The organism is Mycobacterium colombiense, from assembly GCF_001953985.1.
Classification (GTDB): domain Bacteria; phylum Actinomycetota; class Actinomycetes; order Mycobacteriales; family Mycobacteriaceae; genus Mycobacterium; species Mycobacterium colombiense_B.
Map to the genome: position 1 here is coordinate 1 of NZ_MBEI01000078.1, position 56,908 is coordinate 56,908.

The 56,908-nt window shown below is 68.4% G+C and carries 55 protein-coding genes and 2 pseudogenes (1 of these 57 cut by a window edge); 19 read left to right on the top strand and 38 right to left on the bottom strand.

The genetic code is table 11. The annotated features are described in order from the left end of the window. From A5732_RS23450 to A5732_RS23460, 3 genes are all read right to left on the bottom strand, one after another. A partial coding sequence (locus A5732_RS23450) for a hypothetical protein (protein ID WP_142256668.1) occupies positions 1-555 on the bottom strand: 555 nt, incomplete at its 3' end. Between the two features lie 194 nt (positions 556-749). Further along, positions 750-2,342, bottom strand: a complete 1,593-nt coding sequence (guaA, locus tag A5732_RS23455) for a glutamine-hydrolyzing GMP synthase (RefSeq protein WP_142256669.1) — start codon at positions 2,340-2,342, stop codon at positions 750-752. 44 nt (positions 2,343-2,386) lie between these two features. Next, positions 2,387-3,028, bottom strand: a complete 642-nt coding sequence (locus A5732_RS23460; RefSeq protein ID WP_076103495.1) for a winged helix-turn-helix transcriptional regulator — start codon at positions 3,026-3,028, stop codon at positions 2,387-2,389. An 80-nt stretch (positions 3,029-3,108) separates the two neighbouring features. On the opposite strand from A5732_RS23460, the gene A5732_RS23465 reads away from it, so the two are divergent. Genes A5732_RS23465 through A5732_RS23480 form a run of 4 tightly spaced genes read left to right on the top strand, consistent with a single transcriptional unit; the run spans position 3,109 to position 7,383 of the window. Further along, positions 3,109-4,641, top strand: coding sequence for an MFS transporter (locus A5732_RS23465; RefSeq protein ID WP_076103436.1), 1,533 nt, complete (start codon positions 3,109-3,111; stop codon positions 4,639-4,641). Beyond that, entirely contained in the window at positions 4,638-5,753 is a 1,116-nt protein-coding gene (locus tag A5732_RS23470; RefSeq protein WP_076103437.1) for an NmrA family NAD(P)-binding protein, read from the top strand. The genes A5732_RS23465 and A5732_RS23470 overlap by 4 nt, the downstream gene beginning before the upstream one ends. Further along, positions 5,750-6,580 (top strand): methyltransferase domain-containing protein, encoded by an 831-nt coding sequence (locus tag A5732_RS23475; protein ID WP_076103438.1) that lies wholly within the window; start codon positions 5,750-5,752, stop codon positions 6,578-6,580. The genes A5732_RS23470 and A5732_RS23475 overlap by 4 nt, the downstream gene beginning before the upstream one ends. Further along, positions 6,577-7,383, top strand: coding sequence for a class I SAM-dependent methyltransferase (locus tag A5732_RS23480; protein ID WP_076103439.1), 807 nt, complete (start codon positions 6,577-6,579; stop codon positions 7,381-7,383). The genes A5732_RS23475 and A5732_RS23480 overlap by 4 nt, the downstream gene beginning before the upstream one ends. 265 nt (positions 7,384-7,648) lie before the next feature. Here the strand turns inward: A5732_RS23480 and A5732_RS27415 are convergent, their stop codons facing one another. Then, positions 7,649-7,804: a hypothetical protein gene (locus tag A5732_RS27415; RefSeq protein WP_171975085.1), complete on the bottom strand. Its 156-nt coding sequence runs from the start codon at positions 7,802-7,804 to the stop codon at positions 7,649-7,651. A 376-nt stretch (positions 7,805-8,180) separates the two neighbouring features. On the opposite strand from A5732_RS27415, the gene A5732_RS23485 reads away from it, so the two are divergent. From A5732_RS23485 to A5732_RS23495, 3 genes are all read left to right on the top strand, one after another. Next, positions 8,181-9,773: a PPE family protein gene (locus A5732_RS23485; protein WP_076103440.1), complete on the top strand. Its 1,593-nt coding sequence runs from the start codon at positions 8,181-8,183 to the stop codon at positions 9,771-9,773. Between the two features lie 277 nt (positions 9,774-10,050). Continuing rightward, positions 10,051-10,800, top strand: a complete 750-nt coding sequence (locus A5732_RS23490) for a beta-phosphoglucomutase family hydrolase (protein WP_076052077.1) — start codon at positions 10,051-10,053, stop codon at positions 10,798-10,800. Continuing rightward, positions 10,797-13,175, top strand: a complete 2,379-nt coding sequence (locus A5732_RS23495) for a glycoside hydrolase family 65 protein (RefSeq protein ID WP_076052076.1) — start codon at positions 10,797-10,799, stop codon at positions 13,173-13,175. Before A5732_RS23490 ends, A5732_RS23495 begins: the two co-directional genes overlap by 4 nt. Here A5732_RS23495 and A5732_RS23500 read toward each other — a convergent pair. Beyond that, positions 13,169-13,744, bottom strand: a complete 576-nt coding sequence (locus tag A5732_RS23500) for a TetR/AcrR family transcriptional regulator (RefSeq protein WP_075232664.1) — start codon at positions 13,742-13,744, stop codon at positions 13,169-13,171. The genes A5732_RS23495 and A5732_RS23500 overlap by 7 nt on opposite strands. 61 nt (positions 13,745-13,805) lie before the next feature. Here A5732_RS23500 and A5732_RS23505 point away from each other — a divergent pair, with 61 nt between their 5' ends. After that, complete coding sequence (locus A5732_RS23505) at positions 13,806-14,708, top strand: TauD/TfdA dioxygenase family protein (protein ID WP_076103441.1); 903 nt, start codon at positions 13,806-13,808, stop codon at positions 14,706-14,708. On the opposite strand, the gene A5732_RS23510 is transcribed toward A5732_RS23505, so the two are convergent. From A5732_RS23510 to guaB, 3 genes are read right to left on the bottom strand one after another with little or no spacing between them, the layout of a single operon-like run. Beyond that, positions 14,705-16,450, bottom strand: coding sequence for a GMC family oxidoreductase N-terminal domain-containing protein (locus tag A5732_RS23510; RefSeq protein WP_076052074.1), 1,746 nt, complete (start codon positions 16,448-16,450; stop codon positions 14,705-14,707). The genes A5732_RS23505 and A5732_RS23510 overlap by 4 nt on opposite strands. A 48-nt stretch (positions 16,451-16,498) precedes the next feature. Beyond that, complete coding sequence (locus A5732_RS23515; protein ID WP_076052073.1) at positions 16,499-17,626, bottom strand: GuaB3 family IMP dehydrogenase-related protein; 1,128 nt, start codon at positions 17,624-17,626, stop codon at positions 16,499-16,501. Between the two features lie 7 nt (positions 17,627-17,633). Then, positions 17,634-19,229 (bottom strand): IMP dehydrogenase, encoded by a 1,596-nt coding sequence (gene guaB / locus A5732_RS23520; RefSeq protein WP_076052072.1) that lies wholly within the window; start codon positions 19,227-19,229, stop codon positions 17,634-17,636. Between the two features lie 162 nt (positions 19,230-19,391). Between guaB and A5732_RS23525 the strand changes: the two genes are divergently transcribed. After that, positions 19,392-19,805 (top strand): DUF5319 domain-containing protein, encoded by a 414-nt coding sequence (locus A5732_RS23525; protein WP_076052071.1) that lies wholly within the window; start codon positions 19,392-19,394, stop codon positions 19,803-19,805. 1 nt (position 19,806) lies between these two features. Here the strand turns inward: A5732_RS23525 and A5732_RS23530 are convergent, their stop codons facing one another. The 3 genes from A5732_RS23530 to A5732_RS23540 form a co-directional block, all read right to left on the bottom strand. Beyond that, the gene (locus A5732_RS23530) at positions 19,807-20,580 is read right to left on the bottom strand and encodes an anti-sigma-D factor RsdA (RefSeq protein WP_171975086.1); all 774 of its coding nucleotides are present in this window, start codon (positions 20,578-20,580) and stop codon (positions 19,807-19,809) included. Further along, entirely contained in the window at positions 20,567-21,145 is a 579-nt protein-coding gene (locus tag A5732_RS23535; RefSeq protein WP_040630965.1) for a sigma-70 family RNA polymerase sigma factor, read from the bottom strand. The genes A5732_RS23530 and A5732_RS23535 overlap by 14 nt, the downstream gene beginning before the upstream one ends. Before the next feature lie 90 nt (positions 21,146-21,235). Then, on the bottom strand, positions 21,236-22,060 hold the full coding sequence (locus A5732_RS23540; RefSeq protein WP_076052069.1) for a hypothetical protein: 825 nt from the start codon (positions 22,058-22,060) through the stop codon (positions 21,236-21,238). A 359-nt stretch (positions 22,061-22,419) separates the two neighbouring features. On the opposite strand from A5732_RS23540, the gene A5732_RS23545 reads away from it, so the two are divergent. The 5 genes from A5732_RS23545 (at position 22,420) to A5732_RS23565 (ending at position 25,368) form a co-directional block, all read left to right on the top strand. Then, positions 22,420-22,728, top strand: coding sequence for a WhiB family transcriptional regulator (locus tag A5732_RS23545; RefSeq protein ID WP_007773426.1), 309 nt, complete (start codon positions 22,420-22,422; stop codon positions 22,726-22,728). A 221-nt stretch (positions 22,729-22,949) separates the two neighbouring features. After that, positions 22,950-23,801 carry a Rieske 2Fe-2S domain-containing protein gene (locus tag A5732_RS23550; RefSeq protein WP_076052092.1) on the top strand — a complete coding sequence of 284 codons (852 nt, stop codon included), beginning with the start codon at positions 22,950-22,952 and terminating at the stop codon, positions 23,799-23,801. Next, positions 23,798-24,283: a hemerythrin domain-containing protein gene (locus A5732_RS23555; RefSeq protein WP_076103443.1), complete on the top strand. Its 486-nt coding sequence runs from the start codon at positions 23,798-23,800 to the stop codon at positions 24,281-24,283. Before A5732_RS23550 ends, A5732_RS23555 begins: the two co-directional genes overlap by 4 nt. 99 nt (positions 24,284-24,382) lie before the next feature. Beyond that, positions 24,383-24,568: a hypothetical protein gene (locus tag A5732_RS23560; RefSeq protein WP_076052067.1), complete on the top strand. Its 186-nt coding sequence runs from the start codon at positions 24,383-24,385 to the stop codon at positions 24,566-24,568. Positions 24,569-24,609: 41 nt separating this feature from the next. After that, positions 24,610-25,368, top strand: a complete 759-nt coding sequence (locus tag A5732_RS23565) for a superoxide dismutase family protein (protein ID WP_076103444.1) — start codon at positions 24,610-24,612, stop codon at positions 25,366-25,368. Positions 25,369-25,441: 73 nt separating this feature from the next. Here the strand turns inward: A5732_RS23565 and A5732_RS23570 are convergent, their stop codons facing one another. Further along, entirely contained in the window at positions 25,442-25,864 is a 423-nt protein-coding gene (locus tag A5732_RS23570) for a Rid family hydrolase (protein WP_076103445.1), read from the bottom strand. A 91-nt stretch (positions 25,865-25,955) separates the two neighbouring features. Here A5732_RS23570 and A5732_RS23575 point away from each other — a divergent pair, with 91 nt between their 5' ends. Continuing rightward, a complete protein-coding gene (locus tag A5732_RS23575; protein ID WP_076052064.1) occupies positions 25,956-26,357 on the top strand; it encodes a hydrogenase in 402 nt (133 codons plus the stop codon). Between the two features lie 7 nt (positions 26,358-26,364). Here A5732_RS23575 and A5732_RS23580 read toward each other — a convergent pair whose 3' ends face one another. The 18 genes and pseudogenes from A5732_RS23580 to glmS all read right to left on the bottom strand — a co-directional run bounded on the left by A5732_RS23580 (position 26,365) and on the right by glmS (position 47,553). Then, positions 26,365-27,573, bottom strand: a complete 1,209-nt coding sequence (locus A5732_RS23580) for an FAD-dependent oxidoreductase (RefSeq protein ID WP_076103446.1) — start codon at positions 27,571-27,573, stop codon at positions 26,365-26,367. Positions 27,574-27,680: 107 nt separating this feature from the next. Beyond that, positions 27,681-29,204, bottom strand: a complete 1,524-nt coding sequence (locus tag A5732_RS23585) for an adenylate/guanylate cyclase domain-containing protein (RefSeq protein ID WP_076052062.1) — start codon at positions 29,202-29,204, stop codon at positions 27,681-27,683. A gap of 88 nt (positions 29,205-29,292) precedes the next feature. Continuing rightward, a complete protein-coding gene (locus tag A5732_RS23590) occupies positions 29,293-30,792 on the bottom strand; it encodes an adenylate/guanylate cyclase domain-containing protein (RefSeq protein ID WP_076103447.1) in 1,500 nt (499 codons plus the stop codon). A gap of 62 nt (positions 30,793-30,854) precedes the next feature. Continuing rightward, positions 30,855-31,646, bottom strand: coding sequence for an SDR family NAD(P)-dependent oxidoreductase (locus A5732_RS23595; protein WP_076103448.1), 792 nt, complete (start codon positions 31,644-31,646; stop codon positions 30,855-30,857). A gap of 239 nt (positions 31,647-31,885) precedes the next feature. Further along, positions 31,886-33,379: pseudogene (locus A5732_RS23600) on the bottom strand (adenylate/guanylate cyclase domain-containing protein); the annotation flags it as partial. 97 nt (positions 33,380-33,476) lie between these two features. Beyond that, entirely contained in the window at positions 33,477-35,099 is a 1,623-nt protein-coding gene (gene groL / locus A5732_RS23605) for a chaperonin GroEL (protein ID WP_076052059.1), read from the bottom strand. Positions 35,100-35,179: 80 nt separating this feature from the next. Then, a complete protein-coding gene (gene groES / locus A5732_RS23610; RefSeq protein WP_064950356.1) occupies positions 35,180-35,482 on the bottom strand; it encodes a co-chaperone GroES in 303 nt (100 codons plus the stop codon). Positions 35,483-35,730: 248 nt separating this feature from the next. Then, positions 35,731-36,756 carry a tRNA (adenosine(37)-N6)-threonylcarbamoyltransferase complex transferase subunit TsaD gene (gene tsaD / locus A5732_RS23615; protein ID WP_076103449.1) on the bottom strand — a complete coding sequence of 342 codons (1,026 nt, stop codon included), beginning with the start codon at positions 36,754-36,756 and terminating at the stop codon, positions 35,731-35,733. Beyond that, entirely contained in the window at positions 36,753-37,220 is a 468-nt protein-coding gene (gene rimI / locus A5732_RS23620) for a ribosomal protein S18-alanine N-acetyltransferase (protein WP_076103450.1), read from the bottom strand. Before rimI ends, tsaD begins: the two co-directional genes overlap by 4 nt. Continuing rightward, complete coding sequence (gene tsaB, locus A5732_RS23625) at positions 37,217-37,840, bottom strand: tRNA (adenosine(37)-N6)-threonylcarbamoyltransferase complex dimerization subunit type 1 TsaB (protein ID WP_076052056.1); 624 nt, start codon at positions 37,838-37,840, stop codon at positions 37,217-37,219. The genes rimI and tsaB overlap by 4 nt, the downstream gene beginning before the upstream one ends. Beyond that, positions 37,837-38,334, bottom strand: coding sequence for a tRNA (adenosine(37)-N6)-threonylcarbamoyltransferase complex ATPase subunit type 1 TsaE (gene tsaE / locus A5732_RS23630; protein WP_142254588.1), 498 nt, complete (start codon positions 38,332-38,334; stop codon positions 37,837-37,839). The genes tsaB and tsaE overlap by 4 nt, the downstream gene beginning before the upstream one ends. Then, positions 38,327-39,376 carry an alpha/beta fold hydrolase gene (locus A5732_RS23635; protein ID WP_170879986.1) on the bottom strand — a complete coding sequence of 350 codons (1,050 nt, stop codon included), beginning with the start codon at positions 39,374-39,376 and terminating at the stop codon, positions 38,327-38,329. Before A5732_RS23635 ends, tsaE begins: the two co-directional genes overlap by 8 nt. Before the next feature lie 52 nt (positions 39,377-39,428). Then, positions 39,429-40,595 (bottom strand): alanine racemase, encoded by a 1,167-nt coding sequence (gene alr / locus A5732_RS23640; RefSeq protein WP_076103451.1) that lies wholly within the window; start codon positions 40,593-40,595, stop codon positions 39,429-39,431. 327 nt (positions 40,596-40,922) lie between these two features. Beyond that, on the bottom strand, positions 40,923-42,287 hold the full coding sequence (locus A5732_RS23645) for a glutamate decarboxylase (RefSeq protein ID WP_139334592.1): 1,365 nt from the start codon (positions 42,285-42,287) through the stop codon (positions 40,923-40,925). A gap of 31 nt (positions 42,288-42,318) precedes the next feature. Further along, positions 42,319-43,740 carry a bifunctional ADP-dependent NAD(P)H-hydrate dehydratase/NAD(P)H-hydrate epimerase gene (locus A5732_RS23650; RefSeq protein WP_076103452.1) on the bottom strand — a complete coding sequence of 474 codons (1,422 nt, stop codon included), beginning with the start codon at positions 43,738-43,740 and terminating at the stop codon, positions 42,319-42,321. Positions 43,741-43,866: 126 nt separating this feature from the next. Beyond that, positions 43,867-44,547, bottom strand: a complete 681-nt coding sequence (locus A5732_RS23655; RefSeq protein ID WP_076052090.1) for a rhomboid-like protein — start codon at positions 44,545-44,547, stop codon at positions 43,867-43,869. A gap of 105 nt (positions 44,548-44,652) precedes the next feature. Then, a complete protein-coding gene (locus tag A5732_RS23660) occupies positions 44,653-45,558 on the bottom strand; it encodes a DUF4436 domain-containing protein (RefSeq protein ID WP_076052051.1) in 906 nt (301 codons plus the stop codon). 120 nt (positions 45,559-45,678) lie between these two features. Continuing rightward, complete coding sequence (glmS, locus tag A5732_RS23665) at positions 45,679-47,553, bottom strand: glutamine--fructose-6-phosphate transaminase (isomerizing) (RefSeq protein ID WP_076103453.1); 1,875 nt, start codon at positions 47,551-47,553, stop codon at positions 45,679-45,681. 553 nt (positions 47,554-48,106) lie between these two features. On the opposite strand from glmS, the gene A5732_RS23670 reads away from it, so the two are divergent. The 4 genes from A5732_RS23670 to A5732_RS23685 all read left to right on the top strand — a co-directional run bounded on the left by A5732_RS23670 (position 48,107) and on the right by A5732_RS23685 (position 50,672). Next, positions 48,107-48,301, top strand: coding sequence for an Rv1535 family protein (locus A5732_RS23670; RefSeq protein ID WP_076052049.1), 195 nt, complete (start codon positions 48,107-48,109; stop codon positions 48,299-48,301). 82 nt (positions 48,302-48,383) lie between these two features. Beyond that, positions 48,384-49,223 carry a dienelactone hydrolase family protein gene (locus A5732_RS23675; RefSeq protein WP_076052048.1) on the top strand — a complete coding sequence of 280 codons (840 nt, stop codon included), beginning with the start codon at positions 48,384-48,386 and terminating at the stop codon, positions 49,221-49,223. 16 nt (positions 49,224-49,239) lie between these two features. Further along, entirely contained in the window at positions 49,240-49,590 is a 351-nt protein-coding gene (locus tag A5732_RS23680; RefSeq protein ID WP_065054779.1) for an ester cyclase, read from the top strand. Positions 49,591-49,628: 38 nt separating this feature from the next. Further along, complete coding sequence (locus tag A5732_RS23685) at positions 49,629-50,672, top strand: LLM class F420-dependent oxidoreductase (RefSeq protein WP_076103454.1); 1,044 nt, start codon at positions 49,629-49,631, stop codon at positions 50,670-50,672. Positions 50,673-50,676: 4 nt separating this feature from the next. On the opposite strand, the gene A5732_RS23690 is transcribed toward A5732_RS23685, so the two are convergent. The 8 genes and pseudogenes from A5732_RS23690 to A5732_RS23725 all read right to left on the bottom strand — a co-directional run. Further along, positions 50,677-52,083, bottom strand: coding sequence for a hypothetical protein (locus A5732_RS23690; RefSeq protein ID WP_076103455.1), 1,407 nt, complete (start codon positions 52,081-52,083; stop codon positions 50,677-50,679). A gap of 3 nt (positions 52,084-52,086) precedes the next feature. Continuing rightward, complete coding sequence (locus A5732_RS23695) at positions 52,087-52,416, bottom strand: type VII secretion target (RefSeq protein ID WP_076052045.1); 330 nt, start codon at positions 52,414-52,416, stop codon at positions 52,087-52,089. Positions 52,417-52,459: 43 nt separating this feature from the next. Next, positions 52,460-53,806 carry a phosphoglucosamine mutase gene (gene glmM, locus A5732_RS23700; RefSeq protein ID WP_076052044.1) on the bottom strand — a complete coding sequence of 449 codons (1,347 nt, stop codon included), beginning with the start codon at positions 53,804-53,806 and terminating at the stop codon, positions 52,460-52,462. A gap of 149 nt (positions 53,807-53,955) precedes the next feature. Continuing rightward, complete coding sequence (gene rpsI / locus A5732_RS23705; protein WP_142254591.1) at positions 53,956-54,402, bottom strand: 30S ribosomal protein S9; 447 nt, start codon at positions 54,400-54,402, stop codon at positions 53,956-53,958. Between the two features lie 89 nt (positions 54,403-54,491). Beyond that, complete coding sequence (gene rplM / locus A5732_RS23710) at positions 54,492-54,935, bottom strand: 50S ribosomal protein L13 (RefSeq protein WP_076103456.1); 444 nt, start codon at positions 54,933-54,935, stop codon at positions 54,492-54,494. A 249-nt stretch (positions 54,936-55,184) separates the two neighbouring features. Further along, positions 55,185-55,487, bottom strand: a complete 303-nt coding sequence (locus A5732_RS23715) for a WXG100 family type VII secretion target (protein WP_139334586.1) — start codon at positions 55,485-55,487, stop codon at positions 55,185-55,187. 9 nt (positions 55,488-55,496) lie between these two features. Further along, positions 55,497-55,815: pseudogene (locus tag A5732_RS23720) on the bottom strand (WXG100 family type VII secretion target). A gap of 43 nt (positions 55,816-55,858) precedes the next feature. Beyond that, positions 55,859-56,908, bottom strand: partial view of a type VII secretion-associated protein gene (locus A5732_RS23725; RefSeq protein WP_076103457.1) — the 3' portion only. The gene runs 192 nt beyond the window's last position; the window shows 1,050 of its 1,242 coding nt (coding positions 193-1,242); its start codon lies off the right edge, out of view; the stop codon is at positions 55,859-55,861.

A 56,908-nucleotide genomic window follows, 5' to 3' on the forward strand; every position in this document is an offset into this window, starting at 1 on the left:
CCCCGGGGGCGGGGGGGGGGCCGCCCCCCCCACCCCCCTCCCCCCCTGGGTGCAGCCCTTGTTCCGGGCGGGGCCCCCCCCCGCCCGCGCCCGGGTGGGCGGCACGCCGCGCCCACCCAGCCCCAGGACCACCAGGTCCATGCCGTCGACGAGCACGGCGGCCACCTCCACCGGATCGGTGCCGGGATCCGGTATCACCGCGAGCCGGCTCAGGTCCGCCCCCATCTCCGCGGCGGCCAGCAGCCCGATGTCCGGCTGGCCGACGATTGCGGCGTTGCCACCGGCCGCCGTGACGGCGGCCACCATGCTCAGCAGCAGCGACCTGGCACCCGAGAGCACCGCGACCGTTCCCCGCGGCACCGGGGCGGGCAGCAGGTCGGCCAGCCAGGGCGGGAGGGCCAGCTGGGCCTCCGAGTCCGGCAACAGGTCCCCGGCGGGCGCAGCGGCGTGCGACCCGGCCTTCTTCCCGGAGATGCTCGCCATCCGACGGCGAAGCGATTCCAGCTGCTCAGCACGGGTTTCCTGGCGTGGGCTGGAGGCAAAAGCCGCGGTCATGACAGCCTCCTATCACCACGCTTTCCGGGACCTTCCGGGGAGTGTATTCGAATGTATGTTCGATACATTTCGAAGTAAACACCCGCCCTCTGACAACCGTCAAGCGACGTGAGGGACAGCGTTATGCGATCGGTACTGGTGTGGCTGATGGGTGCCATGTGGCCGCATTTTTCGCGGAAACCAGGCCGGACCGGCTACTCCCATTCGATGGTGCCGGGTGGTTTGCTGGTGATGTCCAGCACCACGCGGTTGACCTCGGCCACCTCGTTGGTGATGCGGGTCGAGATGCGCTCCAGCACCTCGTAGGGCACCCGGGTCCAGTCGGCGGTCATGGCGTCCTCACTGGAAACGGGCCGCAGCACGATCGGGTGCCCGTAGGTGCGGCCATCGCCCTGCACGCCGACCGAGCGGACGTCGCCCAGCAGCACCACCGGGCACTGCCAGATCAGGGTGTCCAGGCCCGCCGACGTCAGCTCCTCGCGCGCGATCGAGTCCGCCCGACGCAGCGTGTCCAGCCGGGGCGCGGTGACCTCGCCGACGATCCGGATTCCCAGCCCGGGGCCCGGAAAGGGCTGGCGCGCAACGATTTCCTCCGGCAGACCGAGCTCGCGCCCGACCGCGCGGACTTCGTCCTTGAACAGCAGCCGCAGCGGCTCGACGAGTTTGAACTTCAGGTCGTCGGGCAGGCCGCCGACGTTGTGGTGGCTCTTGATGTTCGCGGTGCCGCTGCCGCCGCCGGACTCCACCACGTCCGGATACAGCGTGCCCTGCACCAGGAAATCGACGTGAGAATCCCCGTCTCCCACAATGTCTCGCACCGCGCCCTCGAAGGCCCGGATGAATTGGCGGCCGATGATTTTGCGCTTGCCCTCGGGATTGCTCACGCCCGCCAGCGCGTCCAGGAAGGTGTCGGCCGCATCGATGGTGACCAGGTTGGCGCCGGTGGCGGCCACGAAGTCGCGTTGCACCTGTACGCGCTCCCCGGCGCGAAGCAGCCCGTGGTCGACGAAGACACAGGTCAACCGGTCCCCGATGGCCCGCTGCACCAGCGCGGCGGCCACCGCGGAATCCACACCGCCGGACAGTCCGCAGATCGCCCGGCCGTCACCGATCTGGGCGCGCACCTGCTCGACCAGCACGCCGGCGATGTTGGCCGCGGTCCAGTCCGCGCCCAGCCCGGCGAAGTCGTGCAGGAATCGGGTGAGCACCTGCTGCCCGTGCGGGGTGTGCATGACCTCCGGGTGATACTGCACACCGGCCAGGCGGCGCTGCCGGTTCTCGAAGCCCGCCACCGCAGCGCCCGAGCTGCTGGCCACCACCTCGAACCCGTCCGGTGCGGCCGTGACCGCGTCGCCGTGGCTCATCCATACCGGTTGCGAACTCGGCAGCCCCGAATGCAGTTCGCCGCCAAGAACTTTCAGTTCGGTGCGGCCGTACTCACTGGTGCCGGTGTGGGCGACGGTCCCGCCCAGCGCCTGCGCCATGGCCTGAAACCCGTAACAGATGCCGAACACCGGCACCCCGAGATCGAACAGGGCCGGATCGATCTGGGGCGCGCCGTCGGCGTACACACTGGACGGCCCGCCGGACAGCACCAGCGCCAGCGGGTCGAGGGCCTTGATCTCCTCGACCGTGGCGGTGTGCGGGATCACCTCGGAGAACACCCGCGCCTCGCGGACGCGACGGGCGATCAGCTGCGCATATTGCGCGCCGAAGTCCACGACGAGCACCGGTCGGGCCGGCGATCCGGAGCCATCGGTTTCAAGGGTTTCGGTGGGGTCGGCCACGCACGCAGTCTAGTGGCTGTCCGCGTCGTCTCCGCCCCGCAGGGCTACAGCGCAAACGCAGTACGCAGCGCCCCGACCGCCGCCGCATCGCCGTGAAACTCGATCCGCCGCACGGCGGCGTCGCGCTCACCTTCGTCGGCCCCGAGCCGGGCGGTGACGAGATCCGCCGCCGTGGCCGTGATCGTCACCGCGGGCTCGCCGCGCCCCGCGCCGAGCCGGCCTTGCGTGACGGCGAATTCGAAACGGCGACCGTCGATCTCGACACGGCATGTCGTCTCCACCCCGGCGGCCCTACCCGACTGGAAGCCCAGCAGGATTCCGGCCAGAAACCCGTTGAGCGGGGACACCGGCCCATCGTCGATCGGGTCCAAGTGGTCCACCCCGAACCACGCGACGCTTTGCAGGATCGGCAGCACGCGCTGCCAACCGAGATCGCTGAGGGTGTAGACGGTGCGACCGATCGGGGCCGGCAAGTCGCTGCGGTCAACGAGCCCGGCGTGTGTGAGCTCCTTGAGCCTTTCGGCGAGCAGATTGGTCGCGATACCGGGCAGTTCGGCCCGCAGGTCACCGTAGCGACGCACGCCGCCGACCAGCTCCCGCAGGATCAGCAGGGTCCACCGCTCGCCCAGGACATCGAGCCCGCGGGCGATCGGACAGTTCTGGTTGTAGTTCCTGCGCGACGCCATCATGCCAGTCTACCTGGCGCTAGACATTTTTTTCAACTCACTACTTGATTTGTTTGTCCTTGAGGTTTACCGTCTTGTCCATGCGCACCGAACCAGCGTTCCGGGATCACCCCATTGCCGCGCTCGCCGTCATCTGCCTCGGCGTCTTCGTGATCAGCGTCGATGCCACCATCGTCAACGTTGCGCTGCCCACGCTGTCGCGTGAACTCGGCGCCGACACCGCGCAATTGCAATGGATCGTCGATGCCTACACCCTGGTGATGTCCGGCCTGCTGCTCTCGGCGGGCAGCCTGTCCGACCGCTACGGCAGGCGAGGCTGGCTGAATTCCGGGCTCGCGCTGTTCGCCGTCACTTCTGCGGTTGCGGCACAGACGAATTCGGCGGATGCACTGATCGCGGCCCGCGCCGCCATGGGGGTGGGCGCGGCGGTGATATTCCCGACCACCCTGGGACTGATCACCAACATCTTCACCGACCCTGTGCCGCGCGCGAAGGCAATAGGGCTGTGGGCGGCCATGGTTGGCGTCGGGGTGGCCGTGGGGCCGATCAGCGGCGGATGGCTCCTCGAACACTTCTGGTGGGGCTCGATCTTCATGGTCAACATTCCGGTCGCGACGCTGGCGATCATCGGCTCCACGTTGTTCGTTCCGAGCTCGCGCGACCCCGCGGCACCCCGCGTCGACGTCCCCGGCTTGATCCTGTCCGCGACCGGGATCACCATGCTCGTCTACACGGTCATCGAGGCGCCTACCTGGGGATGGACCGACGGCCGGACCATGGCCGGATTCTGCCTCGCCGCAATCGTTCTCGCCGCGTTTGCGCGCTGGGAACGGCGCAGCACCCATCCGATGCTGGACGTCTCGGTCTTTGCGAACCGCCGGTTCTCCGGCGGCAGCCTGGCGGTGACGGCGGGGTTCCTGACCCTGTTCGGCTTCATCTTCGTCATCACCCAGTACTTCCAATTCATCAAGGACTACACCGCCTTTGAGAGCGGCGTACGATTGCTGCCGGTCGCCGCGTCGATCGCGCTGGCCAGCGTTGCCGGCCCCCGGCTGGTGGAGCGGATCGGCACCACCGCCGTCGTCGCCACAGGCCTGGCCGTGTTCGCGGCCGGTCTGGCGTGGGCGTCCACGGCCGACGCCGCCACGCCCTACATTCAGATCGCCACGCAGATGCTGCTGCTCGGCGGCGGCCTCGGAATGACTTTTTCGCCGGCCACCGAGGCGATCATGGGATCGCTGTCCGCCGACAAAGCGGGGGTCGGCTCGGCCGTCAACGACACCACGCGCGAACTCGGAGGCACGCTCGGAGTGGCCATCGCCGGCAGCATCTTCGCCTCGGTGTACTCGGGCCACCTCGGTGCAGCCGCGCTGACGGGATTGCCCGCCGATGCCATGCGTCATTCGATGGCTTTGGCGCACAATGTGATTCAGCATCTACCCGCGCAGCAAGCCGGGCATGTGCGCGCCGCCGTCGATCGCGCGTTCCTGGACGGACTGCAGGTCAGCTCGCTGGTGTGCGCCGGCATCGCGCTGGGCGCGGCGATCGTCGTCGGCTGGCTTCTCCCAGCTAGGGAACCGGCGCGTCTACAGGAGGAAAGGACACTCCGATGAGTAGTCGAATAATGGTCACCGGCGCCACGGGCAAGATCGGCGGCGCGGTCGCCGCCCAACTGCTGGAAAGAGGCGTCACGACCAGGGCCATGGTGCACCGTGAGGACGCGCGCAGCGCCCGGTTGCGGGAAATGGGCGCCGAGGTCGTGATCGCCGATATGTTTGACATCCAACAGGTTACGGGTGCGATGGCCGACGTCGACCGGTTGTACTTCAACCCGCCGTACCACCCGCACGCGCTCGACAGCGCGGTTGCCTTCGCCGTGGCCGCGCGGCGCGCCGGCGCGGAAGCGGTGGTGGCGCTTGGCCAATGGCTAGCCAGCCCGGAGCATCCGTCGCTGATGACGCGGCAGGCCTGGCTGACCGACAAGTTGTTCGAGCTGCTGCCCGACACGGCGCATGTGGCCGTCGATCCGGGCTACTTCGCCGACAACTACCTGCAGCTCGTCCCCCTGGCCGCCCAGCTGGGAGTGTTGCCGACGCCCACCGGGGCGGGCCGAAACGCACCGCCCTCCAACGAAGACATCGCGCGGGTTGCCGTCGGCGCACTGCTCGACCCGCACCGCCACGACGGGCGTGCCTACCGCCCGACCGGACCGACACTGCTCTCGGGAGCCGAAATCGCCGACGCGGTCGGCGAAGCGTTGGGCCGGCGCGTGCGTCACATCGACGTTCCGCCGTCGATGTTCATGCGCGCCATACGTGTCAACGCGAAGCGGCTCGGCGCCGATATGTTCTTCCAGTCCAGCCTGCGTTATTACCTGCCCGAGCACGCCCGGGGAACCTGGGCGGTGGGCGGCCCGACCACGCACGTCCGCGATGTCGCCGGCGTCGAGCCCGAGGACTTCCTCACCATCGCGCGCCGCTACGTCACCGGCCCGGAATCGCGGCGTACCGCACGCAATTTCATGCGCCAGCTCGGCAACTTCATGTTGACCGCACTGACACCGATGCACCGGCTGGACAAATTCGACCGGGCCCAACAGCATCCCCAGCCCGCGCGACCCCGCCTCTCCGGCCAGTCCCCGATATGGCGACGTGAGCACGGCGTCGCAAAACAACAGGATTTCGTCGGCCTGATCACCGCCGGAGAAAGGATTGGAACACGATGAGCACCACATCCAGCGACAGCACATACGTTCTCGGCCACGCCGACGTGGAGGTGCAGCGACTCCTCCTGCAGGGACGGCTTTACGACGACTACACCGAGCACGCGCTGCGGCTCGCCGGGCTGCGGCCGGGCATGCGGGTGCTCGATATCGGATCCGGGCCAGGTGACGTGTCGTTCATCGCCGCCCGGTTGGTCGGCCCGACCGGGACCGTACTCGGGGTCGGCGCCGCACCCGCGATGGTCGAGCTCGCCCGCGCCCGCGCCGCCGAAAAGGGCTTGTCCACGGTGCATTTCATGCAGTCCGCCGTTGACTCGATCGCCCTGGACGAACCGGTGGACGCGGTCGTCGGCCGGCTGATCCTGATGCACCTGCCCGACCCGGCCGCCACGCTGCGCCACCTCAGCTCCTTCGTGCGCCCGGGCGGGGTTGTGGCGTTCTCCGAGAACGACATCACCGCTGCGCACGGCGTTCCGGACACGCCGCTGTTCCGGCGGGTGACGGGCGGGATCGTGCGCGCCTTCGAGGCCATGGGGCTCAGCCCGCGATTCGGCACCACGCTGCACACCGTCTTCGCAGACGCCGGCCTGGGCGCGCCGCGGCTGACCCTCGGCACGCCGCTCGGCACGGCCGCCGACACCGACATCCTCGCCTACCTCGCGGAAGTCTGGCGGCTGGTGTCCCCCATCGCCGAACAAGGGGGCTTCGCCATCGACGAGCTTGCCGACATCGACGGATTCGTGCCGCGATTCCGCGAGCAGGCGCTGGCGGTCAACGCGCTTATCGCGATGCCCCCGATCATCACCGCGTGGGCGGAGGTGCGGAAGTGAGCGGCACCGTCGAAAAGCAGTACTCGACCGGGCTTTCGCGGCCCAGCATCGAGCGGGCCCTGCTCGACGCCGGGAAGGATCTCGACGACCTGGCGCCGGCGGACCTGGGGCCCCTGGAGGACTTCCACACCATGGGCCGCTTCGCCACCGCCCAGTTGCTGGAGCTGGCCGGAATCACCGGCGAAAGCCGGGTTCTCGACGCGGGCAGCGGGATCGGCGGCACCGCGCGCTACCTCGCCGACCGCTACGGGTGCGCGGTCACCGCCGTCGACCTCACCGCCGAGTACTGCGACACCCACCGCTGGCTCAATCGACTTGTCGGGCTGGATGATTCGATTACCGTCCGGCAGGGCGACGTCACCGCATTGCCGCTCCCCGACGGCTCGGTCGACGTGGTGGTCAGTCAGCACGTGCAGATGAACGTGGCCGATAAGGCGCGCCTGTACGGCGAGGCGCGCCGCGTGCTCACGCCGGGAGGTCGGCTTGCGCTGTGGGATTTGACCATCGGCGACGGTCACCCGCTCGACTTCCCGCTGCCCTGGGCCGACACACCCGCCCACAGCCACCTGGTGACCCCCGACGAGCTGCGCACCCTGGTCACCTCGGCGGGGTTCGCGGTGCAGCACTGGAACGACCTCACCGCGGCCGCGAGTTCGCTCATGGCGGCGTTGCTGGCGCAGCCGCCCCAACCGCTGGGCCTGCACGCGTTCGTCGCCGACTTCGGCCGCAAGGCCGAAAACCTCACCCGGGCGCTGGCCGACAACAGGCTGCGCGCGATCCAGGGCGTCGTAACCCGAGGCTAATACCATGGTACGCAAGGAATTTCCAGGCCAGCACTAACGATTAGATGGAGCCGCGGCCAGGGTGATGTTGAACTTTTCCGCCGGTTCGACGGCCGCGGCTGCGCTCCTTCACGGCGGGCACCGGACCATCGCTCGTCCTGCTCCACACCGTGCGCACCCAGCTTGGCTATTTCCAGCGGGTCGTGCCCGCGCTCTCGGACTAGTTCACCGTCTACGCCCTCGATCTGCCCGGGATGGGATGGCCCGACATCGTCGGAGGTGCGCGCTACAGCGAACCCGACCTGCGCGGGCCGTAGTCGAATTCATCAACGCGCTCGGCCTGCGCGACGCCATCTTGGTGGGCGGGTCGATGGGGGCCGCGATTGCGCTGCATCGCTTCCATCGAACTTGCCGGCAACCTGCGCAGGGTGATCGCCTTCAATCCCTGCGACTAGCCGAGCGGGCTGGAACGCGGCAACTGGTTCGCCCGACTGATCGGAACGGGTATCCGGCTGCCCGGCTCCGGGCCGATCTTCGCCCGGCTGGAGAACCGCCTCATCCTCAAGGGCGCGCTGGCCGGCGGCGTCGCCGACCGCGGCACGCTGCCGAAGGACTTTTTCGTCGAGCTGCGCCGCCCGGCGCCCCGAGGTCAAGTTATGCGTTTCGTATGAGGGTCAAGACCTCCCATTGATAACGACAATCATTTTCAATTACTGTCTCGGTGATTCTGTACGCTCGCCCAGCCCAGGAGTTGCCGTGATGGCGTTGCCTCCCGCAATCCCCCCGCTGATCGCCGACCGCAGCCGGGGTGTTCGACGATGACCGCACCGATTTGGATGGCCGCCCCGCCGGAAGTGCACTCAGCGATGCTGAGCAGCGGTCCGGGACCCGCGTCTCTGTTCGCCGCCGCGGCGGCGTGGAGCTCGATGGGTGCCGAATACGCCTCGGCGGCAGCAGAACTCAGCGCGCTTCTGGCCACGGCGCACGCAGGAGCCTGGCAGGGGCCGAGCGCCGAATCCTACGTAGCCGCGCACACGCCGTACCTGGCCTGGTTGACGCAGGCCAGCGCGCACAGCGCCGCGGCGGCCACCCAGCATGAGACGGCCGGTACCGCCTACACCGCCGCGTTGGCGGCGATGCCGACCATGCCCGAGCTGACCACCAACCATGTCGTACACGGCGCCCTGGTCGCGACGAATTTCTTTGGAATCAATACCATTCCGATCGCGGTCAACGAGGCCGACTATGCGCGGATGTGGGTTCAGGCCGCCAGCACGATGGCAACCTATCAAGCCGTCTCCATGGCGGCGGTGGTGGCCGTACCGCAGACGGACCCGGCGCCGCCAATCCTGAAATCCGAGGCCGCCGCGCAACACGACCACGAGGAAGACGACGACCACCACGACCATGAGCACGGGTTCGACAGTCCGCTCAACCAGTTCGTCGCCCAGATCCTGCGGCTGTTCGGAATTGACTGGGACCCGGTCGAGGGGACTCTCAACGGATTGCCCTACGAGGCCTATACCAACCCCGGAGACGTACTCTGGTGGGTGGTTCGAGCCCTCGAACTCTTTTCGGATTTTCAGCAGTTCGGGGCCCTGTTGCAGGAAAACCCGGCGGCGGCTTTCCAGTTCATCACCAACCTCGTGCTGTTCGACTGGCCGACTCACCTGGCCCAGCTCGCGAGCTGGCTCCCGACGCAGCCCCAATTGCTGTTGATGCCCATGCTCATCGCCGCGGCCCCCTTCGGCGCGTTGGCCGGTTTTGCGGGTTTGGCCGGGCCTGTGCCCCCACCCGCGCCCGTGGCGGCGCCGGTCGCAACACCCGCTGCGGCACCGCCAAGCCTGCCGGCGGCGCTAAGCACGACCCCGATCACCGCGCCCGCCGCCGCCCCTGCGTCGGCACCCACGCCCGCGCCGGCGCCCGCGACCGGCACGGTGGCCAGCCCGGCACCGCCCGCGCCGCCGACCCCGGGCGCGGTCCCGTTTGTGCCTCCCTATGCCCTCGCGCCTCCCGGCATCGGATTTGGTTCGGGAATGAGTGCGAGCGCTGCCGCCGGTGCGAAAAGGCAGGCGCCCGAGCCCGATTCGGCCGCGGTTGTCGCCGCCGTGGCCGCGCGGGAGGCGGCGCGGGCCCGGCGGCGCCGGTGGACGCGGCAGCGCAATCACGGCGACGAGTTCATGGACATGAACGTCGACGTCGATCCGGACTGGGACGAGCCGACGACGACGGCGTCAGGACGCGGCGCCGAAAACCTGGGCTTCGCCGGCACGGCGCGCAAGGAACCCGTCACCGCGGCGGGCCTGACCACCCTGGCCCGTGATGAATTCGGCGGCGGGCCCCGCATACCGATGATCCCGGGCACCTGGTCCCCGGAGGACGACACAGGGCCGCGCGGCAACGACGGTTGAGGCCGTTGGTGCAATCTGTTGCAGCACTGCGTTTTAACGAATCGTCGATGTTCACGGTAACCCGCCGCATTCCTCCTTGCCGGGGCGAGTGACACCGGCGCGAATGTCAGGCGTGACCGCGCATTTCTTGGCGGACCGTGCTGCCGCCCCGCCAGTTGCTGAGCGCCGCACGAACCGCGGGCTCAAAGCGCAATACCCGGCGATCGCTGGCGACATGCATGGCGGGCATGGTGAAGTGGGTATCGCTTAACCAGCCCCGACCTAGAGAGGACCGCCGGTGAGTTCAGCGCTGGGTCTGCCAGAGAAAGTGCGTGCCTGCCTGTTCGACCTCGACGGCGTGCTCACCGACACCGCCAGTGTGCACACCAAAGCCTGGAAGGCCATGTTCGACGCCTACCTGTCGGACCGGGCCAAACGCACCGGCGATACGTTCGTTCCCTTCGACGAGGCCGCCGACTACCGCAAATACGTCGACGGCAAGAAGCGCGAGGACGGCGTCCGCTCGTTCCTGGAGAGCCGCGACATCCACCTGCCCGACGGCGGCCCCGACGATCCCGACGACGCCGAGACGATCTACGGCCTGGGCAACCGCAAGAACGACATGTTCCAGAAGGTCCTGAAGGAGGACGGCGTCAAGGTGTTCGACGGATCGCGGCGCTACCTCGAGGCGGTGTCGGCCGCGGGGCTGGGCGTCGCCGTGGTGTCGTCGAGCGCCAACACCCGCGACGTCCTCGAGATCACCGGCCTGGACCGGTTCGTGCAGAAGCGGGTGGACGGCATCACCCTGCGTGAGGAACACATCGCCGGCAAGCCCGCCCCGGACTCCTACCTGCGCGGGGCCCAGCTGCTGGACGTCCCCGCCGAGGGCGCGGCCGTGTTCGAGGACGCCTTGTCGGGGGTGGCCGCCGGCCGGGCCGGTAACTTCGGATTCGTGGTAGGTGTCGACCGGGTGGGCCAAGCCGAGGACTTACGCCGCAACGGCGCCGACGTGGTGGTCACCGACCTCGCCGAGCTGCTGCAGTCATGATCACCGACGAATCGTTTCCCGTTGATCCCTGGCACGTGCGCGAGACCCAGCTCGACCTCAACCTGCTGGCCCAGTCCGAATCCTTGTTCACCCTGTCCAACGGGCACATCGGGTTGCGCGGCAACCTCGACGAGGGCGAGCCGTACGGCCTGCCGGGCACCTATCTGAACTCCTTCTACGAGATCCGTCCGCTGCCCTACGCCGAGGCCGGTTACGGCTACCCCGAAGCCGGCCAGACCCTCGTCGACGTCACCAACGGCAAGATCATCCGGCTGCTGGTCGAGGACGAGCCGTTCGACGTCCGCTACGGCGAATTGCTCTCCCACGAGCGGGATCTGGACCTGCGCGCCGGGACGCTGACCCGCACGGCGCACTGGCGCTCACCCGCGGGCAAGGAGGTCAGGGTGATATCCACCCGGCTGGTGTCGCTGGCGCAGCGCGGCGTCGCCGCCATCGAGTACTGCGTCGAGGCCCTCGGCGAGTTCGCCCGGGTGACGGTGCAGTCCGAGCTGGTCACCAACGAGGATCAGCCGGAGACCTCCGGTGACCCCCGGGTGGCGGCCATCCTGGAGAACCCGCTCGAAGAGGTCGACCACGAAAACACCGACACCGGAGCGGTTCTCATGCACCGCACGCGCAGCAGCGCGCTGATGATGGCCGCCGGCATGGATCATGAGGTCGATGTCGAGGGGCGCGTCGAGGTCGGCACGGATTCCCGCGCCGATCTGGCGCGCACCACCGTGATCTGCGGGCTGCGCGCGGGGCAGCGGCTGCGCATCGTCAAGTACTTGGCGTACGGCTGGTCGAGCATGCGCTCGCGCCCGGCGCTACGCGACCAGGTCGCCGCCGCGTTGCACAGCGCGCGCTACAGCGGATGGCAGGGGCTGCTCGACGCGCAACGCAAGTATCTGGACAACTTCTGGGATTGCGCCGACGTCGAGGTCGAAGGCGACCCCGAATCCCAGCAGGCCGTGCGGTTCGGGCTCTTCCACCTGCTGCAGGCCAGCGCTCGCGCCGAGCGCCGCGCGATTGCCGCCAAGGGGCTCACCGGAACCGGCTATGACGGCCACGCCTTCTGGGACACCGAGGGATACGTACTGCCGGTGCTCACCTATACCGCCCCCTACACCGTGGCCGACGCGCTGCGCTGGCGCGCCTCCACCCTGGACCTGGCCAAGGAGCGGGCGGCCGAGCTGGGCCTGGAAGGCGCCGCCTTCCCGTGGCGGACCATTCGCGGGCAGGAGTGTTCGGCCTACTGGCCGGCCGGTACCGCGGCCTGGCACATCAACGCCGACATCGCGATGGCCTTCGAGCGCTACCGCGTCGTCACCGGCGACAACGACCTCGAGGCGGATTGCGGCCTGCACGTGCTGGTCGAGACGGCCCGGCTCTGGCTCTCGCTCGGCCATCACGATCGGCACGGCGTCTGGCACCTCGACGGCGTCACCGGCCCCGACGAGTACACGGCGATCGTGCGCGACAACGTCTTCACCAACCTGATGGCCGCGCACAATTTGCACGTCGCCGCCGACGCCTGCAACCGCCACCCCGACGCGGCCAAGGCGCTGGGGGTCACCACCGAGGAGACGGCAGCCTGGCGCGATGCGGCCGACGCCGCCAACATCCCGTACGACGACGGGCTGGGGGTCCATCAACAGTGCGAGGGCTTCACCACCTTGACGGAGTGGGACTTCCGGGAGAATCACTCCTACCCGTTGCTGTTGCACGACCCGTACGTGCGCCTGTACCCCGCGCAGGTGATCAAGCAGGCCGACCTGGTGCTGGCCATGCATTGGCAGAGCCACGCGTTCACGCACGAGCAGAAGGCCCGCAATGTCGACTACTACGAGCCGCGCATGGTGCGCGACTCGTCGCTGTCGGCCTGCACGCAGGCGGTGATGTGCGCCGAGGTCGGGCATTTGGAGTTGGCCCACGACTACGCCTATGAGGCCGCCCTGATCGATCTGCGCGACCTGCACCACAACACCCGCGACGGCCTGCACATGGCCTCGCTGGCCGGTGCCTGGACTGCGCTGGTGTCCGGGTTCGGCGGCCTGCGCGACGACGAGGGCATCCTGTCGCTGGATCCCCAACTGCCCGATGGCATTTCGCGGCTACGGTTCCGGCTGCGGTGGCGGGACTTCCGGCTCACCGTCGACGTCAACCACGATGACGTCACCTATACGCTGCGCGACGGGCCGGGCGGCGAGCTGAAGATTCGCCACTCCGGCGAAGAGCTCGAGCTGAGCACCGAATCGACGACGACGGTCGCGGTGAGTCCCCGCAAGCCGCTGCTGCCGCCGCCGCACCAGCCGCCGGGTCGCGAACCGCTGCATCGGCGGGCCCTAATCGCGGATTCCGTGCGGACTCACTGAGGGTCGGCGGGCCCCAGAATCCGCTGCACCTCGGCGCCGGCCGCCTCGCGTATCTCGTCATCCGTCAGGCCTTCAATCCCGGTGGCAGAGCGCAGGATTGGCGCGAACAGCCGCCAACCGAACTGCAGGGCAAGGGCATTGGCGACCGCGAGCCGGGCCTTGACGTCGTCGTCGTACAGCGGACGCACCCCGTCGAGCAGCGTCGCGATGTTGGGAAAACGCTTCTGTAGCTGGCCGGCCGGATAGCCGTCGAGGACGGTGCGGGCCATCACCCGCATCTGCCGGTCCAGGGAACTCTGCAGCACGGCCGCCGGCGCGTCGGTGCCCAGCAGGGCGCTCAGGTTGGCGCCCAGATGGTCGAGCACCGCGCCGACCAGTTGCTCCTTGGTGCCGAAGTGGCGGAACACCAGCCCGTGGTTGACGTTGGATCGCGCGGCGATGTCGCGGATGGACGTCGCGGCCGGACCGCGCTCGGCGAACAGGTCGGTGGCGGCCTCCAGGATCGCCGCGGCCACTTCCGCGCGCCCGGTGGGCACTTTCCCGCGCCCTGTTGCGGAAGTTGTAGTCACCTGACTACACTATCAAATGTAGTCAGTTGACTACACCCGTTTTGAGCCAAGGAAGACGAAAATGACAGGTCAGGTAACCGTCACCAAGCTGGGCAGCCGGATCGGCGCCCGGGTGGACGGGGTTCGCCTCGGCGGCGACCTCGACGAGGACGCGGTCGAGAAGATCCGCGGGGCGCTGTTGGCCCACAAGGTGGTCTTCTTCCGTCACCAGCACCACCTCGACGACGAGCAGCAGCTCGCGTTCGCCGAGCTGCTGGGCACGCCGATCGGCCACCCGGCCGCGGGCGCCCTGGCCGCCAGGCAGGTCCCGGTAATCACCCCGATCGACTCCGAATACGGCAAGGCGAACCGCTGGCACACCGACGTCACGTTCGCCGCCAACTACCCGGCGGCGTCGATCCTGCGCGCGGTCAAGCTGCCGACCTACGGCGGCTCGACGCTCTGGGCGTCGACCGTGGCGGCATACCAACACCTGCCCGAGCCGCTCAAATGTCTGGTGGAAAATCTCTGGGCGCTACACACCAACCGCTACGACTACGTGACCACCGAAGCGGCCCTCTCGATGAGCGACACGCAGCGGTCGTTTCGGCAGGCGTTCGAAAAGCCGGACTTTCGCACCGAGCACCCCGTGGTGCGGGTGCACCCGGAGACCGGTGAGCGCACCCTGCTGGCCGGTGACTTCGTGCGCGGCTTCGTCGGCCTGGACAGTCACGAGTCCAGCGCCCTGCTGGAACTGCTGCAGCGACGAATCACCTTGCCGGAGAACACCATTTGCTGGAACTGGGCGCACGGTGACGTCGCGATGTGGGACAACCGCGCGACCCAGCACCGGGCGATCGACGACTACGACGACCAGCCCCGGCTGATGCACCGCATCACCCTGATGGGCGACGTCCCGGTCAATGTGCGCGGCGAGCGCAGCCGGGTGGTCAGCGGCGCACCGCTGCAGGCGATCGCGTGCTAGCTGGCGTCGGCGGTGGAGCTTATGTGATTGCTCGGCAACCAGCGCAGCGCGCCGGGCGCCTCGGCCGGCACCACGGGCGCCTTAGGCGGGATCGGCTCCAGCCGGCGATAGGGCTCGCCCTGCACCGGGCGCTGGTCGTTCTCGCCAACATTCGGCCACAATGACGCGGCCCGCTCGGCCTGGGCTGTAATTGACAACGAGGGGTTGACGCCCAGGTTCGCCGAGATCGCCGCGCCGTCCACCACGAACAGCGTCGGGTAGCCGTAGACCCGGTGATACGGGTCGATCACCCCATGCTCGGCGTCGTCGCCGATCACGGCGCCGCCGAGGAAGTGCGCCGTCAGCGGGATGTTGAACAGCTCTCCCCAGGTGCCACCGGCGACGCCGTCGATCTTGTCGGCGATGCGGCGGGTGACGTCGTTGCCAACCGGAATCCACGTCGGGTTGGGCTCGCCGTGTCCCTGCTTGCTCGTGTACCAGCGGATGCCCAGCTTCCCGCGCTTGGTGAAGGTGGTGATCGAGTTGTCCAGGTGCTGCATCACCAGCGCGATCATGGTGCGCTCGCTCCACTGACGGGGATTGAGCAGACGCAGCGTGCCGCGCGGATCCTCGCGCGCGGCCTCGATCAGCTGCTTCCAGCGGGGCACGTCGGTGCCTTCCGGGCCGTGGCCGTCGGTCATCAGCGTCTGCAGCAGCCCCATCGCGTTGGAGCCCTTGCCGTAGCGGACGGGTTCGATGTGAGTGTCCGATGTCGGGTGGATCGACGACGTGATCGCCACCCCGTGCGTCAGGTCGAGATTCGGGTCGACCTCGAGTTTCCCGGCGCCGACGATGGACTCGGAGTTGGTTCGGGTGAGCATGCCCAGGCGCTTGGACAGCCGCGGCAGTCGGCCCTGATCGCGCATGTTGAACAGCAGATGCTGGGTGCCCCAGGTTCCCGCGGCCAGGACCAAATGCTTCGCCGTGTACGTGCGCCGGTCGCGGCGCAGCCAGCTTCCGGTGCGCACGGTGCGAACCTCCCACAGGCCGTCGGCACGCTGCTCGAAGCGCTTCACCGTGGTCATCGGAATCACCTGTGCGCCAGCAGATTCCGCGAGAGCGAGGTAGTTCTTCAGCAGGGTGTTCTTGGCGCCGTAGCGGCAGCCCGTCATGCAGGCTCCACATTCCAGGCACCCGGTGCGCTCCGGCCCAGCGCCCCCGAAGTACGGGTCCGGCACGGTCTTGCCCGGGGCCTTGGTGCCGTCCGGGCCGAAGAACACGCCGACCGGCGTCGGCACGAACGTGTCGCCGCAGCCCATCTCGTCGGCGACCTCTTTGACAACCCGGTCGGCGTCGGTGAAGGTCGGGTTCTCCACCACGCCCAACATCCGCTTGGCCTGCTCGTAGTGCGGCATCAGCTCGTCACGCCAGTCGGTGATGTGCTTCCACTGCTGGTCGTTGAAGAACGGTTCGGGCGGCACATACAGGGTGTTGGCGTAGTTCAGCGAGCCGCCACCCACCCCGGCACCGGCCAGGATCAACACGTTCTTCAGCGGATGGATGCGCTGAATCCCGTAGCAGCCCAGCTTCGGCGCCCACAAAAACTTACGCAGATCCCAGGACGTCTCGGCGAAATCCTCGTCGGCGTACCGCCGCCCGGCCTCCAATACGCCGACGCGGTAGCCCTTTTCGGTCAGCCGCAGCGCGCTGACGCTTCCCCCGAAACCCGAACCGATGATCAGTACGTCGTAATCCGGCTTCATCGCACCAGTATGGCCTTACCGGCGGGTAACGAGCCAGCGGCCTCCGGGTTAGCTACCGACGGTCAGGCCGACCTTCTGGAACTCCTTGAGGTCGCAATAGCCGGCCTTGGCCATCGACCGCCGCAGCCCGCCGACCAGGTTGAGGCTGCCGAACGGGTCATCGGACGGGCCGTTGAGCACCTGGTGCAGGGGCGGGCGCTCCCCGACGGCGATTTGCAGCAGCGCGCCGCGCGGCAGCGACGGGTGCGCCGCGGCGGCCGGCCAGAACCATCCCTCGCCCAGCGCCTCGGCGGACTCGGCGAGCGGCGTGCCCAGCACCACCGCGTCGGCGCCGCAGGCGATCGCCTTCGCCAGCTCGCCCGAGGTGTGGATGTCGCCGTCGGCCAGCACGTGCACGTAGCGGCCGCCGGTCTCGTCGAGATACTCGCGCCGCGCGGCGGCCGCGTCGGCGATCGCGGTGGCCATCGGCACGCTGATGCCCAGCACCTCGTCGCTGGTGGTCACTCCCCGGGTCGCGCCGTAGCCGACGATGACACCGGCGGCGCCGGTGCGCATCAGGTGCAGCGCGGTGCGGTGGTCTTGGACGCCGCCGGCGACCACCGGCACATCGAGCTCGGAGATGAAGGTCTTGAGGTTCAGCGGTTCCCCGTCGTTGGCCACCCGCTCGGCCGAGACGATGGTGCCCTGGATGACCAGCAGGTCGATGCCGGCCTGCACCAGCACCGGCGTCAGCGCCTGGGCGTTCTGCGGGCTGACCCGCACCGCGGTGGTGACCCCGGCCTCCCGGATCCGGGCGACCGCGGAGCCCAGCAGGTCCGGGTTGAGCGGGGCCGCGTGGAACTCCTGCAGCAGCCGGATCGCCGCCGACGGCTCGGGCTCCTTGCTGGCGGCCTCGACCAGTTGCGCGATCTTGGACTCGACGTCGGCGTGCCGCCCGATCAGGCCCTCGCCGTTGAGCACGCCCAGGCCGCCGAGCTTGCCGAGCTCGATCGCGAACTCCGGCGACACCAGCGCATCGGTCGGGTGCGCCAGCACCGGGATCTCGAACCGGTAGGCGTCCAGCTGCCAGGCGGTCGACACGTCCTGCGACGAGCGGGTGCGCCGGGAGGCGACGATGCTGACTTCGCTCAGTTCATAGCTGCGACGGGCGACGCGGCCCATCCCGATTTCGACCATCTGGGCCTCAGCGTGCGTAGTAGTTGGGGGCTTCGACCGTCATGGCGACGTCGTGCGGGTGGCTTTCCCGCAGGCCCGCCGCCGTGATCCGGACGAACTGCGCCTGTTGCAGCGCCTCGATGCTCGGCGAGCCGGTGTAGCCCATCGCCGCGCGCAGGCCGCCGGTCAGCTGGTGGATCACCGAGGACAGCGGGCCGCGGAAGGGCACCCGCCCCTCGATGCCCTCCGGCACCAGCTTGTCCTCCGAGAGCGCGTCGTCGGCGAAGTAGCGGTCCTTGGAGTACGACTTTCCGCTGCCCGACCCCCGGCCGGCCATGGCTCCCAACGACCCCATCCCGCGGTAGCTCTTGAACTGCTTGCCGTTGACGAAGATCAGCTCGCCGGGGGCCTCGGCGGTGCCCGCCAGCAGCGAGCCCAGCATGGCCGTCGACGCGCCGGCGGCCAACGCCTTGGCGATGTCGCCGGAGTACTGCAGGCCGCCGTCGGCGATCACCGGCACGCCCGCCGGGCCGCAGGCCGCGACCGCCTCCAGAATCGCCGTGATCTGTGGCGCGCCGACGCCGGCCACCACCCGGGTGGTGCAGATCGAGCCTGGCCCGACGCCCACCTTCACCGCGTCGGCGCCGGCGGCGACCAGGGCCGCGGCCGCCGAACGGGTGGCGACGTTGCCGCCGATCACCTCGACCTTCTCGCCCACCTCGGCCTTGAGCTTGCCGACCATGTCGAGCACCAGCCGGTTGTGCGCGTGCGCGGTGTCCACGATCAGCACGTCCACCCCGGCGTCGACCAGCATCATCGCGCGCACCCAGGCGTCGCCGCCGACGCCGACGGCGGCGCCGACCAGCAGCCTGCCGTCGCTGTCCTTGGTGGCCAGCGGGTGCTGTTCGGTCTTGACGAAGTCCTTGACGGTGATCAGACCGGTCAGCCGCCCGTGGCCGTCGACGATGGGCAGCTTCTCGATCTTGTGGCGACGCAACAGGCCCAGCGCCGCGTCGGCGGACACTCCCTCCTGCGCGGTGATCAGCGGGGCCTTCGTCATCACCTCGGCGACCTTGCGGGTCTGGTCGACCTCGAACCGCATGTCGCGGTTGGTGATGATGCCGACCAGCGCGCCCGATTCATCGACCACCGGCAGGCCGGAGATCCGGAACCGCGCGCACATCGCATCGACCTGAGCCAAGGTGTTGTCCGGGCGGCAGGTGACGGGGTCGGTGACCATGCCGGCTTCCGAGCGCTTGACCATTTCGACCTGGCCCGCCTGTTCGGCGACCGGCAGGTTGCGGTGCAGGACGCCCATGCCGCCGGCCCGGGCCATCGCGATGGCCATCCGCGACTCGGTGACCGTGTCCATCGCCGAACTCACCAGCGGCACTTTGAGCCTGATCTTCTTGGTGAGCTGGCTGGAAGTGTCCGCGGTTGCGGGGACGACGTCGGAGGCCGCGGGCAGCAGCAGCACGTCGTCGAACGTCAGCCCGAGCATGGCGATCTTGTGCGGGTTGTCGCCTCCGGTGGGCACCGGGTCGTCGACCAGGCCACCCACCCGCACATACGCACTGCCGACGAGGTCAGAGCTTTCTTCCAGGTGGGACGTGCCACGGGTCATCAGTGGGGCCCTCCATACGATGCGGCGTGAGAAACCCATCCTATCGGCTACCCTCCCGCTGTCGTTCGCTTGCTCGGGCGCGCCGCGCGGACCAAACGGCGCGGCATGGCCGGCGGGCTCCCTGCTGGCGTTATCCCGGGCGGGCTGCGTAGGCTAGAGGACGTGCGCGACCACCTCCCTCCGGGTTTGCCGCCCGACCCATTCGCCGACGACCCCTGTGATCCGTCGGCGGCACTGGAAGCCGTCGAGCCGGGCCAGCCCCTGGATCAGCAGGAGCGGATGGCCGTCGAGGCCGACCTTGCCGATCTGGCCGTGTACGAAGCGCTGCTGGCGCACAAGGGTATTCGCGGACTCGTGGTGTGCTGCGACGAATGTCAGCAGGATCACTACCACGACTGGGACATGCTGCGCGCCAACCTGCTGCAGCTACTGATCGACGGCACCGTGCGCCCGCACGAGCCCGCCTATGACCCCGAGCCGGATGCCTACGTCACGTGGGATTACTGCCGGGGCTACGCCGACGCATCGCTCAACGAAGCGACGTCGGACGCCGACGGCATCCACCGCCGGCACTGATTCACTGATTCGGAGCTAACGGCGCCACCGGGGGTGGCGTATGGCCGTGATGGTGATGCTTGCCGACTGACGGACTCGGCGGCGGGTTGAGCGGCGCCGGCGTCGCGTCCTTCGACGGCGCGACCGAGGCGGCGGGCGGCGCCGCCGGAATCGCGATGGCCGGCCCGGGTGGGGCCGCCGGCGGCGAAGCGACCGGCAACGTGGCGTTCGGGTCGCGCGCATCGACCTTCGCGTTCAGCAGCTTCAGCTGATTCATCAACTCTTGTTTGCTGGCCGGGTCGTCGATCGACTGCACCAGGCTGCTCACCTCGGTCAGCTGATTCTTGGCCTGTTCCCACTGACCCCGGTCGATCGATTCCTGGACCTTCGCCAGGTCGGCCTTGGCGGCCAGCATCTCCTGGCTTCCGTGCACCTGGGGCTGGTCGAAGAACATCGCGTGCAGCCCGTACAGGGTGCCGCCGGGCCGGGCCTCGACCACCATGGCGCCGAATCCACTGAGCAGTATCAGCGCCGCGGCGACCGAGCCGACGACGGCCAGGCCACGATGGCTGCCGCGGCGGCGCTCGGCCAATCCGGTGCGCAACGCGTTGACGGCCTCTTCGGGAGTCACCAGCGCGCTGGCCGGCGGCCACCTCAGGTTGTCGCGCCAGTCCTCCAGCAGGCCGGTCAGCACATCGGCGTCGGGGTCCTCGACGTCCACCGGCCGGCGCTGGGCGAGCGCATCGAGCAGTAGGTCGGTGCGGGCGAATTCATCCAGGGATTCAGGCACAGTCACCTGCCGCGATCATTTCGGACTTCAGCCGCGACAACGCGCGGTGCTGGGCGACTCGGACCGCCCCGGTGGTACTGCCGACCGCGGCCGCGGTCTCCTCGGCGGACAGCCCGACGACGACGCGCAGGATCAGGATCTCGCGCTGCTTGGCGGGCAGGATCTCGAGCAATTCGCTCATCCGGCTCACCGAATCGGCTTCAATCGCAAGCTGTTCGGGTCCCGCGTCGTTCGACCAACGGTCGGGAATCGTTTCGGTGGGATAGGCGAGGTCGCGTCCGGCGGCCCGGTGGGCATCGGCGACCTTGTGGGCCGCGATGCCGTACAGGAAGGCCAGGAAGGGACGCCCGCGATCGCGATAACGCGGCAACGCCGTGATAGTCGCCAAGCACACCTCCTGTGCCACGTCGTCCGCTGACAGGCCACCCCGATCGACGGTGCCGACACGCGCTCGGCAATATCGCACGACGATCGGACGGATGGTCTCCAGCACCTCCCTCAATGCGTTGTGGTCTCCGGTGACGGCTTGGGCGACCACAGCGTCGAGACGTTCCCCTGCTGGAATTGTCATCGACGGTGATATCTCCAACGTTACGAAGCGGACACATCGCGGGCCAACTGGGCTAACTAACGAAATGACAATAACGGGCGGAGGGCCGTTTCAAGCGGAACGCCACGTTCCACCGGCGCGCCGCACCTGGCCTGCGCAGACATCGCGGATTTCGTGCAGCTGATGTGCTGGAAACGTGACACTTTCGATATCGATCAGCAAGCAGGCCAGCGCCCAACGAAGTGGTAGCAGCCCTAATTCGCCGGTCATCGCCAGCGCGGCATCGGCGACGGTGCGGGCGCGCTCGAGGTTGCCCGCGCAGCACAGCGCGGCGGCCAGCACCACTTCGCTTTTGACCCGATGCCGCGGCGACGCGGCGGTCATGGCCGCCGCCAGCTCGACGCCTTCGCCGGCGTGCCGGACGGCGCCGTCGCCATCACCGCGGGCCATCGCGAGTTCGGCGGCCACCCAGCGCCGGCGCACCGGCAGCCGGTCGGGCACAGCGGGTTTCGGCGACGCCAGCAGCGGGTCGGCGCGCGCCAGCAGCGCCGCCGCAGCCGCGAAGCGCCCGACACCCAACGCGTCGGCGGCCAGCCCGATGAGGGCGTCGGCGCCCGCCTCGGGATCGTCGCCGGCGAGCGCCAGGGCGCGCCCGTCCCAGCCCCGGGCGACGCTGTGCCAACCGAGTTGGCGCAGGAACGAACCATGCGTGCTCATGCCCAACGACGCCAGCCGCCCTGCAGGAGCGGTGCGCCGCAGCACCGCGAGGTCGCGGAAGGCCGCGCCGTAGCGACCCTGTCCCCCGGCCGCGACGGCGCGCAGCCACAGGTCGGCCGGCGTCGTCGCCGACGGCAGCGGCCAGCTGCCGGGCCGATCCCCGAAGGCGGCGTCGGCCAACTCTCGGCCAATCAAGGAAGTGTGACGAGTTTCAATCACAATGATGTAGTAAACAGTTTGTGGTCTTCATGTTACCGAACCGTTAATCACTATAGCCCATGGATAAATTCGCCTTATCGCCCTCCCGCGCGCTGAGCTGGGAAATCTCGTTTCGGCCAACTGCCTGGTAGCACGGCATCGGTTTCGCCATTTCATTCGAGGTGAACGTAAAGTTAATTCTGCTCCAACGGGCACATATTTTGTCGGGCTAAGTGGCTATTGACGGAAATTCATCGCCCGCCCTAACGTCTACGCATGACGGGTAGTCATCGGTGACCCCACTCCACTTAATTTAAGTTGCACCCAACCGCTTTCACGAACCTGACCTCGAGCGAGCGGTGCAGAGAGGGAACGAACCAATGCCACAGCCGGAACAGCTACCTGGACCCAACGCCGACATCTGGAATTGGCAACTGCAGGGCGTGTGCCGCGGCGTTGACTCATCGATGTTCTTCCACCCCGACGGTGAGCGTGGCCGTGCCCGCATGCAACGCGAGCAGCGCGCGAAGGAAATGTGCCGGCAGTGCCCGGTAATTCAGGAGTGCCGCTCGCACGCCCTCGAAGTCGGTGAGCCCTACGGGGTTTGGGGCGGTCTGTCGGAGTCCGAGCGCGACCTGCTGCTCAAGGGCGACATCGGTCGCGGTCGCACCATCCGCCGCTCGGCCTAGTCCCACCAACACGCCCGGCCACTCGTCGCGGTTGAACATTCCGCGGTGCCAATCCGTGTCCTAGTCATGGACGCGGCCGGTTTGGCCGCTGTCCCCAGTCGACGCGGCGTCGAGCCCGTTGCGTCTCGCCGGCTCTGGCATACCGGAGGGGCGTCGTGGCGAATCGATGGCAGCATTTCGAAGATCGGATCCGCACCAGCGGCTTAGCGGTGCGCACAACCCTGGGCCGACAGGCGTGGCTGGACAGGCCGAGTTATCGGCTCGAGCACGCGCTGACCTTCCTGTTCGCGGCCATCGGGGGAAACCGCGATCGAGTCAGCAACGCATTGCACGGCACCTGGCTCGGTCATCCGCTGCACCCCGCCCTGACGTCGGTGCCGACCGGCGCGGTGGCGACGACGCTCGCGATGGATGCGGCCAGCGTGCTTTCGGGGGGCACCGCCCGGCTGCGTGAGGGGTCCAGGTTCGCGTTGGGTGTCGCGCTCGCGGGAAGCGTCGGCGCCGCGGCGACGGGTGTGACCGACTGGCAGCACACCCATGAGCAATCGCGTCGGATCGGCCTCGTCCATGGCGCGCTCAACGCGATCGCAACCGGGCTGTATGCGGCGTCGTGGTGGGATCGGCGCCGCGGCCGACATCGGCGCGCGATGGCGAGCAGCGCGATCGGCTATGGCCTGACCCTGGGTAGCGGCTACCTCGGCGGGGCGTTGGTGTTCGGATCGGGCGTAGGTGTGGATCGCTCCGGCGCGCGACTGGGCGGCGACCGCTGGACGCCGGTGCTGCCGGCCACCGCGCTCGATGGCCAACCACAGCGGGTCGCGGTCGACGGTGTCGGCGTGGTTCTTTATCGCAACGACGGCCAGGTCGTCGCGGTCGGTGAGCATTGCCCGCACCTCGGCGCGCCGATGAGTGACGGGTGGATCGACCGCGGTCGCATCGTCTGCCCCTGGCATGGTTCCAGGTTCGCGTGCCAATCGGGCGAGGTGCTGCGCGGACCGGCGACCGCGGCGCTGCCGCATTACCCGGTGCGAATTCGCGACGGGCTCGTCGAAGTACACGGGATGACCAAATGAATGCCTACGAGGTCCTTTTCGAGCACCATGACGTCTTACGCGGTCTGTGCAAGAAGATCACCGACATGCCCCCGGATACCTACGAACGGCAGGACACGCTCGATGAACTGCTGATCGAACTCGACATCCACATGCGCATCGAGGACGACCTGTTCTATCCGGCGGTCGCGGCGGCCAGCACGCTGGTCGCCATCGCGCATGCCGAACACCGGCAGGTGTGGGATCAGCTGGCGGTGCTCCTCCGCACGCCACCGGCGGCGCCGGAATACGCCGACGAATGGCACTCGTTCGTGACCGTGCTGGACGCTCATGCCAGCGAGGAGGAACGCGACTTATGCCCTGCCCCAATAGATCTCAGTGACGAGATGCTCGACGCGCTGGGAAACCGGATGGCCGAGCGCATCGCCCGGTTACGTCAATCCCCGATCAACAAGTTCCGCGTCCGCAGTCGTAAGACCTTGCTGAGTCGCCTCAGGGCGTAATGCTGGCCATACCCGCTTTCGGTTCTGTCTGCCGCCGGTTCAAGGATTACTCTGGCTAGGTGTTCAGCGAACGCGGACACACAACCCGAGGGGGCACAGATGGCCGATAAGGTGTCAGATCGCGCTATTAACAACGTCTTTGAGGCGGTAAACACCACGGCGACGCATCTCGGACGCATCGTGGGCCTCATCGCCGGCGCGGCGGGCCGTGCCGCTCACGAAGTGGTGGAGTTGGTCTGGGACTACCGCGACCTGGCGAGCGAGGTGCGCAAGCCCGAGAAGTAGGTCGCCGTTTCGTCGCGGGTCAATGTGGGTAGGCACCGCAAATGAACAAGGCCGCATGCTTTGCGGTCGCGGCGCTCACCGCGACCGTCGCTCCGCTCGCCGCATGCTCGAACCAGCAAGGCACCCAGCCCAACACCTCCCCGCTGACCAGTACGACGCCCGGGGCAGAGCGGCTGACCACCCAGCTGAAGACAGCCGACGGCAGCCCGGTCGCCAACGCCACCTTCGAATTCGCCAACGGCTATGCGACGGTGACCGTGGAGGCCGGCCCGAATCAGGTGCTGAGCCCCGGCTTCCACGGGTTGCAGATCCACGCGGTGGGCAAGTGCGAGCCCAATTCGTCTGCACCGAACGGAGGCTCGACTGGAGACTTCGACTCCGCCGGAAGCGTCTACCAGGCGGCCAATCACACGAGTTATCCCGCCAGCGGCGACCTGACCGCCTTGCAGGTGCGCTCCGACGGCTCGGCGAAACTGGTCACCACCAGTAACGCGTTCACCTCCGCCGACCTGAGGAACAGCTCGGGCACCGCGCTGATCATCCACCAGACCGCGGACAATCTGGGCAGCACCGCCTCCACGGCTGATTCCGGCAAGCGGTTGGCTTGCGGTGTGATCGCGGCGTCCTCGTCGACGACCTCGTCGACCACCAGCGTCACGACCAGCACCACCACCACCGTGGTGCCGCCGGCGTCGACGAGCACGAGCACCAGCACCGTGACGGTCACCAGCACCCCGACCACGACGTCCGCACCCAGCACGACCGTGACCACCCCGCCCTACTATCCACCGGGGCGCTGACGCTCAAGCCACCATGAAAGGGAACACCCCCGATCCGCAAGGGACCGGGGGTGTTTCGCGTCGCCTCGTCGGTTCAGTCTTGGTCCGCAAGGATGGCGGTGACTTGAATCTCGACGCGCATCTTCGGACTAGCCAAGGCGGCGACGCCGATGCACGTCCACAAGGGTGCGTGGTCGCCCATGCGCCGGCGGAACTGTTCGACCATGGTGTCCAGGTGCTCGGGCCCGATCTGGCCATCCGCTCCGGGCAGGTGGTACGAGTGCACGTGCACCACGTCACGCCAGGAGGCTCCGGCTGTCGACAATGTCCGTTCGACGTTGTCGAAGGCCGCAATGACCTCGTCGCGCACTGACTCGGGATAGCGCCAGTGCTCGTCCCAGCCTCCTTGACCGGCCGTCTCCACCCGGTCTCCGTACCGAACAACTTGTGCATAGTGGAACTCCCGGAGCTGATGGTCGCCGTAGCCGGGAGTGACAGTAAAGATCGGCCTACCCATGCGTGCCATTTTCGTCGCGAACCGCGTCGCGGGTACTCGCTTGGCCGGCAATCCACCGCGCGTGCCGCCGGACGCCCCCTAGTGTGCTGACATGCAGACGCTGCTGTTCACACTCGGGCTGGTCTTGTTCCTGCTCGGGCTGTTCACCGGGTTACCCCTTCGCGTGTTGAAAAACCCGCGCATGGCGCTGTCGAGCCACCTCGAAGGGGTCCTCAACGGCATGTTCCTCGTGTTGCTGGGCTTGCTCTGGCCGCACCTTCACCTGCCCGACGCGTGGGCAATCGCGGCCGTCGCGTTGATCGTCTACGCCGCCTACGCGAACTGGTTCGCGACGTTGCTCGCGGCGGCATGGGGCGCCGGCCGCAAACTCGCGCCGATCGCGACCGGAGACCACGCGGCCTCGGCGGGAAAGGAGCGGATCGTCAGCTTCCTGCTGGTGTCCCTGGCGCCGTGCATCGTGGTGGGCGTCGGCATCGTCATCGCCGGGCTTTGACGACGCGCTAGTGCGCGTGTACGTCCGGCGTGCGGACATGTTCGGGACGGAAACCGCGCCCGACCAAAATCGGCGGAATCGCTTGCAGCGGACCAAATCCCACGATCTTGGGTACGTGGATCGGCGATAGGTCACCGCTCAAATTGGGCGCGATCGCGTTGTCTTGGATCAGCACCTGGAAAGCCTGAACGATACGGGTGGGCAGTTCGCGGCGCCGCTGCACCTTGGCGAGATCTTTGTCGGTCAGCCGGCCACCGCGAAGCGGGGCGCACAAGATGTTGGCCGCGGCCACCGCATCGGCGACGGCGAGGTTGATTCCGACGCCCCCGGCCGGCGACATGGCATGCGCGGCATCCCCGATGCACAGCAAGCCGGTACGCCACCATGTCTCGAGCCGGTCCACCCGCACATCGAGCTCGCTGGTGTCGTCCCACGAGTTCAGGTCGTCGACGTGCTCGCGCAGCCGCGGTTGCGCGGTGACGATCCGCTCCTTGAACTCCTCCAGGGATCCGTCCCTGGGGTTGGATCCCTTCGGCATCAGATAGGCGATCTGCCAGTAATCGCCCCGGTAGATCATGGCCATCATCAGGCCCTTGCGGAGCACCGCGAACAGTTCCTGGGGGTCGCCGGGGCGCCATTTCAGCCGGAACCACAGCACGTCCATCGGGGAGTGCGCCTGCGCGATCGGCAGCCCCGCCGCCGCGCGCACCGCGGACTTGCGTCCGTCCGCGGCGATGACGAGATCGGCGCGCACCTCCAGATTCGGCGTGCGCACCCCGGTCACCCGGTCGCCGTCGAAGATCAGGCCGGTGACCTCCGCGTTGCGGACCAGGGTGAATTCCGGGTAGGCAGAAGCCTTTTCGGCGATGAAGTCGAGGAAATCCCACTGCGGCATCATGGCGATATAGGGCTGCCTGAATCCGAGCCGCTTGAGCACTTTGAAGTTGCCGAAGGTGCGAATCGAGCCGTCGGTGTCGAAGGCGACGCGGTCGATCTTGGTGTGCGGTAGGCGCAGGAACTCGTCGATGTACCCCAGCTCGTCCATGATTCGCAGGGTGGTCGGGTGCACGGTGTCGCCGCGGAAGTCGCGCAGGAAGTCGTTGTGCTTCTCCAGGACGACAACCCTGATTCCGGCCCGCGCCAGCAGCAGGGCGTGAACCATGCCGGCGGGACCGCCGCCGGCGACGCACACCTGGGTTTCCATCACTTGCGTCATCGTTCTGACACTCCTCGTGGAGTACGGAATACGCGTGCAGACTACCTAATCGACACCTCCTACGACGTCTGCGCCGACGCGTTCGTGCGTGTCGTCGCGACGTAGCTTCAGGCGAATCGATTTGGGTGCACGGGGTCAAGCCCGAAGAGCTGTACCTCAGCCGACTTACCCTTCAGGGCGTGAAACCCCCTGTCCGTCAGTCCGATTGGCCGGGAAGGCAGCGCGTCGACGGTCTGCTGTGTGAGAAGGATCGCATCCCCGGTGGTCTTGGTGAGCTGTTCGACACGGGCCGCGACGTTGACCGTGTCGCCGATCAGGGTGAACTCCAGCTTGCTTCCGCCGCCGATGGTGCCGGCGATCACCTTGCCGGTGTTGATCCCGATGCCGATCCGAAGCTCACCACCGAATCGCTCCGCGACCAGACGATGAATCAGCGCCGCCGCGGTCACCGCGGCGTCGGCGTGATTGGCGAGGTCGTTCGGGGCACCGAATACCGCCAAGGCACCGTCGCCGAGAAATTTGTTCACATGCCCACCGGCGTCGACGACGGCAGGCACGACGCTTTGGAAAAGGGCGTTGAGCCGGGCGACGGTGTCCTCGGCGGTGTTGGCCTCGGCGAACGGCGTGAAGTCACGGATGTCGACGAACATCACCGTCACCTCGCGGCGCTCGCCGCTGAACACGTCGTCGCCCTGCCGCAGCAGCCGCGCAGCCAGGGCGGGGTCGACGTAGGTTCCGAACGCACTCTGAAGCCGTTGCCGCTCAGCCAATCCCGCCTGCATCCGGTTGAACGACGCGGCCAACGCGCCAAGGTCGTCGTCCTGAACGACGGGCAGGCGCTGGCTATAGCGGCCCACCGCAACACGTTCCGTTCCCTCGGCGAGGTCGCGAATCGGCCGCAGGGAAGGCGCGAATACTGCGCCGACGGTGATCGGTATGCCAAAGCAAAGGATCATCCCGGTCGCGATCCCGAGGGAGAGCAGCGCAAAGTGTCCAGCCCGCTCGAAAACAGCCATCAGCAGCGCAGCCGAGAGGGCGAATACGAACGCAACCCCGAGCATCGAGGCCTTTGCCCATGTCGCAAAGCTCGGACGAGAGCGAGGCAGCGAGTCGCCGATCCCAGTGCCGCCGGCGATAGCGGACCTGACCGGCCGCAGTGCCCCTTCCACGAAACTGTGCACACCGATCAGTTGCACGCCGGTGCCGAGGGCGGCGCCCATGATTCCGTAGTGGACAAGCCGCGAACCCGTCGCCCCGGCGATGAAACCGACGACGACCAACAACAGGGCAGCCCAGACAGCGGTGCCCACCACCGCTCGGGCGATCGTGCGACGAGCCCACCTATAGGTGGAGTCCAACGCCCGGGCCGGATCAATGTTCTGACCCGCCGCCCACCGATCTGCGAGCCCACTCAGGCCCACGCCGGGAAGCACGAGCACGTATACCAGCACCGGCCCGGCGACAACGTTCACCGCGACGGTCTCAACGTATCGATCAGATCCCTCGAGAGCGACAACACAGAACGACGGAAGTAGGAAGATCGGCAGCATCAGGGGCAAGAGAACCGCGCCGATCGCCCACGAGTAGTGCGGGCCGTGCCGATCCCACACCCATTGCCAGATACGGTCCATGCGGCGACCGTAATCATTGGGCCGCGGCTCGTGGGCGGAGTCAGCAAACAAACAATCGTCGCGGCCTGCGGGCGAGGGCGGTTGTCGCCTACGCAGAGCCGAGGCCGAAAAGCTTTGTGGGCGTCGACTTGCCCTTCAGGGCGTGAGCTCCCCGGTCGGTAAGTCCGGGCGGCCGAGAAACCAAGGCGTCGATGGTCTGCTGGGTGAGAAGGATCGCGTCGCCGGTGGTCTTGGTGAGCTGCTCCACGCGGGCGGCGACATTGACCGTGTCACCTATCAGGGTGAACTCCAGCTTGCTGCCGCCGCCGATGGTGCCGGCGATCACCTTGCCGGTGTTGATCCCGATGCCGATGCGAAGCTCACCGCCGAATCGCTCCGCCACGCGGCGATGAATCAGCACAGCGGTATTCACCGCCGCGTCGGCGTGATTCGCGAGATCGTTCGGGGCACCGAAGACAGCCAGCGCGCCGTCGCCGAGGAACTTGTTGACGTGCCCACCGGCGTCCACGACGGCAGGCACCACGATTTCGAATAGGGCGTTGAGCCGGGCGACGGTGACCTCGGCGGTGTTCGCCTCGGCGAACGGGGTGAAATCGCGGATGTCGACGAACATCACCGTCACCTGACGGCGCTCCCCGGTGAACACGTCGTCACCCTGCTGCAGTAGCCGCGTGGCCAGGACAGGGTCGACGTAGGTGCCGAACGCGCTCTGAAGCCGTTGCCGCTCAGCCAATCCCGCCTGCATCCGGTTGAACGACGCGGCCAACGCGCCAAGGTCATCGTCCTGAACCACCGGCAGGCGCCGGCTGTAGTCGCCCGCCGCCACGCGTTCGGTGCCTTCGGCCAGATCGCGGATGGGTTGCAGGAGTGGCGAGTACGCGGCCAAGAGCGACGGCCCAATGCCGAGCACCAGCACACCGCCGATCACCATGGCGAGGACGGGGCCGTGCCTAGTCACGTCCAACACGGCTCCCAGAATCGCGCCCGCGACGGCAAACGCCCACCCCACCGCAAGCATGGCCACGCTGGTCCACGTGGCGAACGCCGGGCGAGAGCGAGGCAGGGAATCGCCGATCCCCGTATCCGAAGCGATCGCAGCCCTGGCGGGCCGCAAGATTGATTCGACGTAGCTGTGCACAGTGATCAGCTGGCCGGCCGTTCCGGCGACGGCGCCCAGAATCGCGTACTGGATGAGCCGCGACCCGCTCGCCCCGGCAATCATCCCGATGCCAACGAACAGGACCGCGATCCAAACGAAGGTGACGACCACCCCCCTTGCAATCAGTTTCCGGCCATAGCTGTAGGTGGCGCGCAGTGCGCTCTCTCGATCGACATCGTCGCCGCCGGCCCACCGCTCAATGAGGCGGGGATCCCTTCCGCCGGGAACTACCACCACATACAGGTATGCGAGCACGGCGACCACGGTCACCGCGGCGGCCTCTGCGTAGCGATCGGACCTCTCGAAAGCGACGATGCCCAACGACCAGGCGAGATAAACCGGGAGTGCCAGGGGGAGCGTGAGCGCCCAACCTGCCCACGAGTACCTCGACGCGTACCGATCCCACGCCCACTGCCAGATGCGTTCCATGCCGATAACGAAACACCCCCGGCGATGAGCCGGGGGTGTTTTCTTCGCTCGCTGCGTAGCGCTTACTCGACTCGATGGGGGACGCCGATGAGCATCAGTTCTGTGACTCGCCGAGGCCCTTCGGACATCATCAGGAAGAGGGCTGTGCGCTTAGGAATCCGCACGTGCCTACGGCGTTTGTAGACGGCCTTGACAACCTTGTCGGCAACCTTTGCGCGCGGGACGTCCACCATGAGACGCGTTTGGTAGAAGCGCCGGAACGATTGCGCTGTCGGCTCGTAATCGTAGAAGCCGGTGCGCATCTCGGTGGGTATCGGGCCGAGCTCGACAAGGGTGGTACCGATCGGCAATCCCCGGAGCTCGGCCCGCAGCCCCGCGGTGAAGTGGGAGAGCGCCGCCTTGGACACGCAGTAGCTGACCAGGCCCGGGAACACACCGACGCCGGCAATCGAAGACATGTTGACGATGTGGCCGCCGCCGTTCCCGAGCATCCGAGGTATGGCCTGACGGCACAACTCGGCCGGGGCAAGGTAGTTGACCTGGGTGATTTGACGCAGGTGGTCGGCGTCGTCGATGAACGCAGCCGGAGGTCCGATGCCGGCATTGTTCACCAGAATGTCGATCGGACCAGCTTCAGCCTCGATGTGACTGAAAAGGCCGTCGACCTGCGCCGGGTCTGAGAGGTCGGCGGGATGGGCGGTGCCGCCAAGCTCTGCCGCGAGTGCCTGAATCGCGTCCTTGCTGCGTGCGACGAGCGCGACGGTGGCCCCCGCCTCCGCGAAGGCATGGGCAAACGCCTCGCCGATGCCTCGCGACGCGCCCGTAATCAGCACGCGTTTCCCCACCATGTCCATGCGCTGAGCTTAGGCACTTCAGGGCCGGGCGATGCGAAAATTTACGTACGCATGTGCCAGAAATACCGCGGACCGAGGCGTGCCAGCGCCAGGCCGCCGACTGTTACCGAAGCCCCACCGCCGGACGGCGCTACCTAGTGATGGTGGTGATGGCCGTGGTCGTGGCCGTGGTCGTCGGCCTCCTCGGCCGGCTTGTCGACGACCACCGTTTCGGTGGTGCTGGATATCAGCCATGGCATGTCGAGTCCGAAGACCTGCACCTCGGCTGACTTACCCTTCAAGGCATGCAATCCCCTGTCGGTGAGTCCGGGCGGTCGAGAAGCCAAGGCGTCGACGGATTGCTGGGTGAGAAGGATCGCGTCGCCGGTGGTCTTGGTGAGCTGCTCGAGGCGGGCAGCGACGTTGACCGCGTCACCGATCAGAGTGAACTCCAGCTTGCTTCCGCCGCCGATGGTGCCGGCGATCACCACGCCCGTGTTGATCCCGATGCCGATCCGAAGCGCGCGACCGAATCGCTCGGCAACGAGGCGGTGAATCAGCACAGCGGCTTTCACGGCAGCGTCGGCATGATCCGCGAGGTCATTCGGTGCGCCGAAGACGGCCAGGGCACCGTCACCGAGGAACTTGTTCACGTGCCCACCGGCGTCCACGACCGCAGGCACAACGATCTCGAACAGGGCGTTGAGGCGCGCCACGGTGTCCTCGGCGGTGTTGGCCTCGGCGAACGGTGTGAAATCACGGATGTCGACGAACATCACCGTCACCTCACGGCGCTCACCGGTGAACATGTCGTCTCCCTGTTCGAGCAGCCGCGCCGCCAGAGCGGGGTCGACGTAGGTGCCGAATGCAGCCTGAAGTCGTTGCCGCTCAGCCAAACCCGCCTGCATGCGGTTGAATGAGGCCGCCAACGCGCCCAAGTCGTCATCCTGCGCCACCGGCAGCCGTCGGCTGTAGTCACCGGCGGCAACCCGTTGGGTTGCTTCTGTCAGGTCACTGATGGGTCGCAGGGATGGCGAGAACACGCCGACGACGGTGATCGGCACCGCGAAGAAAAGAGTCATCGCACACCCGATCACGAGGAGGAGTAGCGGTGCCTCTCCGACCCGACCGAGCACAGCTGCCAGCATCGCGCCCGTCACGGCGAACGAAAACGCGACCGCGAGCATGGAGAGGTTCAACCACGCGGTGAAAGTCGGGCGAGAGCGGGGTAGGGCGTCACCGATCCCGGTGTCACCGGCGAGGGCGGCCCTGATGGGCCGCATGGCAGTTTCCAGGCAGCTGTGCACACCCGGCACCATGGCGGCGGCTCCGACAGTGGCGCCCACGATCCCGTACTGGACTAACCGCGACGGACCCGCTCGGGCGATCGCCCCGACGAGGACCAAAACCAGTGCGCCCATAACCGCGTTGCCTACCAGCATTCGGGCCACCATCCCCCGGGCCCACGTGTATGTGGCTTCTAGTGTCATGGCCCGATCGACCTCGTGGCCGGCTGCCCACTGCTCCGCAAGGCGGATCCCGACCATGCGGCTACGGGGCGCGAATGCCGTCATCAGCAACGCAATTACGGTCACGGCGGCCGCCTCGACGTAGTGATCGGATCCCTCGAGAACGACAACGAAAAACGACAAAAAGAGGTAGATCGGCAGGCCTAAGGCGAACATGACTCCGCAGAAAGCCCACGAGTACCGCGGCCCGTACCGATCCCACGCCCACTGCCAGATGCGGTCCATGGCGCGACAGTAGCCCCAATGTGCTTTCCGACCTGCAATTTTTGCCTTTAAAAAAGCACCCCGGCCCAACAGGACCGGGGTGCTTTTACGTGGCTACCTAGTGAGCGTGACCGTGGTGATGACCGTGGCCGTGGTCTTCCTCGTCGGCCGGCTTGTCGACGACCACCGTTTCCGTGGTGAGGACCATCCGCGCCACCGAGGCCGCGTTGAGCACCGCCGAGCGGGTGACCTTGACCGGATCGATGACGCCTTCGGCGATCAAGTCGCCGTAGGTCAGCTTGTCCGCGTTCAGCCCGTGCCCGTTGGGCAGCTCGGTCACCTTGTGCACCGCGACCGCGCCGTCGAGCCCGGCGTTGGTGGCGATCCAGTACAGCGGCGCCGCCAACGCCTCGGAGAAGACGTCGACGCCCAGCGCCTGATCGCCGGTCAGGGACCCGCGCAGCTTTTCCAGCGCCGTGCGGGTCTGCAGCAGCGCGGAGCCGCCGCCGGCGACGATGCCTTCCTCGACAGCCGCTTTCGCGGCCGCGACGGCATCCTCGACACTTTCCTTGCGTTCCTTGAGCGCCGTCTCGGTGGCCGCACCCACCTGGATCACGGCCACGCCGCCGGCCAGCTTGGCCAGCCGCTCCTGCAGCTTCTCCCGGTCCCACTCGGAGTCGCTCGCCTCGATCTCGGCGCGCAGCTGCTTGATGCGGTTGGCCACCGCGTCCTTGGGGCCGCCGCCGTCGACGATGACGGTGTCGTCCTTGCTGACCACCACGCGGCGGGCCGAGCCCAGCACGTCCGTGCCGACCTCACGCAGCAGCAGGCCCGCGTCGGGGTTGATCACCTGGCCGCCAGTCACCACCGCAAGGTCCTCGAGGAACGCCTTGCGGCGGTCGCCGAAGAACGGCGCCTTGACCGCGACGGCCTTGAGCGTCTTGCGGATGGAGTTGACGACCAGGGTGGCCAGCGCCTCGCCCTCGATGTCCTCGGCGATGATCAGGAGCGGCTTGCCCGATTCGGCGACCTTCTCCAGCATGGGCAGCAGGTCGGGCAGCGAGCTGATCTTGTCCTGGTGCAACAGGATCACCGGGTCGTCCAGCACGGCCTGCTGGGCGTCGAAGTCGGTGACGAAATACGCCGACAGGAAGCCCTTGTCGAAACCGACGCCCTCGGTGAATTCGAGCTCGGTGCTCAGCGTCGAGGATTCTTCGACGCTCACCACGCCGTCGGTGCCGACCTTGGTCATCGCCTCGCCGACCAGCTCACCCAGCAGCTGGTCGCGCGACGACACGGTCGCCACCTGCGCGATCGCGTCCTTGCCCGAGACCGGGGTGGCCGACGCCAGCAGCGCCTCGGACACCGCGTCGGCGGCCTTGCTGATCCCCGCCCCGAGCTCGATGGGGTTGGCGCCGGCCGCGACCAGTCGCAGGCCGCCCTTGACCAGCGCCTGCGCCAGCACGGTCGCCGTCGTGGTGCCATCGCCCGCGACGTCGTTGGTCTTGGTCGCCACCGACTTCACCAGCTGGGCGCCCAGGTTCTCGAACGGGTCCTCCAGGTCGATCTCACGCGCGACGGTCACGCCGTCGTTGGTGACCGCCGGGCCACCGAATGCCTTGGCCAGCACCACATGCCGGCCGCGCGGCCCGAGCGTCACTCGCACCGCGTCGGCGAGGGTGTTCACGCCCGCCTCGATGGCGCGCCGCGCGGTCTCGTCGTACTCAATGATCTTGCTCATCAGGCTCCTTCACCCAAACGCGTGCCGCCCCGGAAATCACCCGCGCAAAGCGCGGGGATCGCCGGGGCGGAACACGGTTATTACTTGGAGACGACAGCCAGCACGTCGCGTGCCGACAGGATCAGGTACTCCTCGCCGCCGTACTTGATCTCGGTGCCGCCGTACTTGCTGTAGATGACGGTGTCGCCTTCCGAGACGTCCAGCGGGATGCGCTTTGCGCCGTCTTCGTCCCACCGGCCGGGGCCGACTGCGACGACGGTGCCTTCCTGCGGCTTCTCCTTGGCGGTGTCAGGAATGACCAGACCAGACGCGGTCGTGGTCTCGGCCTCGTTGGCCTGCACGAGAATCTTGTCCTCGAGTGGCTTGATATTCACCTTCGCCACGATTGGAGCCCTCCACTGTTTGGGTCGGGTCCGGGAGTCCCCGGACCGGAGTTGACGGCCGGTACGGGTTGACCCCGAACCTTCCGAGTTATCAGGTGTTCGGCATCCGTCCGCGCCCGAGCGCCGTCGTCGCGGGTGCCGACACAGGGCTTGGCCGATTGCCACCTAGCACTCTATACATGCGAGTGCTAGCACTCAAGGGCGCCCTGCTGCTTCTTCCCGGCTGGTGTGTCCGCGCTCAGCGAACGTCAGCTCACCTGCGCTTTTATCACCGGCAGGCCCGGGTCACTGGGCGCGTCCAGCGGCGAGGGCGCCGCCCCGGCGGCCACCAGGTGTGCGGCGAAGGACGCGATCATCGCGCCGTTGTCGGTGCACAGCCGCGGCCGGGGGATCCGCAGCGTCAGCCCGGCCTCCGCGCAGCGCTGCTCCGCCAGCTCGCGCAACCGCGAATTCGCGGCCACTCCCCCGGCGATCAGCAGGGTCTGCACGCCGAGCCCGGTGGCGGCGCGCACCGCCTTTTTGGTCAGCACGTCGGCGACGGCCTCCTGGAACCCGGCGGCGATGTCGGCGTTGACGGCGTCCGGGTGGCTTTCCAGATAGCGCGCGACGGCCGTCTTCAGCCCAGAGAAGCTGAACGCGTACGGGTCGTCTCGCGGCCCGGTCATGCCGCGCGGGAAGGCGATTGCTTCGGGGTCTCCGGTGCGGGCCAGCTCGTCAAGCACCCTGCCGCCCGGGTAGCCCAGGCCCAGCAGCCGCGCCACCTTGTCGTAGGCCTCCCCGGCGGCGTCGTCGACGGTGCTGCCCAGCTCGACGATCGGCTCACCGAGCGAGCGCACGTGCAACAGGTGGGTATGGCCGCCGGAGACCAGCAGCGCCACACACTCGGGCAGCGGCCCGTGCTCGTAGACGTCGGCGGCCAGATGCCCACCCAGGTGGTTCACCGCGTAGAAGGGCACGTCCCAGGCGGCCGAATACGCTTTGGCCGCAGCGATTCCCACCAACAGGGCGCCGGCCAACCCGGGCCCGATGGTGGCCGCGACGACGTCGGGCCTGTCCAGGCCGGCGGTCGACAGCGCGCGGCGCATGGCGGGGCCCAACGCCTCCAGGTGGGCGCGCGAGGCGATCTCGGGAACCACGCCGCCGAACCGGACGTGTTCGTCGACGCTGGACGCCACCTCGTCGGCCAGCAGCGTCACGGTGCCGTCGGCGTCCAGTCGTGCGATGCCGACTCCCGTTTCGTCGCAAGAGGTTTCGATCGCCAGGATGGTTTTCACAGGGCCTCCCGCCGCATCGTGTACGCGTCGGCGCCGCTGACGCGGTAATAGCGGCGGCGCAGGCCGATCTGCTCGAACCCGACGCTGGTATACAGGCCGATGGCCGCCTCGTTGTCGGTGCGGACCTCCAGGTACACCGCACCGCCGTCGGCGAAGGTCAGCAGCTCATCGAGCAGCAGGCGGCCGATGCACCGGCCCTGGTATGCGGGATCCACGCCGATGGTGTGCACCTCGTACTCATAGGGCGGGGTGCGGCCCAGCCGCGAGATACCGGCGTAGCCGACCAGCGTCTCGCCGACCCGTGCGCCCACGTAATGGTTGTGCTTACTGGCCAATTCGCGGTGGAACGCTGCCGCGGGCCAGGGGTCGTCGCCGTCGAACAGCTGCGCCTCCAGCTCGGCGCAGCGCTGCGCGTCGGCCCGGGTCAGGCCTCCGACGGTGACGGCCTCGCTGTCGGCGGTCATTGGCGTGCCGCCAACGGTTTGGCGTCGGGCCGACGCAGATACAGGGCCACCAGCGGTTCGGGGTCGGTGGACCAATCACCCACCGCCGCAACCAATCCGGCCGGCGTCGGGCAGCTGGGCTCGCGCACCGGCAGGCCGAACAGGGCGGCGTGTTCGGGCGAGCCCGCGACGGACGCGGCGGTGCCCGGGTCGACATCGGCCGGGGCGCTGACCGCGGGGCCGTGGGTACGCACGCCGTCGCGGTAGCGGGCCCAGTAGACCTCGCGACGGCGGGCGTCGGTGACCACCAACGCGTCCCCGGTGGTTCGCACACCGATGGCGTCCAGGCTGCACACGCCGCGCACTGGGATGCCCAGCGCATGCCCGTAGGCGGCGGCGGTGGCCATCCCGGCCCGCAGACCGGTGAACGGGCCCGGGCCGCAGCCCACCACGACGGCGTCCAGGTCGGCCATCGCCAGCCCCGCATCGGCCAGGGCCGCAACGACATTCGGGGTGAGCCGTTCGGCGTGGGCCCGGGGGTCGACGGTGACCCGCTCGGCCAGCACGCACAGGTCGTCGCGGCGCACCAGGCCGGCCGTCACCGCCGGGGTGGACGTGTCGAGGGCAAGGACGATGCTCATGAATGGCCCTCGGTGTCGGCGTTGTCGGCCCACTGCCAGGTCGCGATCCGGACGTCGGATCCGGTGACGCGCTCCAGCCGGATGTCCAGATGACGCTCGGCGAGCCGCTCGACCAGGCCCTCGCCCCATTCCACCACGACCACAGCGTCGTCGAGATCGCTGTCCAAGTCCAGTGAGTCGAGTTCACCGAGCAGGTCGGCGCCCTGGTTGCCGGTGTGGTCGAGCAGCCGGTACATGTCGACGTGAATCATGGTCGGGGCGCCGGCGCGCCGCGGCGGATGCACCCGCGCCAACACGTAGGACGGGGAGGTGACCGGCCCGTCGACATCCATCGCCTCGGCGATTCCCTTGGCCAGCACGGTCTTTCCGGCTCCGAGCGGGCCGGAGAGCACCACCACGTCGCCCGCCCGCAGGTGTTGCCCCAGCCGCGACCCCAGCGCCATGGTGTCTTCGACCCGGTCGCAGGTCGCGGTGCCGCCATTGACCTCAACCACGACGCCGCAACCTTTCTCGGATCCGTCGTATCCGCAGCGCGGCCTTGGTCGGGGTGGCCCGCCTGACCAGTCGCACCAGTCCGCCGTTGATGGCCTCGGGCTTGTCCAGCAGCGCCAGGTGGCTGGCCCCGGCAACGATGACCAGCTCGGACTGCGGCAGGCTGGCGGCCATCTTTCGTGAATATTCGTCCGGGGTGAGCAGGTCGTGGTCGCCGCAGGCGATCAGGGTCGGGACGCGCAACAGCGTCCACAGCCCGGCGGTTTCGTCATGCTTTTCCAGCGCGTCGAGGAAGCCCACCATGGTGGGGATCGGGGTGCTGTTCATCATCCGCTGGGAGAACGCGTCCAGGCTGCGGCTGACCTGCAGGTCGCTGTAGGAGGCGGCCCGCAGCACCGGGCCGATCAACGAGCGGGACACGTTGCGGCCGCGGTGCATCAGCTTCGGCGCGGACCGGGCCGCGACCCGAACCGCTTCCAGCGCAGGGTTTTTCAGTATCTCGCCCAGCGGTGACCTCGAAACACCTTCGGCCGCAGAAGAAATTATCGCGGCGCCGACGATTCGCCGCCCGTACTGCTCGGGGAACTGGCGGGCATGCGACAACACCGTCATGCCGCCCATCGAGTGGCCCACCAGCACGATCATTCCGCGCGGGGCCACGACGTTCAGCACCGTCTGCAGGTCCCGGCCGAGCTGGGTCAGCGTGTAGGTCTCGGGGTCGGCCTCGCCGGACCTGCCGTGCCCGCGCTGGTCGTAGAACACCATCCGCACGTCGGGGCCCAACTGATCGGGCAGCCGCGTGCGCTGAAAATGAAAGGCGCCCATCTGCAAACAGAACCCGTGGACGAAGACCAGGGTCAGCGGCGCATCGGCCGGGCCCGCGTCGCGGACCGCCAGCGGTATCCCGTCCGGGGTGGTCACCACCAGGCCGGCGTCGTCCTCGAGCCGGTTGAAATCCTCATGGGCGTAAGGGTCTTCGACCATGGCGCGCTGGGTCATCGACCGGCGGGCCGAGGCCCCGATGATGGTGGCGACGGCGGTCACCCCCGCGCCTCCCGCAAGCCAGGCCCTGCCCTTGCGGCGCCTGCGGGATTCCTCAGGACTCAACGGTGTGCGCCTCGCGGTAGGTCCTGGTGATCCGCCCGCGGGGGCTGGTCACCACTTCGTAGTGGATGGTGCCGAGCAGGCCGGCCCAGTCCTGCGCGGTGGGCTCGCCATTGGTGCCCGGCCCGAACAGGATCGCCTCGTCGCCCTCGGCCACGTCGGTGCGGCCCGGGCCGAGGTCGACGACGAACTGGTCCATGCAGATCCGCCCGACGCCGGGCCGCCGCCTGCCGTTGATCAACACCTCCAGCCGGCCGCCCAGCGACCGGAAGACGCCGTCGGCGTAGCCGACCGGGATGAGCGCGAGGTTGGTGTCGTGCTGCGCGGTCCAGGTGTGGCCGTAGGACACGCTCTCCCCCGCGCGAATCGACTTCACCAGTGCCACAGTGCATTTCACCGTCATCGCCGGGACCAGGCCCATGTCGCCGCGCTCGGGGACCGGGCTCAGCCCGTAGACCGCGACGCCGGGGCGCACCATGTCGAAGGCCAGGTCGGGACGGGACATGGTGGCCGACGAGTTCGACAGGTGTGCCACGTCGAACCGCACACCCTGATCGCGCGCCTGGGCCAGCATGTCGCCGAATCGTTGGGCCTGAAGGTTATTCACGGGGTTGGCGGGCTGATCGGCGTACACCATGTGCGACATCAGGCCCCGCAGCGCGATGGCCTCCTCGGCGACGGCCTTGCGCAGCGCGGTCAGCATCGCCGGGTATTGCCCCGGCGGTACCCCGTTGCGGTTCAGCCCGGTGTCGACCTTGACGGTCACCGTCACGGTCCGGCCGGTGCGGCGGGCCGCGTCCAGCAGCTCGTCGAGCTGGCGCTGCGACGACACGGCGATCTGGAGGTCGGCCAGCAGCGCGGGCCCGAAGTCGAAGCCCGGCGGGTGCAGCCAGGCCAGCACCGGGGCGGTGATGCCGGCCGCGCGCAGCGCCAGACCCTCGGCGACGGTGGCGACGCCCAGCTCGGTGGCGCCCGCCGCCAGCGCGGCGCGCGCCGTCTGGGGAGCTCCGTGGCCGTAGCCGTCGGCCTTGACCACGGCCATCACCTGCGCGCCGCCGGCCTGCTCGCACAGCAGCCGCACGTTGTGCTCAATCGCGCCCAGGTCGACCAGGGCCTCGGCGAGGACGCCCGGTGTCAGGGATATCGGCGTAACGGCCAAGGAAGTCGCGCTCCACTCGTCTATCTGTCAGTTCGCAGCCGCCATTGTCCCAGAACCGGTCGGACACACCGCTCGCCGACGGCGGACGGACCGCACCCGGCCGGGGCCGCGTTGCCGCAATGGTCACAGCCGCCACATGCGCCCCGGCCGCGGGTGGACACACAATTGCCCGCCTCTCAGCGACAAATCGCGGCGTCAGCGCGGCGCGGGCGCGTTGTCGCTGTGAGGCGGGCATTCACGCACATGCCTCCGCCGCCGGGACCACTGTGGCCCGTGTGACAAACCGCGGTGTGACTGACGCCCGTGTGACGAAGCCCCCGAAACGGCTCAGTGCGCGAAGTGCTCGGCGCTGTAGTGCCCGCCCGGCTTGAGCTTGTCCAGCGACGCCAGCGCGGTACGGGCATCGTCGTGCAAGGCCCGCGCCAGGTCGGCGGACAGGCCCTCGCGCACCACGATGCGCAGCACCGAGACGTTGGTGGCATTGTCGGGCATGGTGTAGGCGGGCACCTGCCAACCGAAGGTCCGCAGCTCGTGGGAGACGTCGAACTCGGTGTACCCGCAATTCTTGGCGAGCCGGAAGCTGACCACCGGGATCGCCGAGCCGTCCGAGATCAGATCGCAGTGGTCTCCGACCCGCAGCTGCTCACCCAGCCAGCGCGCGGTCGACGACAGCGTCTGCATCACCTGCGTGTAGCCCTCGCGGCCCAGCCGCAGGAAGTTGTAATACTGGCCGACCACCTGGTTGCCGGGCCGGGAGAAGTTCAGCGTGAACGTCGGCATGTCGCCGCCGAGGTAATTCACGTGGAACACCAGGTCCTCGGGCAGGTACTCCTTGCTGCGCCACACCACGAACCCGACGCCCGGGTAGGTCAGCCCGTACTTGTGGCCGCTGACGTTGATCGAGACCACCCGGGGCAGCCGGAAGTCCCACTTCACCTCGGGGTGCAGGAAGGGCACCACGAATCCGCCGCTGGCGGCGTCGACGTGCACGGGGACGTCCACCCCGCCGCCGGCGGCCAGCTTGTCCAGCGCCCCGCAGATCTCCGCGATGGGTTCGAGCTCACCGGTGTAGGTGGTGCCCAGGATCGCCACCACACCGATGGTGTCCTCGTCGACGGCGTCGAGGACCTGCTCGGGGGTGATGACGTAGCGCCCCTCCTCCATCGGCAGGTAGCGCGGCTCGACGTCGAAGTAGCGGCAGAACTTCTCCCAGACGACCTGGACGTTGGAGCCCATCACCAGGTTCGGGGTGCGCGTCTTCCAGTCTTTGCCGACCTTCTCGCGCCACCGCCATTTCATCGCCAGGCCGCCCAGCATCACCGCCTCGCTGGACCCGATGGTGGACACCCCGCACGCGCTGGACGGGTCGTCGTCGCGCAGGCCGTCGGCGTGGAACAGGTCGGCCACCATGCACACGCAGCGCTGCTCGATGGCCGCCGTCGCCGGGTACTCGTCCTTGTCGATCATGTTCTTGTCGAACGTCTCGGCCATCAACCGCCCGGCCTGCGGGTCCATCCAGGTGGTGACGAAGGTGGCCAGGTTAAGCCGCGAACTCCCGTCGAGCATCAGCTCATCGTGGATGAAGCGGTAGGCGGCGTCGGGGTCCATCGACTCGTCTGGCATCCGCAGGGCAGGCACCGGCGCGGTGAACAGGCGGCCGGTGTAGGCGGGCGCGATGGAGTGCGCGGGCATGGAAGGGTGTTGGGGCACAACGGAATCCTCTCTATAAAGCGGCCAGGGCGGCCCGGATGTGTGGCACCATGCGCGATGACGAGGTGGGCGCCGCGCCGGGGCCGGGGTCGGCGGCCGACAGCGCGGCTGCGCGCGCGTGCACGAACGCCGCCGCGGCGGCCGCCTCGGCCGGCGGCAGGCCCGAGGCCAGCAGCGCGCCGATCATGCCGGACAACACGTCACCGGAGCCGGCGGTGGACGCCCACGACTGCCCCGCCGGATTGAGATAGACCGGGCCGCCCGGGTCGGCGATCACCGTGACGTTGCCCTTGAGTAGCACCGTGGCGCCGAACGCGTCCGCCAGCTTGCGGCACGCACCCACCCGGTCATCACCGGGCGGGTTACCCGCCAGCCGGGCGAATTCACCGGCGTGCGGGGTCAGCACCGTCGGCGCGGTGCGGTTGGCCACCAGCTCGGGATGGGCCGCCAGGATGGTCAGCCCGTCGGCGTCCACGATCACCGGCAGATCGGTTTCCAGCGCGAACCACAGCGCGGCGGCCCCGACGTCGTCGGTGCCCAATCCCGGCCCGACGACCCAGGACTGCACGCGCCCGGCCGACGCGGGGGTGGGCGAGGCGATCACCTCGGGCCAGACCGCGAGCACCTCGCGGTGCGCGCTGCCGGCGTAGCGGACCATGCCGGAGGTCGCCGCGACGGCGGCGCCGGTGCACAGCACGGCGGCACCCGGATACGTCGACGAGCCGGCCATCACACCGGTGACGCCCTGGGTGTACTTGTCGTCGTGGGGCCCGGGCACCGGCCACCGGGCAACCACGTCGGCGGCCTCGAACCCCAGCACGTCGGTGTCGGGCAGCCTCAGCCCGATGTCGATCAGCTTCACCCGCCCGCACTCGCCGAGCGCGTGCACGGGTTTGAGCCCGCCGAAGGTGACGGTCAGCGCGGCGTGCACCGCGGGGCCGCTGATCGCCCCGGTCGCCGCGTCGATTCCGCTGGGGATGTCGACGGCGACCACCGGGATTCCCGCGTCGTCGACCGCTGCGAACACCTCGGCCGCCGCGGGCCGCAGCGCCCCGGAGCCGGAGATGCCCACCACCCCGTCGATGACGAGATCGGTTGCCGGCGAGATACTTTCGACGACGCGCCCGCCGGCCTGCCGAAACGCCGCCAGCCCCTTGCGGTGGGTGCGCTCCGGGTTCAGCAGGATCGCGTCCGCCGCCGCGCCGCGACGGCGCAGGAAGGTGGCCGCCCACAGCGCGTCACCGCCGTTGTCCCCGGAGCCGACGACCGCACACACCCGTCGCCCGGTCACCCCTCCGGTGCGGGCGGCCAACTCACGGATGATCTCGGTGGCCAGCCCAAAGGCCGCGCGCCGCATCAGCGCACCGTCGGGCAGGCTGGCCAGCAGTGGCGCCTCGGCCTGGCGGATCGCGTCTACGGAGTAGTAGTGCCGCATCAGAGTCAGATTACGTGTAAGCGTCGCGGTGTACAGCCGCGCTCGGATCGCCGGCGGGCACGGCGGCCGGCGCCGTTACGGAGTAGCTTGGCGCCCACGGTCTTTCGGTACCGGCCGGTGCCGGCATCAGGTCGGGGGATCCGGCGGCACGTTGCGGCGCGCCATCACCTTGAGTCGGGCGGGACTCAACGGGCTACTGCGTTCGGAGCGCGTGCGCGTCATCGGGTAGAAGCACAAGCCGATCAGGATCGAGGTGAAGTGCCCGATCGCGGTGAAGTTCAGCTCGCTGCCCATCGTGATCAACGGGAAACCGAAGATGATGAACAACACTCCCAGATATCCCCAGCGCCAGGGCCGGACGATGTGGTAGCTCAACACGGCCATCACGCCGACGAGGAAATAGCTGACCCCGATGTCGCGGGCGTGCACCAGCCGTTGCGGAGCCTCGTGGTCTTCGATCGCGAAGTAGAGGATGCCTTCGCTGATGTAGGTGGCGAGGATGTGCGAGCTCAATCCCACAGTGAGCCAGCGCAGCTGGCCGAGCCAGTGTTCGGCCGGCGCGAGAAACAGGGTGAACAGCAGCAGGTAGGGCTCGAAGTTCTTGCCGTCGATCCACAGCAGGCTGGAGAACAGGACGCCGAGCGGGTCACTGCCCAGCTCGTGGATGTTGGTGGAGCGGTGCAGCAGTACCGAGTGCAGTTCCCGGCCGGTGAGGTGGGTCTGGATGAACGTCGTGATCATCAGCACCAACAGCCAGCCGTAGGTCAGCGGGGCGCTGATGACGAAATGCCAGACCACCAGCGTCATGCTGCGCACTCGTCCGCGAACCGATTGATACCCCACGACATCAACCTTCGCACGCGGGGCGGGGCGCCGGACAACTTCGGCGGCAAACACGCCGCCCGCGATCGGCTACTTCGCCGACGCGGGGGCGGGTTCCGGTGCGGGCGCGGGTTCCGCGGGCGCCGGGGCGGACACCGGCTTCAAATGCCGCCACCAGCAGCCGATATAGAGAATCATCGAGACCGCCAGCGCGACCAGCACCCAGATCACCACGGTGATGTCGACCCAGCTGCCGAATGGCGGCGAGCCCGGTAGCGCGTTGCGCAGTGGCACCACCGCGAACAGCATGGCCGCGTACCACGTCGTCATCGGCGGCTGAAACGGCCGCCGGTCGCGCGCCGTCTGAATCGCAACCACCAGAGCCAGACTGGCGATCGTGATGAGCACGCCGAGGATGACGATCGCGAACGCCGCGGTGCTGAGCGAGCGTTGCACCTTCAGCCGGTAGGGGCCGTCCGCCTGGGTTCTGGTGGCGGACAGCCGCCACCCCGACAGGTGGTCGACGAAGGTGACCGGAACGCGGTCGGGAGCCCGGTCGGTCTCAGGGCCGTAAAAGATCTCGACTTCGATCGGCCCCGAGCGGTATTGATCGAACGGCCAGCGCTCGATCTGGCCGGCGATGGTCAGCGGGACGGCCATCAGGCCGGGAAGCATGCCCTTGGTCCAGGTGTGCCGGGCCGGCATCGCGGCTGACCTGACGCGCAGGCTGAGATCGTCCTTGAGGTGGTGGGTGATCGGGTCCAGCAACGCCGATCCGGGATTGAACGCCAGATTGACGGCGAGCACGCTGTTGTTGGACTGGATGTCTTCGACGTTGATCGTCGCCGACGGCCTGTCGCCGTCGACACTCGGAGCGGTCGCATCCAGACGCCGGCCGGTACCGCTTTGGGCGTACATCGCGACCGCCACCACGTATGCCACGAGGATGAGGACGACAAGACCCACGACGCCGTATTTCGTGCCGGCCGATCGCATACTTCCTCCCGTACGGACTTAGCCCAACCCACCTGCCGCAAATGCTGTCCCAGGGCAATGTAATGGATCGGCCGCGTGTCCGCCGGAGTTCCGGGCGAAGCGGCGCAAGCTATTTCCCGCCTATTCGACGGTGACGGACTTGGCCAGGTTTCGCGGCTTGTCGACGTCGTAGCCGCGGGCCTGCGCCACCGACGCCGCGAACACCTGAAGCGGGATGGTCGACAGCAGCGGCTGCAGAAGCGTTGATACAGACGGAATTTCGATCAGGTGGTCGGCGTAGGGCCGCACGGTGTCATCGCCTTCCTCGGCGATGACGATGGTGATCGCGCCGCGGGCCTGGATCTCGCGGATGTTGGACAACAACTTCGCGTGCAGCACGGCCGACCCCTTGGGCGACGGCATGATGACGATGACCGGCAGATCGTCTTCGATCAGCGCGATGGGGCCGTGCTTGAGCTCACCGGCGGCGAATCCCTCGGCGTGCATGTACGCCAATTCCTTGAGCTTCAGCGCACCTTCGAGCGCCACCGGGTATCCGACGTGGCGCCCCAGGAACAGCACCGTCGGCGACTGGGCGAATTGATACGCCAGGGCGGCCACCGGCTTGATCGTCGCGATGACCCGCGAGACGAGGTCCGGCATCGCTTCCAGCTCGTGGTATTCGCGCCAGACCTCGTCGGGATACTTGGTGCCGCGGGCCTGCGCCAGCGCCAGCCCGACCAGATAGTTCGCGGTGATCTGCGCCAGGAACGTCTTGGTCGAGGCCACCCCGATCTCCGGGCCGGCGCGGGTGTACAGCACCGCGTCGCACTCGCGCGGAATCTGCGAGCCATTGGTGTTGCAGATCGCCAGAACCTTGGCCTTCTGCTCCTTGGCGTGCCGGACCGCTTCGAGGGTGTCCGCGGTCTCACCGGACTGCGAGATGGCGACCACCAGGGTGCTGCGGTCCAGAACCGGGTCGCGGTACCGGAATTCGCTGGCCAGCTCGACCTCGACCGGCAGCCGCGTCCAGTGCTCGATCGCGTACTTCGCCAGCAGGCCGGAGTGATACGCGGTGCCGCAGGCCACCACGAACACCTTGTCGATCTCGCGGAGTTCCTGATCGGACAGCCGCTGTTCGTCGAGGACGATCCGGCCGTCGACGAAGTGCCCCAGCAGGGTGTCGGCCACGGCGGCGGGCTGCTCGGCGATCTCCTTGAGCATGAAGTACTCGTAGCCGCCCTTCTCGGCGGCGGCCAGGTCCCAATCGATGTGGAACTCGCGGTATGCCCCGGGCCCCAGGTCCTCGTTGCCGTCGAAGTCGGTGATGCGGTAGCCGTTCGCGGTGATCACCACGGCCTGGTCCTGGCCGAGTTCGATGGCGTTGCGGGTGTGCGGGATGAACGCCGCGACGTCGGAGCCGACGAACATCTCGCCGTCGCCGATGCCGATCACCAGTGGGGTGGAGCGGCGGGCGGCGACGATGGTGCCGGGGTCGTCGGCGTTGGCGAACACCAACGTGAAGTGGCCGTCCAGGCGGCGCAGCACCGCGAGCACCGACGCGGCGAAATCGCCTGCGGTGGGGCCGTGCCGGTATGCCTGCGACACCAGGTGCACCGCCACCTCGGTGTCGGTGTCGCTGGCGAACTCCACGCCCTCGGCCTCCAGCTCGTGGCGCAGGTTGGCGTAGTTCTCGATGATGCCGTTGTGGACCACGGCGATCTTGCCGGCGGCGTCGCGGTGCGGGTGGGAGTTGCGGTCGGTGGGCCGTCCGTGGGTGGCCCACCGGGTGTGGCCCAGGCCGGTGGTTCCGGTCAGCGACGACGCCGGCATTTCGGCGATCGCCTCTTCCAGGTTGGCCAGCCGGCCAGCGCGACGGCTGACCGTCAGGGTGGCGTCGCCGTTGACCAAGGCGACGCCCGACGAGTCGTAACCCCGGTACTCCATCCGGCGCAGCGCGGCCATGACGACCTCACAGGCGGGCTGCTGCCCGACATAGCCGACGATTCCGCACATTCTGAACAGGGTAGTGCAGGTGGACCGCCGGCCCCGCACTCCGCGGTGGGGGTTAGGCCGCCCACCTGCGCGAAAGGTCCACTGTGACCTTCCCCCACCGCCAGCTCCCCATCCGGCTCGTCTCGGCCGGCCGGCCGCCGCCCGGCGGACGTCGCGGACCCATCCGTCATTCACTCACTCGTCATAAACGGCGGAAATGTTTTCACCTGATGTATTTGCGACGTTTTCGTGTCGCGACAACAACTACCGGACACGCCGCTTTAACATTCGAAATATCAGCAAAGACCGGAAAGGACCGGATCCAGCGAAAGGACGAGCTGCTTGAAGCCCGCCCGATCACGATTACACAGCGTGTCAGCTGCAAATCCGTGGTCAACGATTTGCAGTCCGGCTTTTATTTGGCATAGGCCAGTTATTCTGGCTACCTGGGACCACGCTTTTAGCCGAGCCATGAATTCAATCGTCAGTGGTTGTTAACCGGGAATTGTGCAACGGGTCGTATTGAGATGCGTAACTTTTCGGACCGCCCGCCGGGCGCCATGAGGAGGCAATCATGACCGCAGTTCGCTACGACGACGTGGTGCCCGCCCCCGTGGCGCCGGCACCCCCGATCCCCAAGGCCCGGCCGCAGGCGCCGAGCGGCTCCGGAAACCCCTTGATGGACATGACCACCCAGCTGCTGTCCATCCCGCTGCACCAGCTCTACGCGGCGCTGTGGCGGATGGGACTCATCGAGGTCAGGGCCTAGAAAGGTCCCGCGCCCACGCCGGGCAAGCCGGCCGGCGTTCCTTCTCCCCCGGCGCCCGATTGCGATGCGCTAACGTCAACGCGTGGCCCGCATCCGCAAGCTCGTCGCAGCTCTCAGCCGCCGTGGTCCGCATCGGGTTTTGCGTGGTGACCTGGCCTTTGCCGGCCTACCGGGCGTGGTGTACACCCCCGAGGAGGGGCTGAACCTGCCCGGCGTGGCGTTCGGCCACGACTGGCTCGCCGGCGCGGCCCGCTATTCGAACCTGCTCGAGCATCTGGCGTCGTGGGGCATCGTGGCCGGCGCTCCCGACACTCAGCGCGGCGTGGCCCCGTCGGTGCTGAACCTCGCCTTCGACCTCGGCACCGCCCTGGACATCGTGTCGGGCGTGCGCCTGGGCCCCGGCAAGATCAGCGTGCATCCGGCCAAGCTCGGCGTGGCCGGTCACGGCTTCGGCGGCTCGGCCGCGGTGTTCGCCGCGGCGGGGATGCCGGCCAAGCCCGCGGCGGTGGCGGCGATCTTCCCCAGTGTCACCAGCCCGCCGGCCCAGCAACCGGCCGCGACGCTGAAGGTTCCCGGGGTGATCTTCACCGCGCCGGGCGATCCGAAAAGCCTGAACTCCAACGCGTTGGCGCTCGCCGACGTGTGGGACGCGGCGACGCTGCGCATCGTCAGCAAGGCCGAATCCGGCGGGCTGGTCGAGGGCCGGCGGCTGACCAAGGTGCTGGGGCTGGCCGGGCCGCACCGGCGCACCCAGCGGTCGGTTCGGGCGCTGCTGACCGGCTACCTGCTCTACACCCTGGGCGGTGACAAGAAGTACCGCGACTTCGCCGACCCGGAGGTGCACCTGCCCGGCACGAACGCGATCGACCCCGAGGCCGAGGCGATTCCGCTGGAAGACAGGATCGTCGCCCTGCTGAAGTGAGGGGTATCTGGTTTTCATGTCGACCGTGAACGCGCTCTACGACCGCTGGATCATCGAACTGTGGAACGGCCAGCCCATCGCGGCCGAGATCGTCACCGACGATTTCGTGGGCCACTGGCCCGGCCGGGACGTCTGCGGGCCCCGGGAGCTGGCGCAAGTCATCGAGGAAACCCGAAACATGTTCTCGGACTTGAGCTTTGCCATCGAGATCGGCCCGATTCGCGACGGTGATCTGGTCGCCGGGCGCTGGGTGGGCACCGGGCTTGGCCCGGACGGCCCGGTCTCGTTCACCGGCAACGACATTCTTCGCCTGGCCGCCGACGGCCAACGGTTCGCCGAGTACTGGACGGGCACTTCCGCGGGCTGAGCCTCCCGGCCCGCGCGCCGGCGTGGTAAGTGTCATGGATGCGAATCGGGATCGCTCTGAATTATTCGGGTGGCTTTCACGAGGCCGTCGATCGCGTGGTCGAACTCGAGAAGTCCGGTATCGAGGTCGCGGTGGTGGCCGAGGCATATGCCTTCGACGCCATCAGCCAGCTGGGCTATCTGGCCGCCAAGACGAACACCGTCGAGTTGGCGTCCGGCGTGCTGCCGATCTACATCCGCACCCCGTCGCTGCTGGCGATGACCGCCGCGGGGCTGGATTACGTGTCCGACGGGCGATTCCGCCTGGGCATCGGCACTTCCGGGCCACAGGTGATCGAGGGGTTCCACGGCGTTCCGTTCGACGCCCCGATCGGCCGCACCCGCGAGATCGTCGAGATCTGCCGCAAGGTGTGGCGGCGCGAACGCGTGCAATACGACGGCAAGCACTACCAGTTGCCGTTGCCCGCGGATCGCGGAACGGGCCTAGGCAAGTCGCTGCAGCTCATCAATCACCCTGTGCGCGAACGCATTCCGGTCAGCATTGCCGCACTGGGCCCCAAGAACGTGGAGCTGACCGCCGAGATCGCCGAGGGCTGGCAGCCCGTCTTCTACTTGCCGGACAAGGCCGACTCGATCTGGGGTGAGGCGCTGGCGGCCGGTGCCGCCAAGCGTGATCCCGCGCTGGGTCCGCTGGATGTGATGGTGCACGCGTCGCTGGCCATCGGTGAGGACCTCGACGAGCGGCTGGCGTGGGTCAAGCCGCAGCTCGGCCTCTACATCGGCGGGATGGGCGCCAAAGGTCGCAATTTCTACCACAATCTGGCGACGCGCTACGGGTTCGGCGAGGTCGCCGACCGCATCCAGGAGCTGTACCTGTCCGGCCGCAAGCAGGAGGCCATCGACGCGGTGCCCGACGAGCTGGTGCGCGGCATGTCGCTGATCGGGCCGCGCGGCTACGTCGCCGAACGCATGGCCGCCTTCGCCGAGGCGGGTGTGACCACGCTGCTGGTGAACCCGTTGTCGACCGACCGCGCCGAATCCGTCCGGTTTGTCGAGGAAGCCCTGAAGCTGAAGCCCGCCTGAGCGGTCACTGCCCCGTCTGCGGAAGCTGGTCCGCGGCAATCTCGCACGGCGTTTTCTCCGGCTCGGCCGCGGGTGCCGGTTCGGCGACGGGCGCGGCGGGCGGTGTGGGCGGCGCATCCGGTGGCGGTGCGTCGGCCGGCGGCGGCGCGGTGTCGACCGGTTGGATCGCGTCGTCGGGTTCGGGTTGCGGTCCGCCCGCGGGTTGGGCCTGGCCGGCGTCGGCGGGATCGTCTGAATCGTCGGTGCTCTTATCGACGACCGTGTTCTCGGGATCGTCTGCGTGGAACGGCTTTTCGTCGAATGCGTCCTGGCCGTCGTTCAGTGCGTCCGCGCCGACGTCCTCGCCGTCCGGCCCGTCACCCGCCGATCCGATCAGCCCGCCCAGCGCGTCGCCGATCCGGCCGGCCAGCCCGAGAAGCCCACCGCCACCGCCGAGTCCGCTACCACCGCCGAGCCCGCCAAAGTCGCCACCGCCCAGACCGCCACGCCCGCCACCCAAATCCCCCGCGGGCATGCCCAGCGCATCGCCGAGCGCCGCGCCCCAGTCCGCGGGCGGAGCGGCATTGACCGGCGGAGCCACCGAATCCTGCGCGGCGCCAACCGGACCGGGCACGGCGGCCGTCAACGTCGGCGCGGGATCCGCCGCCGCGATGGGCGCGACGGCCACCGGCGGGTTCGGCGCGGTGGCCACCGGCGGGGCGAGCTGCACCGGCACAACGCCGGAACCAAGATCGCCGGGAAACTCGAAGCGCGCCGTCGGGACGGCGGTCATCTTGTCGACGACCATGGCGTAGGACGTCTCGACCCCGTCCGAGGCGGACCGCATCGCCGTCAACCAGTCATTGCGAATGTCATTGTCCACGTATGGCATTACCTGCCCGCGCACCACGTCGGCCGCACCATCCCGGTCACCCGCCGTGACCGCGGCGGCGGCCATCAGCCACGCCGGCCGCTGAGCGCGCACGCGGTCGTCGACGGCAACGGCGGTCGCCACCTCCGAATCGACCAGATACCACAGGTTGTCGCGCAGCGACTCGCATCGTTGGGCCGCCGCGCGCAGCTCGGTGGCAACGGCGTCCGCGGTATCGCAGTGCCGCTGCAACAGCTGCACCGCGGCGTCCCCGCCCGGACCCGTCCACGCCGCGGCCAGCTCGACCACCTGGGCGCGCTGCATCCGCAGCGCCTCGGCCCCCGGCGCCCCCGCCGCCCGCAACTCCGCGCAGTCGCTGTCCAGCGCGCGCAGGTCCAGGCCGTCCTCCCCCGCATAGCAGTCCCGAACCTGTGTGGGATGCGTTGTCAGATCCGGGTTTTGGTAGCCCAGCGCATGACACGCCTGCACATACGTCTGGGTGTGCTCGACGGCCGCCCGGCCCTCGGCGAGGCGCGCGGCCACATCCAATCGGCCGGCCATGGGCTAGGCAATCCGCGCAGCGGCATACAGTTCGGCGTCGGCGTAGCGCTCGGCGCTGGACCGCAGCGCGGCGGCGATCTCGGCCGACGCGCGCGACCACTGCGACACCTGCGCCACCAGCCGCTCCAACTCGGCGCGCAAGGCGTCGCCGCGTGCGGCGTGCGCCCGCCCCGCGACGGCCCCGCCGAAACTCAGCCTGGACAGGTGGTCGCTGACCGCGCGGTCGACGAATTCGGCCGCCATGGCGAATTGGTTAGCGACCCGATGCGCCGCCGGCACGTCGATCTGCGTACGGGCGATGGCTTCCGGGCGTGTTCCCCCAACGGATTTCATGCCTTATCCGACGCCCGCGGGCGCGGCGGGGTTCCGGGGAGATCTACAGGGCGTCGCTGACCGCTTCGGCGACGCGGGTGGCGACGCGCTGAGCGATCTCCTTTTCGGGCGCTTCCACCATGACACGGATCATCGGCTCGGTTCCCGAGGGGCGCAACAGGATTCGGCCGGTGTCGCCCAGTTCGGCCTCGGCCTGCCCCAGGGCGGTCTGCACCGCCGGCGCGGCGGCGGCGATGTCCTTGTCGGCGACGGTGACGTTGATCAGCACCTGCGGCAGCGTGTGCATCGCCGAGGCCAGCTCGGCCAGCGACGAGCCGGTCTGCACCATGCGGGTCATCAGCCGCAGGCCGGTGACGATGCCGTCGCCGGTGGAGCCCAGCGCGGGCATCACGATGTGCCCGGACTGCTCGCCGCCCAGGCTGTAGTCGCCGGCCCGCAGCTCCTCCACCACGTAGCGGTCGCCAACCCCGGTGGTGCGCACCGTTATTCCGGCCGAGCGCATGGCCAGGTGCAGGCCCAGGTTGCTCATCACGGTGGTGACCAGCGTCTTGGATGCCAGCTCGTCGGCCTCGTGCATCGCCAGGGCGAGCACCACCATGATGTGGTCGCCGTCGACCAGGTTGCCGTTGGCGTCGATGGCCAGGCAGCGGTCGGCGTCCCCGTCGTGGGCCAGGCCGAGATCGGCGCGGTGCGCGACGACGGCCGCGCGCAGCGAATCCAGGTGCGTCGAACCGCAGTTGTCGTTGATGTTGAGCCCGTTGGGATCGGCGTTGATCGCGATCACCCGGGCACCGGCCGCGCGGTAGGCGCGCGGGGCCACCGCGGAGGCCGCGCCGTGCGCGCAGTCCACCACCACGGTCAGCCCGTCGAGGCGCAGCGTGCTGGCCTTGCTCAGGTGGCGCAGGTAGCGGTCGTCGGCGTCCTCGGCGTCGATGACCCGGCCGATCCCGGCACCGACCGGGCGCAACCCAGGATCGACAGGGACATCAGCGAGCAGCGCCTCGATCTGGTCCTCGGTGCCGTCGTCGAGCTTGTGGCCGCCGGGGCCGAAGATCTTGATGCCGTTGTCGGGCATCGGGTTGTGCGACGCCGAGATCATCACGCCGAAGTCGGCGTCGTAGGCACCCGTCAGGTAGGCCACCGCGGGAGTAGGCAGCACCCCGACGCGCAGCGCGTCGACGCCCTGACTGGTCAGCCCCGCGATCACCGCGGCCTCCAGCATTTCGCCACTGGCCCGCGGATCGCGGCCGATCACGGCTACCCGTCGGCCCGGTGCCGGAGCGCTCGCCAGATGCCGCGCCGCCGCGGAGCCCAGCGCCAGCGCCAGCTCGGCGGTCAATTCGCGGTTGGCGACCCCACGGACACCGTCGGTGCCGAATAGTCGACCCATGCGACCAAACCTCTCACAGTTGTCGGGCTAGCACCTAACGTGCCCGTTCCTTTGTGAACGAAACCAGCCGGCTCCGGACGCAGACACGCCGCAACCGGCCACAACTTGTGCATGACGATGCCAAGTTGTGGCCGGTTAGCGACGGCTGATCAGCGCTTGCTGTACTGAGGCGCCTTACGGGCCTTCTTCAACCCGTACTTCTTGCGCTCGGTGGCACGCGGGTCACGGGTGAGGAAGCCGGCCTTCTTCAGCGGGGGCCGGTCCTCGGGCTGGGCCAGGATCAGCGCCCGGGCGATGCCCAGACGCAGCGCGCCGGCCTGCCCCGACGGACCGCCGCCGTGCAGCAGCGCGTAGATGTCGAAGGCGTCCACCCGGTCGACGGTGACCAGCGGGGCTTTGATGAGCTGCTGGTGCACCTTGTTCGGGAAGTAGCCCTCCAGGGTGCGGCCGTTCAGGTTGAACTTGCCGGTGCCGGGCACCAGGCGCACCCGGACGACGGCTTCCTTGCGGCGGCCGACGGTCTGGATGGGCCGGTCGAACACGAAGGACTCGGCGGGCGCGGGTGCTTCGGCGGGCTCGACCGGGGCTTCGGTCACCTCGGCGACGACCTCGACGGTCTCTGCGGCTTCTGGGGTGTCCGGGTTCTCCGGGTTCTCGGGGTTTTCCAAGGCCTCGGTCGTTTCGGTCACTGGGCCACCTGCTTGATCTCGTACGGAACGGGCTGTTGTGCGGCGTGGGGATGCGTCGGGCCGGAGTAGACGTGCAGCTTGCGCGCGATCTGCCGGGCCAGCTTGTTCTTGGGCAGCATGCCGACGATCGCGTCCTCCACGACGCGGTCGGGGTGCTTGTCCATCAGCTCGCGGATGGTTCGGCTGCTCAGACCGCCGGGATACCCCGAGTGGCGGTAAGCCAGCTTCTTGTCCAGCTTCTGGCCGCTGAAGGCGACCTTGTCGGCGTTGATGACGATGACGAAGTCACCGCCGTCGACATTGGGGGTGAACGTCGGCTTGTGCTTGCCGCGCAGCAGGGTGGCTGCCGCGACGGCAAGGCGGCCAAGCACCACGTCCGTGGCGTCGATGACGTGCCACGACCTCGTGGTGTCACCCGCCTTTGGCGTGTACGTAGGCACAGCGCTTACCTTCTTCTTCTCGAGGGTGGATCCCGGTGTGACCCGGGGGCCGGTCAGGCGTTCGCGGTGAGGGCTTGGTCTCGGCGACCGACATTGACCCGAGGCCCCGGCATTCCGCACGCCAACGGAGCAGCTTACCGACCGCCATCCCCGCAGGTCAAAATGACTGTGTGGTCCCGACGGCTCTCCTCCGTCAGGACCACACAGTCTCACGGCGCGGCTAGGACCGCGCGGTGGTCTGTTCGGCCGCTACCGCGCCCAGATGCCGGCAGCCCGGCGGTCGGCATTGGCCACCTCTTCGGCACCGTCACGCACGGCATTTCCCAGCTCGGCCAGTATCTCGTTGAGCGCGGTCGCCGACTGGTGCCATTTCAGCTGCTCAGCCTGGTAGGCGGCGGCCGCCTCACTGGTCCACAGCTGCCGCAGCGGTGCGATGTGCGAGCTCAGCTCGTCCAGCGCGGCGTTGAAGCGGGCCGACGTGGCGTGGATCTCCTGGCGCACCGAGTGTTCGATCTCGCCGAAGTTATAGGAAAGCACCGGGTCCACGGGGATCCTCTCTCGTCACAGGTTTCCGCCGACGGCGGCGATGTGGTGTGCATTGGTTTTGCCCCGCCTCCTGCAGGGTGGCCGCGTTGTGCCGGATGGTGTCGGCGATGGTGTTGAGGGAGTGATAGAGCCGCAGCGACTCGGCGTTCCAGCGGTCCATCACATCTTTGAAGCGCACGGCCGCGAGCCCACCCCATGCCGAGGGCGGCACGCCATTCATGCGGCCGACGAATGCCTGCAGCAGCGCCCTGATTTCCTCGTTGCGGGCGTCGGTGGTACCCGCCACCGACCGCATCAGGTCAAGGTCGGTGCTCAGTGTGTTCGTTACAGCCATACCAACTACGACCCCGGGGCGGGTCCTTCGGTTCCACCGAATTTCATTCGATCGCGCGAGCGGACCGCACCGCCTGCTCGCAGGCATCGCGGATGGCGCCTTCGTCGCCCGCCCGGCTCTGGCAACCGATGCTGATCCGGACCGGGCCGTCCAGCAGCACCGTCCACCTCACGCGATGTCCCGGGCGCACCTCGCGATAAGTCACCGCCGGTCGGCCGGCGCTGGTCCCGGACGGGTTGAAGTCGACGAACACCCCGGGAGCCTCGGCATCGATCGCGCGCTTCAACCGCTCGGCGGTGCCGCTCAGGGTCTCGCCGGCGACCGGCGATTGGGTGATGTGCAGGGCCAGCTCGGGATCCGTCGGCGAGGTGACCTGCACCCGCGCCGAGCCCGGTCCGCCGACCACCCGCTGCGACGACCACGTCGCCGGCACCGACAGCGCCACCCGGCCTTCCACCAGAAACGTTGTGGGCGCGGTTTCCACCGGCTTGCGCGCCACCTCACCGGATCGGTCCATCGTCACCGCGGTCGGCGCCGCCGCGGCCACCGCGATGGCGGCCGCCCCGACCCCGCTGAGCATCCGGCCGCGCGTGCGACCGGCACGGGCATGCGCGGTGCCGGCCGCCCGCGACGGCTGGGTGGCTGCCGGGTATGCCGACCGCGCGACGCGTGCCAGCCGAATGTCATTGATCTCAAAGACTTCTGGGATGTCCTGCCCGACTCCACGCACGGCGTCGGCAATCAGCCCCGCCAGCGCCGGCGCACCCACCACACCGCGCGGCGTATCGATCAGCACGGCTTCGGGCGCCATCGCCGCGACGACGCCCGCTACGTCGCGGGCGACGCAATGCGGCTCCGCCGTGCGCGGTATCCCTGTGACCTCCCCCGCGCCGATCGCCACCAGCCGCTCGGCGATTTCGACCACTACCGTCGCGTCCGGTGCGGCGCGGGACGCACGCATCAGCAGCGACGATCGCGTGTGCGTTTGACCGGCCACGGCGGCCGCGGCCGCACTCACCACGCCTACACGCGCCGCCGACCACCACGACGGGTGCACGACGATCGTTCCGTCGCGGTGGCCGCGGCTTGCCGA

Excerpts from the sequence above, each read along its gene's own strand:
- glmS (WP_076103453.1), bottom strand. The coding sequence starts at position 47,553 with ATGTGCGGAATCGTCGGCTATGTCGGGCAGCAGCCCGCCTGTGAGGTC.
- A5732_RS23680 (WP_065054779.1), top strand. The coding sequence starts at position 49,240 with ATGTCGACCGTGAACGCGCTCTACGACCGCTGGATCATCGAACTGTGG.
- A5732_RS23580 (WP_076103446.1), bottom strand. The coding sequence starts at position 27,573 with ATGACGCAAGTGATGGAAACCCAGGTGTGCGTCGCCGGCGGCGGTCCC.
- rimI (WP_076103450.1), bottom strand. The coding sequence starts at position 37,220 with ATGACCGCCGACAGCGAGGCCGTCACCGTCGGAGGCCTGACCCGGGCC.
- A5732_RS23535 (WP_040630965.1), bottom strand. The coding sequence starts at position 21,145 with ATGACAATTCCAGCAGGGGAACGTCTCGACGCTGTGGTCGCCCAAGCC.
- A5732_RS23685 (WP_076103454.1), top strand. The coding sequence starts at position 49,629 with ATGCGAATCGGGATCGCTCTGAATTATTCGGGTGGCTTTCACGAGGCC.
- tsaB (WP_076052056.1), bottom strand. The coding sequence starts at position 37,840 with ATGAGCATCGTCCTTGCCCTCGACACGTCCACCCCGGCGGTGACGGCC.
- A5732_RS23690 (WP_076103455.1), bottom strand. The coding sequence starts at position 52,083 with ATGGCCGGCCGATTGGATGTGGCCGCGCGCCTCGCCGAGGGCCGGGCG.
- A5732_RS23660 (WP_076052051.1), bottom strand. The coding sequence starts at position 45,558 with ATGCGATCGGCCGGCACGAAATACGGCGTCGTGGGTCTTGTCGTCCTC.
- A5732_RS23570 (WP_076103445.1), bottom strand. The coding sequence starts at position 25,864 with ATGGGTAGGCCGATCTTTACTGTCACTCCCGGCTACGGCGACCATCAG.
- A5732_RS23555 (WP_076103443.1), top strand. The coding sequence starts at position 23,798 with ATGAATGCCTACGAGGTCCTTTTCGAGCACCATGACGTCTTACGCGGT.
- A5732_RS23465 (WP_076103436.1), top strand. The coding sequence starts at position 3,109 with ATGCGCACCGAACCAGCGTTCCGGGATCACCCCATTGCCGCGCTCGCC.
- A5732_RS23590 (WP_076103447.1), bottom strand. The coding sequence starts at position 30,792 with ATGGAACGCATCTGGCAGTGGGCGTGGGATCGGTACGCGTCGAGGTAC.
- A5732_RS23485 (WP_076103440.1), top strand. The coding sequence starts at position 8,181 with ATGACCGCACCGATTTGGATGGCCGCCCCGCCGGAAGTGCACTCAGCG.
- A5732_RS23505 (WP_076103441.1), top strand. The coding sequence starts at position 13,806 with ATGACAGGTCAGGTAACCGTCACCAAGCTGGGCAGCCGGATCGGCGCC.
- A5732_RS23670 (WP_076052049.1), top strand. The coding sequence starts at position 48,107 with ATGACCGCAGTTCGCTACGACGACGTGGTGCCCGCCCCCGTGGCGCCG.
- A5732_RS23595 (WP_076103448.1), bottom strand. The coding sequence starts at position 31,646 with ATGGACATGGTGGGGAAACGCGTGCTGATTACGGGCGCGTCGCGAGGC.
- glmM (WP_076052044.1), bottom strand. The coding sequence starts at position 53,806 with ATGGGTCGACTATTCGGCACCGACGGTGTCCGTGGGGTCGCCAACCGC.
- A5732_RS23650 (WP_076103452.1), bottom strand. The coding sequence starts at position 43,740 with ATGCGGCACTACTACTCCGTAGACGCGATCCGCCAGGCCGAGGCGCCA.
- A5732_RS23545 (WP_007773426.1), top strand. The coding sequence starts at position 22,420 with ATGCCACAGCCGGAACAGCTACCTGGACCCAACGCCGACATCTGGAAT.
- A5732_RS23515 (WP_076052073.1), bottom strand. The coding sequence starts at position 17,626 with ATGGTCGAAATCGGGATGGGCCGCGTCGCCCGTCGCAGCTATGAACTG.
- guaB (WP_076052072.1), bottom strand. The coding sequence starts at position 19,229 with ATGACCCGTGGCACGTCCCACCTGGAAGAAAGCTCTGACCTCGTCGGC.
- A5732_RS23470 (WP_076103437.1), top strand. The coding sequence starts at position 4,638 with ATGAGTAGTCGAATAATGGTCACCGGCGCCACGGGCAAGATCGGCGGC.
- A5732_RS23585 (WP_076052062.1), bottom strand. The coding sequence starts at position 29,204 with ATGGACCGTATCTGGCAATGGGTGTGGGATCGGCACGGCCCGCACTAC.
- A5732_RS23645 (WP_139334592.1), bottom strand. The coding sequence starts at position 42,287 with ATGCCCGCGCACTCCATCGCGCCCGCCTACACCGGCCGCCTGTTCACC.
- A5732_RS23560 (WP_076052067.1), top strand. The coding sequence starts at position 24,383 with ATGGCCGATAAGGTGTCAGATCGCGCTATTAACAACGTCTTTGAGGCG.
- A5732_RS23565 (WP_076103444.1), top strand. The coding sequence starts at position 24,610 with ATGAACAAGGCCGCATGCTTTGCGGTCGCGGCGCTCACCGCGACCGTC.
- groL (WP_076052059.1), bottom strand. The coding sequence starts at position 35,099 with ATGAGCAAGATCATTGAGTACGACGAGACCGCGCGGCGCGCCATCGAG.
- A5732_RS23575 (WP_076052064.1), top strand. The coding sequence starts at position 25,956 with ATGCAGACGCTGCTGTTCACACTCGGGCTGGTCTTGTTCCTGCTCGGG.
- A5732_RS23475 (WP_076103438.1), top strand. The coding sequence starts at position 5,750 with ATGAGCACCACATCCAGCGACAGCACATACGTTCTCGGCCACGCCGAC.
- A5732_RS23510 (WP_076052074.1), bottom strand. The coding sequence starts at position 16,450 with ATGAAGCCGGATTACGACGTACTGATCATCGGTTCGGGTTTCGGGGGA.
- A5732_RS23655 (WP_076052090.1), bottom strand. The coding sequence starts at position 44,547 with ATGACGCTGGTGGTCTGGCATTTCGTCATCAGCGCCCCGCTGACCTAC.
- A5732_RS23495 (WP_076052076.1), top strand. The coding sequence starts at position 10,797 with ATGATCACCGACGAATCGTTTCCCGTTGATCCCTGGCACGTGCGCGAG.
- A5732_RS23695 (WP_076052045.1), bottom strand. The coding sequence starts at position 52,416 with ATGAAATCCGTTGGGGGAACACGCCCGGAAGCCATCGCCCGTACGCAG.
- A5732_RS23460 (WP_076103495.1), bottom strand. The coding sequence starts at position 3,028 with ATGGCGTCGCGCAGGAACTACAACCAGAACTGTCCGATCGCCCGCGGG.